The organism is Vibrio sp. 2033 (assembly GCF_033339735.1).
Genome location: NZ_JAWOVC010000012.1, coordinates 56,630 through 114,300, shown reverse-complemented (window position 1 = coordinate 114,300; position 57,671 = coordinate 56,630). Strand labels below are relative to the sequence as shown.

Here is a 57,671-nt window from a genome sequence, read left to right as displayed (position 1 = left end):
GTTGCCAGCAGCGAGCGTAAATTCTTGTTTCGCCAGTCCTGCGTAGTTGCGCGAATTGTCCAAGTCAGAGATCGGGCTGGACTCTGAGCGCCAAAGGTTGAACGCAATCCATAGTAGATACAGCGCCCCTACCAACTTTATTGCCAAAAATAGCATTTCTGACGTATACAAAATCACAGCCAGACCTGATGCAGACAACGCAATCATCGCTGAAAAAGCAGCAATTCTGCCTAAACTGGCCGTAAACGCGGCCCTAAAGCCGTAACAACGCGCATTATTCATTGCCAATAAATTGTTTGGGCCAGGAGCCATATTGAGAGCGAAGCAAGCAGGAATAAAAAGGAGAAGCTGCCAAATATCCATAACAAAATGGTCTTAGTGAGTGATTTTGATCGGTACCCTAACATCTGTTAATAAAGTGAGTAAACCACAAACCGATCTTAAAGCAACTCAGCATCAAATCGTGCCGTGCGAGCTTGAACTAACGTGCAGTTCGTTTCAGCCATCAGCTCCGCTAGGGTGATGTTTGGGTTTTGTCTCACCAAACGTATCAACTTCACGTCCAAAGGTTCCAATTTGTCTTGGTGAGCAAGTAGAGCTTGTTCGATCTTGTTGATCGCAAATCGCATCGTCTCTGCTTCTTCGTTTTTGAGATGCTCTAAAAACGCTTTTACATCCAAAGCCTCGCCCGAGATTTGCCAGTGACGAGATCGTCTAATTCGCTTAAGATCGCACTGTTTTTCTGCTGCGAGTGTTTTCGCTCGCTTGGCATGGTCGCCCCCAATACGGTGAATCAAGGATGGGAGCGAAATCGTAATCTTCGTCTCTTTCATGGCCTTTTCTTTCATCGTCTTAGCCCTCAACCACCGACACATTCTCGCCAACCCATGCCAGCAACTGTTTTGCCGCTTTGGATAACACCTGATTTTGACGCACGATGTAACCGAAATCAGTGTTTGGAAAACTTGGCAAAGGCGTAACTTCACGAGAAAGCTTTAATCTCGGATCAAGCGAGAAATCCGGCACAATAGCAGTCCCAAACCCCGCTTCCGCCCAGTCGATTTGTGCTTCCACACTGCCCACTTCCATCACGCGATGCTTAGGCAGATTTAGTTCAGGTAAAGACGCATCAATCAGCTCTCGGGTTCGAGTATCGTGCCCTAGCAGGATCAGCGTCTGGCTCTCTTTTCGATTGTCTTGCCACTCAAAAATGTTATCGCCAAACGCACACCAGTGAATCTGCGTGAGAGGCGTAAAATGCAGCGGTTGACTCTCTTTTTGTGCGATAACAAAGCCGATATCGGCACGCGCACTTTTCACCAAATCCACCGCTTGAGAAGATGTGGTATTGAACAATGCCAAGTCGATCCCCGGATATTCACTTTTGAATTGCTGAAATGGTTTGATAAGCAGTAAACGTGAAACAATATCGCTCGCCGCAATAGAAAGCGTCCCCTGCGTAAGATCGTTGATGGCATTGAGATCCGACTGACAAATTTGCAGCTCATTAAGCATCCGCTGCGCCGTAGCTAACAAACGCTTCCCCGCTTGCGTCAACTGCACGGGATTTCGCTCAATCAATTTCGTGCGCGTGGCTTGCTCCAACTGCTTGATATGCAAACTTACGTTCGGCTGCGTCATGTGCAGTTCCGTCGCTGTTTTACCAAAGTGTTTTACCTCTGCAAGAGTTACGAAGGTTCGCAGCCAGTTCAAATCTAACATTGCCAATTCCGATATGAGATTCTTATCAAGTTAATGAGTATAATTAATTTCTCTTATTATGGCGAACACCTTAAGATTTTTGCATCTGTTTTTGGAGATTAAATTATGTCGTCTATCGTTGTTGTGGGTGCAAACTGGGGTGATGAAGGCAAAGGCCGCATCGTTGACTTTTTGGCAGAGCAAGCTTCTGCGAGCATTCGTTTCCAAGGTGGTAACAACGCGGGTCACACCGTGGTTAACGATCTAGGTACGTTCAAGCTGCACCAGCTTCCAAGTGGCGTATTCAACCCTGACTGTTTGGCAGTGTTAGGTCCGGGTATGGTTATCAGCCCTGCGTTGCTGTCTCAGGAGATTGCGGAAGTTGAAGAAGCAGGCGTAAAAGTGAATATGTGCATCTCTGATCGCGCAACACTGTGTCTACCTCTACATGCACTAGAAGATACGCTAGAAGAACAACGTTTAGGCGACAAAGCATACGGCTCAACTCGTCAAGGTATTGCACCTGCGTACGGTGACCGCGTAATGAAGAAAGGCATCCTAGTTGGTTGGTTGAAGCAACCAGAAGTATTGGTTGAACGCCTTCAATTCATGATGGATTGGAAACTGCCACAACTGCGTGCGCTTTACCCAACATTCGAGTTTGAACAAACCGCTGAAGAACTGGCGAACTGGCTGCTAGAAGTCTCTGCACCTTGGCGCGACTCAATTTGCAACGTAACGCTTCCTCTAAAAGAACTACAAGCGAAAGACAAAACTCTATTGTTCGAAGCGCAGCTTGGCGCGGGTCGTGACCTTGTTTACGGTGAGTACCCTTGGACAACATCTTCTAACGTTGTATCAATGTACGCGGGTATCGGTAGTGGCCTTCCGGCACTTCGTCCTGAACGCGTTATTGCGGTTGCAAAAGCCTTCAGCTCATCAGTGGGTACTGGTACGTTGATCACTGCAATGGAAGAGCAAGACGCTTTCCGCGAACTTGCTGGCGAGTTCGGTGCAACTACGGGTCGTCCACGCGACATGGGCTACTTCGACGCAGTCGCTACGAAAAATGGCGTTGAACTGCAAGCCGCAACTGAAATTGCACTAACGAAAGTAGACTGTTTGACTGGCCTTAACGATCTGAAAATCTGTGTTGGCTACGAAGGCGACCACAGCGAAAACCCAATCTGGCCTCAAACTGCCTCTCTTGCGCCAATCTACGAGAAGATGGAAAGCTGGATCGAGGACATCACAGGTTGTCGTAAGTTTGAAGAGCTTCCAGTAGCAGCACAGAAATACGTTCTACGCATTGAGGAACTCATGGGCGTACCAGTAAAAATGGTGTCTGTGGGTCCTGGTCGTGAACAAATGATTATGCGATAAGATGTGAATTAACACATCATTGGCAAGCGGCTTTTATCTGTTCCGGGGTAAAGCCGCTTTTTTTTACACTGTAAACTTTGGAAAATTACACGGCTAAATTCATATTTAGTAACCTCATCACGAGACTCCTACCGCCTTTATTTATAAATCAATAAATTATAGGGCTTAACACGTTGTGCACGTTACTAGCACATCTCACTTGTTAAAGAAGCACGTCAATTAGGTTAACTGGTTGATTTGATATTCTTTAAGTGATTAGTTGATCACGATCTTCATCTGCAATTTGTTGAACTAGTACTCAAAAAATCTAACCCGCTGTTTTTAGGATAGATGAGTTCCCCAACATCCAACCTAACAGCAGGTGATTCCCATGACGAAAAATCTTTTCCGCCTCAGTACGATAACCCTTGGTTTGTGCCTTAGTTCTTTGTCTTTCGCGCAATCCGATCTTCCGAACATTAAAATTCTTGCCACTGGCGGCACCATAGCAGGCGCAGGTCAATCTGCAACCGAGTCAAACTACACAGCAGGTAAAGTCGGCGTTGAATCATTGATTTCTGCGGTGCCGAGTATGACCAACATTGCCGATATTTCTGGAGAGCAAGTGGTCAGTATCGGTTCACAAGATATGAATGATGAAGTGTGGCTAAAATTATCGAAAAGAGTTAATGAGCTACTCGCTCAAGATGATGTTGACGGCATCGTCATTACTCATGGTACGGATACGTTAGAGGAAACCGCTTACTTCCTTGATCTGACCGTCAAGAGCAAAAAGCCTGTCGTGATCGTTGGTGCAATGCGTCCTTCCACCGCAATGAGTGCTGATGGACCAGTCAACTTATACAATGCAGTCGTAACAGCCACCGATGAAGATTCAGAAGGACGTGGCGTGCTAGTCGCAATGAATGACACGATTTTCGATGCGCGAGATGTGACAAAAACCAATACAACCTCCGTCAGCACTTTCCAGTCAGCCAACTTTGGTGCTATCGGCTACATTCATAATAGCGATGCCAAATATCAACGAAGCCCAGAGCGTAAACATACGACAGAAACCCCATTCGATGTATCAAAGCTTACTAAGTTGCCTAAGGTCGGTATTGTTTATAACTATGCAAATGCCTCCAATTTGCCAGTGAAAGCCTTTGTGGATGCGAAGTTTGACGGCATCGTAAGTGCTGGTGTCGGTAATGGTAACTTGTACCACACTGTGTTTGATGAGCTAGAGAAAGCGAGTAAAGATGGCGTTGTTGTTGTAAGAAGCTCCCGAACGCCTAGCGGCTCAACCACTTTGGATGCTGAAATTGATGACGAAAAATACGGCTTTGTTGCCGCTGGTACATTGAACCCACAAAAAGCACGTATCTTACTGATGCTGTCACTGACTCAGACCAAAAACTATCAAGACATCCAAAAGATGTTCCAATACTATTAATTCTGTCTAAGGTTCATTCGATAGAGGAGGTACACACCTTACCTCCTCTTACACATAGCGACATGAGCGTCTCTTGTTAGCCAAACAAGCGACGCTTCATTCCTGCTTTTTCCAGAATACGCGTAGTAATTTCCTCAACAGACAGAGAGGACGTATTGATATATGGGATCGCCTCTCTTCTAAACAACGCCTCAACAGTGTCTAGCTCCAGCTTGCACTGCTCTGTGCTAGCGTAATCACTTCCAGACAAACGATTTTCACGGATTTCAGTCAAGCGCTCGGGATCGATAGTCAGCCCAAACAACTTATGACGATGGATCTCAAACTCAGGCAACAAACGCATCATCTTCACATCTTCCGCAATGAACGGATAGTTCACAACACGTAAACCAAATTGCATCGCCATGTACAAGCTAGTCGGCGTTTTTCCGCTGCGCGATACTCCCAGCAGGATAATATCGGCTTGTTCCAACCCTTTTAGCGTGATGCCATCATCATGCGCCAATGTGTATTCAATAGCCGCAATACGGTCAAAATAGGTGTCGGAATCTTTCCCCACACTGCGAGAACGCTGCAACTTAGGCTTTGGTGCCATCTGAATGTCGTCTTGCACTTTCTGCACAATACTCTCCAACACATCGTAACTGTATGCCGGCGCTTCAAGCAGCATTTCACGTACTTCTGGAACGACAATTGAGAAAAAGACCAGAGGTTTGACGCCATTGCGCTGGTAGGAAGTTTCAATTTCTTTGACTACGTCAGTAGCTTTGTCCTGGCTTTCTACAAACGGAAAGGTTTTTTCGTTAGGAATGAACGGAAATTGACCGAGAACAACATGCCCTAATGTCTCACATGTTATCGCCGTACCGTCAGAAACATAGAATACATCACGACTTTGGTTATTTATTTGCATTTCTGTTTAATTTTTCAAAATCTTTTGAGTAGGATGGTACACATAATATTAATAAATCAGTTTGGCTTTCAGTTAGGTTCACCACAGCTTTAAAAATTCTTTTGAATTTTTTTCAGCCAGAACGTAATCGTTTGCCTTTGATATCAATCTAAATGAAGCAATGTATGGTCAACGTGTAATAACAGCCAACATGCGATTGTTTAGATCGATTTAAGTCCCCCTACTAAGCTGCAATGTTTCTGGAGAAAGACATGCAAAAGAACACCCTCTGGTTCAATGGCCTATCCATGGATGATGTCGACAAAGTCGGCGGTAAGAATGCTTCACTTGGCGAAATGGTTTCTAACCTAGCAAACGCAGGCGTTTCTGTACCAAATGGTTTTGCGACAACCTCATACGCGTTTAACCAATTCCTTGACCACGAAGGTTTGGATGAGCGTATTCACCAATTACTCGATGAACTAGACGTTGAAGATGTAGAAGCTCTGCGTAAGACAGGTGCAAACATTCGTCAATGGGTATTAGAGGCCCCTTTTCCTGCGGACCTTGAACAAGAAATTCGTGAAAATTACCAAGAACTGATCGAAGGCAATCCTGAGCTTTCAGTCGCAGTTCGTTCATCTGCTACGGCAGAAGACCTACCTGATGCTTCTTTTGCTGGTCAGCAAGAAACGTTTTTGAACGTGAAAGGCATCGACGCAGTACTAGAAGCAACTAAGCACGTTTACGCTTCTCTATTTAACGACCGTGCGATTTCTTACCGCGTTCACCAAGGGTTCGACCACCGTGGCATCTCGCTATCTGCGGGTATCCAACGTATGGTGCGTTCAGATAAAGCCTCGTCGGGTGTTATGTTTACACTAGACACTGAATCGGGTTTCGACCAAGTTGTCTTCATCACCTCTTCATGGGGTCTAGGCGAGATGGTCGTTCAAGGTGCAGTAAACCCTGACGAGTTCTACGTTCACAAGCCAATGCTTGAAGCAGGCGAACACCCAATCGTTAAGAAAACATTTGGTTCTAAGTTGATCAAAATGATCTACTCAGATAACCAAGAAATCGGCAAACAAGTTGATATCGTTGATACTTCTGATGAAGAGCGCAACACGTTCTCATTGAACGACGACGAGATCAAAGAGCTCGCAAAACAAGCAATGATCATCGAAAAGCACTATCAGCGTCCAATGGACATTGAATGGGCAAAAGATGGTATTGATGGCAAGCTGTACGTTGTTCAAGCGCGTCCTGAAACCGTATGTTCACAAACGGAACAAAACGTGATTGAGCGCTACGAGCTACAAAACAAAGCGGATGTTTTGGTTGAAGGTCGTGCAATCGGTCAGCGCATCGGTAAAGGCGTGGTTCGCTTGGTTGACTCTCTGGACCAAATGTCTTTAGTCCAAGAAGGTGACGTGCTAGTTACAGACATGACTGACCCAGATTGGGAACCAGTGATGAAAAAAGCATCTGCAATCGTAACCAACCGTGGTGGCCGTACTTGCCACGCTGCCATCATCGCTCGTGAGCTTGGTATTCCTGCAATCGTTGGCTGTGGCGATGCGACAAGCAAGTTAACCGATGGTGCAACCGTGACCGTATCTTGTTCAGAAGGTGAAACGGGCTATGTTTACCAAGGTGAACTTGAGTTTGATGTAAAACGCTCTTCTGTTGATGAACTGCCACTGCTACCAACAAAAGTGATGATGAACGTGGGTAACCCTGATCGTGCGTTTGACTTCGCACAAATTCCAAATGAAGGTGTTGGTCTTGCTCGTCTTGAATTCATCATCAATAAGATGATTGGTATCCACCCGAAAGCATTACTTAACTTTGATGCACAAAGCGATGAGCTAAAAGCAGAAATCACTCAGCGTATTCGTGGTTACAAAGATCCTATCGATTTCTACGTAAGCAAACTGACAGAAGGTATCGCAACCATTGCTGCGGCATTTTGGCCGAAACGCGTTATTGTTCGTATGTCTGACTTTAAGTCTAACGAATACAGCAACTTGGTTGGCGGTAAAGCATACGAACCGCATGAAGAAAACCCAATGCTTGGCTTCCGTGGCGCGTCTCGTTACATTTCTCCAGTGTTTGAAGACTGCTTCGAGCTAGAAACTCAAGCAATCAAACGCGTTCGTAACGAAATGGGTCTGAAAAACGTTGAAATCATGATCCCATTTGTGCGTACACCAAGCGAAGCAGCATCAGTGATTGATTTGCTAGCGAAGTTTGATCTGCGCCGTGGCGATCAGGGTCTTAAAGTCATCATGATGTGCGAACTGCCATCCAACGCGGTCCTTGCCGATGAGTTCTTGAAGTACTTTGATGGCTTCTCGATTGGCTCAAACGACATGACTCAGCTAACGCTTGGTCTTGACCGTGACTCTGGCGATGTCGCACATCTATTTGATGAGCGCAACCCAGCGGTTAAGGTGATGCTTCAGATGGCGATTGATGCGGCAACAAAAGCAGGCAAATACGTTGGTATTTGTGGTCAAGGCCCATCAGACCACGACGACTTAGCGGAATGGCTAATGGATCAAGGTATTAGCTCTGTATCACTAAACCCAGATACGGTTATCGATACTTGGTTAAAACTCGGTAAAGTTAGCAGCAAGTAACACACGATAAACTCTAGCCCTCACACTCCCCTTGTGAGGGCTTTGTTATTCACACGTCATTTCACAATCAGTTCGTGATTCCTCTCTCAAGTTCGTCATTTAGTCAATTTCATTATCAAAGTCTGATGACCTAAAATGAATGGTATATCGATAACTCCAGAGAGAATTTGATGAAAAAGCCTATCGCACTCCTTACTACATTGATGCTCCTGGCATCCCCTGCTTATGCCGATTGGGATGAAATTTCCAATAAAATGTCTGAGCTTGGCGACGCAGTTTCTGATACTGCACAAGATGCTTGGGACGACACCAAAGCGTTTTCAAAACAAGCGTGGCAAGATTTCACGAACTGGTCCGAGGAAGCGATCAATACCGCAGGCGAATGGACAGAAGCCAGCATCGAGAAAAGCAAAGAATGGATAGATGCTGCCGACAAAAAAATTGATGAGCTGATGGAAGGCGATACGCCAGAAGAAGCTCGCCAAGCCGTGGACTTAATGGCAGATAGCGCTTTGCTCAAGTTATTTAATGAAAAGCCGGAGGCAAAAGCTATTTACGACAACGCGTACGGCTACGCGGTCTTTGATTCTCGTAAATTATCTTTGCTGTTTCACACCAACTCAGGGTCAGGAGTCGCAGTGAATAAGGAAACAGAAGAACGCACTTATATGAATATGTTTGGTTTGGGCGTTGCACTTGGGGCTGGCGGCAAATTTTACCAACAAGTGGTTCTGTTTGAGAGCAAAGAAGACTTTGATACGTTCGTCAACGAAGGATGGGAGGCCACAAGTGAAGCCTCTGCTGTTGCGGGCGAAGATTCAGAGCAACTTTCAAAACAATTTAACAGCGGCGTCGCCGTCTATCAGTTGAACGCTAAAGGTTTGCTCATCGATGCTAACGTGTCTGGTTCTAAATATTGGGTTAACGAAGAGCTCACTAACTCGCAGTAATGCATAGCAACTAATCGCTTAAATAAAACCGTTGTTATGCACCCTTATCAATAAGTTAACGGGGATATGATTCCTCAAAACTGAGCACTTACGCAACTTTCTCTATGGAAGTCACCAGAAGATGGCGACTTCCCTTTCTCGTTGGATTGCTTTTGGTTATGCTTGCGCAAAACCACCTGCAATTCGGTATCCCATGCCTGACAATAACTTTAATAATCTGCTAGCAGAAGCAATTTCTGCTCTTAACACGCCTAACTTTACTCCTAAACTTATGCGTGTCATTCGCACTCTTTTTCATTTTGATTGCGCAGTTATTTTAGGTTACCGAGAAGGTAAACATCCTATTTATCTCTACGACTCAATTGAGAACGAGCGAGAGTTACTTTTTCAACGCTACCTTACTGACTCATTTCAAAATGACCCTTTTTTTCTCAAACTAAACGAGACAAAGCAACAAGGCGTATTTACGCTCAAAGACGTGGCGCGTAGAGGCGTTGACTTCACCTCATACTGCGAGCAGTTCTATCATCAAACAGGGTGGAAAGACGAGCTTAGCATGCTAGTCGAAGTTGAATCTGGCCGTTGGGTCATGCTGTACTTCGGATATATGACTGATGGAAAATACTTTTCTCAGCAACAAATCAATAAGCTAAAGCCCTATTTCCCGATAATTCAGTCGCTTTGTCAGCAGCATTGGAAACAAACGGAATTTACCTTTTCTGAGCCTGTTTTTGCACAGAGTGCTTATTCTGGCAGTATGCGATTAGCCATTGAGCAAGCTTTAGCAACGTTTGGCGTAGAATCACTCACCCGTCGCGAACAAGAGGTGGCTTCGCTTCTCGCTCAAGGGTTTGACACCAAAGAAATTGCCGCGCGGTTACACTTAGTTCAAGGCACGGTCAAAAATCATCGAAAGCGAATTTACTCGCAATTAAATGTGTCTTCATTGAGTGAGTTATTCCAGCTTTTCCTCAATCACCTCATTCTCCATTCAAGATAAAAACTGTCCCTTAAGGGATATATCGAGAAAAGGTGTCGCGTTTTAGTCTAAATGTAACAACCACTATGACAGACAAAAAGAATGACGACACCATTACTGCAAGATTTACAAGATCGTGGCTTGATTGCACAAGCCAGCGATTTGGAAGAAATTCAGACACTTCTCTCACAGCCACAAACCGTTTACTGCGGCTTCGATCCTACAGCTGGCAGCTTGCATATCGGCCACCTCGTGCCTTTGATTATGCTTAAGCGCTTTCAAGATGCCGGACACCAAACTGTTGCCTTGATTGGCGGTGCAACGGGCATGATTGGCGACCCAAGCTTTAAAGCGACTGAGCGCAGTCTGAACTCAGAGGAAATCGTCTCAGGCTGGGTTAACGATCTTTCTAATCAAATTCAGCAGTTGATGAACCACCAACTGACCAAGCCGATGATCATGGTGAACAACGCTGACTGGATGAAAGCGATCAATGTGATCGACTTCTTCCGCGATGTGGGTAAACACTTCTCGATCAATACTATGGTCAACCGAGAATCGGTAAAACAACGCCTGCAACGACCTGACCAAGGTATCTCCTTCACCGAATTTAGCTACGCCCTACTGCAATCGTACGATTTTGCCGAGCTAAACCGTCGATACGGTTGCCGTTTGCAAATCGGTGGCAATGACCAATGGGGAAACATCGTCAGCGGGATCGATTTAACTCGCCGTCAAAATGGTGAGCAAGTATTTGGCTTAACTCTGCCGCTGATCACCAAATCCGATGGTACCAAATTTGGCAAAACCGAAGGCGGCGCAGTGTGGCTAGATCCTAGCAAGACCTCTCCTTACGCGTTCTACCAGTTCTGGCTTGGCGCAGAAGACGCCGACGTTTACCACTTCTTGCGTTACTACACATTCTTGAGCTGCGAAGAAATTGCCAGCATTGAAGCGCAAGACCAAGCAAGCCAAGGTAAGCCACAAGCACAACGTATTCTCGCTGAAGAAATGACGCGATTTGTTCATGGCGAAGAAGGCCTAGCCAGTGCCGAGCGTATCACTCAAGCTTTATTCAGCGGTAATGTGCAACAACTGAGTTTGGGTGAATTAAAACAGTTGGAGTTGGATGGTTTACCAAGCATTGAGAGCACACAACAAGATTTGGTTGAGCTGTTGATTGAGTCGGGCTTAGCAAGTTCGAAGCGTGTTGCACGCGAACACATCAGCAACAACGCCATCAGTGTAAACGGTGAAAAAGTGGCGGCTGATAACCCGAGTTTAAGCTTCCCACTGTTTGATCAATATTGGTTACTGCAACGCGGTAAAAAGCACTTCTGCCTCGTAAAGCGTGCCGCGTAGCAACACTCGCAGTACAAAGCCTATAAAAAATTCCCCTCACCACTTTCGTGATGAGGGGAATCCAAATTTGAACGATTTTAAGCCTAACAATAGGCAAAGACGTTGCTTATTGCGTTCTTAAACGTTGCCAGTACTTTTCGTAAATCGCTAACGTTTCTGCGCCAACATCATTAATAAACTCGCCTTTTTTCATGTCTTCTGATGAAGGGAAAATAGTACGGTTATTTTTCAACTCTTCTGGCAATTTGTCACGCCCAGCGTTCGTTGCCGAGGCATAACCCAAACTGGTCACGATTTCCGCTTGGTTCTCTGATTGGTACATGAAGTTAATAAATTTATGCGCCAATGCTTTGTTTTTACTGCCAGACGGAATAGTGAAGTTGTCCATCCACAATACCGCGCCCTCTTCCGGCATCACGAACTTCAGCTCAGGCATTTCAACCTGTCCTTGGAATGCGTTGCCGTTCCATTGCATGCCGACCGATGTTTCACCGGACACGTAAGGGACTTGCGGCGCATCTGAGTTGTACAGTAATACGTTGTTTTTCAGCGCTACTAGAGAATCAAAAGCCTGCTCGATTTCAGCTTCGTCTTTTGTATTCACGCTATGGCCATTTTTCTTCAGCGCCATACCGAACACGTCGCGGACGTCATCAATCAACATGACTTGTTGTTCGTATTGAGACTCCCATAAGTCTGCCCATTTCGTCACTGGTTGCTCAACTATGGATTCGTTGTAGCTGATCCCTGTAATGCCCCAAATATAAGGCAGAGAGTAATCATTTTTCGGATCGTGCGCTTGGCCAAGTAAGCCGTCCATTGTGTCTTGCATGTTTGGCACTTGAGCGTGATCTATTTTCGAAAGCAGTCCTTCTCGACCCATTTTTTCAATGAAGTACGCAGAAGCAAAAACCACATCGTAACCAGAACCTTTTAGCAATTTTAGCTTGGTATACATTGATTCATTATTCTCAAAGGTCGAATAATTAATCGTAACGCCTTCTTGTTTTTCAAACGCTTTTAACGATGCTTCCGGCAAATAGCCACCCCATGCATAAACGTTCAACGTTTTGCTATCTGCATGAGCAAACATGCTGAGCACAAGAGCACTCAGCCCCAATCCTTTGATGATTAATTTCATGGTATGCGATCCAACCAGTCCAGCGACGCGCTGGGATTCGGGTGCATAATTAGGTAATTATTACCCAATTGAAAGAAAATTTAATTAATCTTTAACAGCAAAAATATTTATCGAATTTATAAAATTAACGCATGTTTTTAATATCGACTGTGCATACCAAAATGATGAGACATTCCATCTTCCATTCGGCCACCTTTCCAGCCACCAGAGCCGAGTAAATTAAGCACATCTTGAGCGGTATAATCGGCACCAGAAAAGAAATCATGCGCCACGTCTGAGCGTATTGCTTGCAACTCTGGTTGGTTTTCCAAATCAAGATGTTGCGGATCCGCATATAATGCCAACGCAATTTTTTGTTGGCACGCGCTTAACTCGCTGGTGCTCGTCTTTACCTGACCAACCGAAAAGTACTCACGACTGCCGTATCCCACCACCAATCTGGTACTCATTAGTTTAATCACTTTCTTAATGCGACGACGTTGTATAAATCTCAACATGTTTTGTTATTCCTGTATTAAGTTGGCTATGGTCGTATTCTTTTGTTCGAATTAAAACACTCTGTTTTATCCGCGAAATTTCTCTAGCGCTTTTCGCGATGATCGGTTGTATAATACGATCCTGAAATATTTTGTTACGTTACCTCGGTAACCCCTGAGACTGCAACATGAACAACAGCAGATGGGTCGGCTTTATAGGCGGCACGATTGTCTTACTTAGTACCTTTATCCTCTTCGGATCTTCCGTCCACGCTGCTTGGTACCGAATCCCTGCGGAAGCCATTCATGGTATCGCCTTCACTTTGGCTTTTGGTTTAGGGTTAAACAGCCTGCTGGCGTACGCGACGGCAGTGATTACTCTTGCTGCACTATTCTACATTGGCTTTGTCGTTAGCTATCGGGTCCATCAGAAACTTAAATAAACTTCTGTCTCAACCTGAGCTTAATAACGGATACTTGGTAACTAAAAAGGGAGCAAACGCTCCCTTTTTAGTTATCAGCATGTAGATGTTCTATGCCCGCTTTAATCATTAAGGTGGCATACCCTCAACGACTGCTGCATACCTGAAACATCATCACCTAAATACTCAACCGTCATTGGAACCTTGGCCAACAGAGTAAAACTAGAGTCACTGAACCTTCCATCAGCATCACTCTCCAAATGAACAAAAAACGCAGGCTTATCCGCAATCAATGTAATTTTCCTCCCTTCAATAGAGACACCTATATTGGCTTTCGCTATCGGCAAGGTTTTTAGCTCGTGAGTACTAAACCATGTGTTGCTTATTCTGTCTTCACCGATTTGCGCTTCAACATAGAAGAAGCCTGACGTAAGTTCATCCTTCTCGATCGATTCATCCAATTGCCACAAAATCGTATTGCTGTCTGCTATGACTGTTTGTTCTAAGCTCCAACATTGCTTTTCTTCCCCTTGCCAATCTACCCACTTAAGCAGTGCGTTGACGCTTGCGGATTCTTTGGCATCATTGAGCAAATGTAGGCTCAACTTGCCTGTATGCTCGGAAAATACCAAATACTGTGGCGCAAAAAATCGCTTCGCATGGTAGTGCAACTGCTTCCATCGACCACTGTATTCCAAACTAGACCAAGAACTGACAGGCCAATTGTCGTTGAGTTGCCAGTACAGCATGCCGCGACAAACTGGAGAAATGGCACGCCAATGATCGCATGCAGTTTTGATCGCGATTGCCTGCTGAACTTGACTTAAATACAGCATGCTCTCGAATCCAGAGGGAAAACGAAAATAGCGCGTGAACATCTCTGTGATAATACTATTACCTCGAGGGTTCTTCTGATGTTGTTCGAAAGTTGGGGATGTAATATTCCAGTCTTGCTCAGGGACAAACCGCTTAACTTCAGCAAAAGATGGCCAAGATTGAAAACCAAACTCAGAGCAAAAACGAGGATTCACGTCAAGGTAGGCACTGAATGATTTTCCTGAATGCCAAACGTCCCAAAAGTGCATATCGCCTTTACTATCATCATGCCACGCATCACCGAAATCCAGTTCACCATTACATGGGGAACTTGGCCAGAAACGGCGAGTGCTATCTTGCTCGGTAATCTCCTTCTCAATCATGCGGTTGAGGCGATCGTAGTTAACCGTGTATTTGACTTTACTGCGCTTAGATTCGTCATACCAACCAATAGCTCCAATCACTTCATTGTCACCACACCAAAGTGCGATTGATGGGTGCTCCTTGAGCCTCGGGATTTGGAATCTAAGTTCTTCTTCTACCTCTTTTAAAAACTCGTCGTTTGATGGGTACAACGAGCAGGCGAATATCATGTCTTGCCACACCAACAAGCCAAGTTCATCACAAAGGTTATAAAAGATTTCACTCTCGTACTGACCACCGCCCCATACGCGAATCATGTTCATGTTGGCGTCAACTGCACTTTGCAAAAGGTTGCGATAACGTGTTTCGCACTCTCGCCCCGGCATTGCGTCAATAGGGATCCAGTTGGCACCTTTAGCATTAATCGGTACGCCATTGACGATAAATTCCATTGCAGAGCCGTGCTCATCAGCTTGGTTATTTAGGGTTAACTGACGCAAACCAATGTTGTGCGTTAACTTTTGCTCTCTGCAAGAAATGGTAATGGGATAGAGATACGCTTCGCCATAACCCGATGGCCACCAGCGTTGAGGCTCCAAAATGTGGAACTGGCAATGATAGTGACCACTTCCTTTTGTTTGAATACATTGACGCTCACCATTAAATTCAACAATCATTTCATGGCGTTGACTGTCCGTTTCCACTTCAACTACTACATCAAGAAACACACTCCCATCGGCTTGCCATTGCTGCTCTGTCGAGAAGCCTTTGAGCCAAAGCTCATTCACAATGTCGATTTGAATGGGGTCGTAAATACCCGATACCATCAAGCAAATGCCCCAGTCCCATCCGGAATGGCATTGTGTTTTGCGGATCAAGTTCATGTGTGGAATTTGGTTGTTGCCCATTGCCGATGGAATAGGAAATGGCAGTTTTTTTGCTCTTGCGATACCTTCTAAATCCGCCCGAGCAAACTCAATCCGAATCGTGTTAGTACCTTGCTTTAAATGCGGTTTAATATCCACACGTTGCTGGGTAAACATGTTGCTGCACGTTAGTGCTAGCTCACCATTAACATAGAAGGTTGCCAATGTATCGACACGAGTTAGCGTCATCCAAATTTGCTTGGCAGACAACGTAAACGCGTCGACTTCAAACTCACGTGAGATATGCCACTCACACTCTTCAATCCATCGAACTTTGTTTTCATTATCGGCAAAATAAGGATCTGGAATCTGCTCTGCTTGTAAAAGCGCCGACACATTATCGCCCGGAATAAACATTGGAATTTCAAGATTGGGACGCTGTGGCGAGGTAAGCATCCACTGCCCGTTAAGTTCGAAGTGAGCCATCGAGTGAAACCTTAGCTTGGGAAAAACATGTTTTCTCAATGTAATCCTGATAATCCCATGCAAAAATAAGGGAAATGTTAATTACATACGAAATGCGGTGCATTTCACGTAAAAACTCTTTCTTTTGATCTCTACCCAAAAATCAGCAACTTGGCTAACCTGTTAAAAATTAATCGAAATCTAAGGTTATATTTGCAACTTCGACATGTTAACATCATCGGCTTTTTGAACATCCTCACACTTTTCGTTGAAACGATGTGAGGGGAAATGCACGGCTTCATAGCCCTAAAAAGCGAAGTAATTATGTCAAATATGACGAATGCCGCCTCCCACACAGCGCCTATTCAGGATGCTGACTATTCTGCTATTCATCCCCCATCTTTACTCAAGCGCCTCGAACTCACCAATCCTGTCTTTTGGTTAAGTGGTAGCTTCCTCACTCTATTCGTTTTACTTGCTCTAACGAATACCGACTCTCTAACCGCAATGGTTAACACCGGCTTCGGCTTTGCTACTAAATATTTCGGAGCTTACTGGCAAGTACTGCTTCTTCTGAATTTCCTAATTGGTTTGGCTCTTGCGTTTGGTCGCACTGGTTATGTGCGCCTAGGTGGTCTAGCGAAACCTGATATTGATAACTTTAAGTGGTTGTCAATCGTACTCTGTACTCTACTTGCAGGTGGTGGTGTATTCTGGGCTGCTGCTGAGCCTATCGCCCACTTTGTGACTGCTCCGCCTCTATACGGGGAAGCCTCACCGAAAACTGCCGCAATCAATGCCCTATCTCAGTCTTTTATGCACTGGGGCTTCTTAGCTTGGGCGATCCTTGGTGGTCTATCTTCCATTGTCTTAATGCACTTGCATTACGATAAAGGCCTGCCTCTTAAGCCGCGTACTCTGCTTTACCCTGTGTTTGGTGATAAAGCCATTAAAGGCTGGATTGGTGATGTTGCTGACGCATGTAGCATCATTGCCGTAGCGGCAGGAACCATCGGTCCTATCGGCTTCTTAGGTTTACAAATTAGCTACGCGCTAAATTCATTGTTTGGCCTGCCAGATACGTTCGTAACGCAAAGTATGGTTATTATGGCGGCGATCCTGATGTATACCCTTTCTGCACTAAGCGGTTTGAGCAAGGGTATTCAAATCGTCAGTCGTTACAACATCATTTTGTCTGTACTGTTAATTGGTTACATCCTGTTCTTCGGGCCGACAAGCTTTATCGTTGATGGCTACGTGCAAGGCGTTGGTCGTATGGTGGATAACTTCTTCCCTATGGCACTTTACCGTGGTGATACAGGCTGGCTAAGCTGGTGGACAGTATTCTTCTGGGGTTGGTTTATCGGTTATGGCCCAATGATGGCGATCTTTATTGCTCGTATCTCTCGTGGTCGTACAATTCGCCAATTAATCATGTCTATTAGCATCGCGGCACCGCTGATTACTTGCTTCTGGTTTAGTATCGTTGGTGGCAGTGGCCTTGCGTTTGAACTTGATAACCCTGGTTTGATTTCATCTGCGTTTGAAGGCTTTAACTTGCCCGCAGCACTGCTAGCGATTACTGGTGAATTACCTTACCCAATGATCATTTCGGTTCTGTTCCTGATCTTAACGACAACATTTATCGTGACGACAGGTGACTCGATGACTTACACAATCAGTGTAGTGATGACGGGCTCAACAGAACCAAACGCAGTGATTCGCTCGTTCTGGGGGCTGATTATGGGTATTGTCGCTATTGCGCTTATCTCAATGGGCTCTGGTGGTATTTCTGCATTGCAGTCTTTCATTGTGATTACCGCCGTGCCTGTGTCTTTCATTTTGCTGCCAAGCATTTGGAAAGCACCCGGCATTGCAAGCAGAATGGCGAAAGAGCAAGGCCTCGTTTAAACCGCCTCTCTAACCAATATGCGAAAAAGAGCCCTTCATTGGGCTCTTTTTAATTCTGCGCTTTATCCTACGCTATCAATGCGAATCATCACTGCGTCTGGACGCCAATACTCGAATTCGCAGTCCATTAAATGCCCATCTTGTTTGTAGTTTACCCGCCGAATTTTCAGAACGGGTTGTCCTTCAGCCAAGTTCAACGCTTTAGCGACATGAGCAGGTGCTGACGTTGGAATCACATCAAAACGAGAGCGCTTTGTCTCGTAACCATACTTCTCACGATAAATGCCCGTCAGGGACATGGTGAGGTTCTCAGACAATATACCTTCAAACAGTGCCGCTTTGAGCACGTTCTCAACAAACAATACCGCTCGCCCATCAATAAAACGTAACCGTTCAATCACATAAATTGGGGTAATTCGCTCAACCTCTAACGATTTTGCGTATTCACCTGCAGCCATTTCACTTCGTACGTTGAGTAACTTGGTTTCTGCAATACGATGCTGCTCTCGAATCATCTGATGGAAGTGAGAACGAGACAACGGGTTGTAACAGATACGCTCAGGAGATACATACCAACCCCGGCGCTCTTCTCGATAAATAAGACCTTCCGTTTCCAAAGACACCAACGCATCTTTGATTGTGATTCGAGTCGTAGAAAACAGCTCACTGAGCTCTCTCTCTGACGGCAGTTTTTGTCCTTCCGACATGATGCCGGAAAGAATCTGCTGTTTTAAGCTGCTTCTAATTTTTCCTAATTGGGTACCAAATTGTCCGGTGCCTGTCGCTCTCATTCTGATCTAGTCCAAGGATAATTTGACGAATAACATAAGGCGTTTACGTAACAAAAATATGACATTAATCAACAGAACACATACTGAACGTATGAAATATAAGTGCCATATAAAATCAGCAAAACTGTCAAATTACTTGCGCTAAATCGTCACATTCCATCCATAGCATACAAAGCGAACTTACTGACCTAGTCCAGAAGGATGGAGACAATGAAAACTTTGCTAAGTCGTTCAATTACCGCACCAGCGGCAATCATTGCGGTAACGCTCGCTACGCCAACAGTAGCGAAAGAAGCCGATATTGAATCTTTGGTAGCAGCAGCACAAAAAGAAGGGGCGGTTTACAGTGTGGGTATGCCTGACAGTTGGGCAAACTGGAAAGACACTTGGGCTGATTTAAAGTCAAATTACAACCTTAAGCACCAAGACACGGATATGAGCTCGGCTCAAGAAATCGCAAAATTCGAAGCTGAGAAGAAAAACGCGACCGCAGACATTGGTGACGTAGGCTTTGCCTTCGCACGTGTAGCGGTTAAAAAAGGCGTCACTCAGCCATATAAACCAACAACTTGGAATGACATCCCAGATTGGGCAAAAGACGAAGATGGTCATTGGGCACTTGCTTACACTGGCACTATTTCTTTTATCTCCAACAATAACCTCGTAAAAGACGCGCCAAAAACGTGGGATGACCTATTAAAAGGCGACTACAAAGTGACCGTAGGTGACGTAGGCGTAGCAGCACAGGCAAACAACGCGGTTCTCGCCGCAGCGTTCGCCAACGGTGGGGACGAATCCAACCTCAAGCCTGCGCTCAAATTCTTTTCTGAACTCGCGAAGCAAGGTCGTCTTTCATTTACCGATCCGAACATCGCCAACCTAGAAAAAGGCGAAGTTGAAGTGGCGATCATGTGGGACTTCAATGCATTGAACTACCGCGACAAAATTGACCGCGACCGCTTTACAGTGAGCATTCCTCAAGATGGCTCTGTGATTTCTGGTTATACAACCATAATCAATAAATACGCGAAGAACCCTAATGCAGCAAAGCTTGCTCGTGAATACATCTTCAGCGATCAAGGGCAAATCAACTTAGCAGGAGGTTATGCGCGTCCAATCCGCACCAACATCACACTGCCTCAAGCAGTGCAAGACAAGCTAATTGCTAATGACCAATACAGCAATGTTCACCCAGTGACTGACTTCTCAGCTTGGGAAAAGTCCGCACGTAAGCTGCCACGTCAATGGCAAGAAAGTGTCTTAATCCACCAGCAATAAGAGTAAGTCATTATGAGCAATAAGGTCATCCTTGTTGTTCTAGATGGACTGAACTATCAGGTAGCCCGTGATTGCATGGGCTACCTCAATGGTCTTCTAGAACAAAGTCGTTCCCAACAAGAAACTCGCGCAACGCTTTATCCTGTGCAGTGTGAGCTACCCTCTATGTCTCGCCCACTTTATGAGTGCATTTTAACGGGCGTTCGCCCTGTAGAAAGCGGCATCGTAAACAACAATATCGTTCGTCTATCCAAACACGATTCCATTTTCAGTTTGGCAAAAGCCCAAGGAAAAGTGACCGCTGCGGCTGCCTACCACTGGGTAAGTGAGCTTTATAATCGCACACCATTTGAACCTGTTCGCGATCGTTTCACGCATGATAAAACCCTGAATATCCAGCACGGCTGCTTTTACCATTGGGATCATTATCCTGATGAAGCCTTGTTCCTGGACGCAGAGTATTTACGTCGCAACTATCAACCTGATTTCTTATTAATCCATCCGATGAATATCGACGATACAGGACATAAGTTTGGCCTAGACTCTCGCCAATACCGCAATTGTGCGCGAGGTACAGACATTATTCTTTCCAACTACATCGATCAATGGCTTGCTGATGGGTATCAAATCATTGTGACCAGCGATCATGGCATGAACAACGATCTTTCTCACGGTGGGATTTTACCTGAAGAGCGAGAAGTTCCCCTGTTTGTCATTGGTGATAAGTTTACCCATCAAGATTGCCATATTAAGCAAACTGATATTTGTGGCACCGTTTGTCAATTGCTAAACCTTGACCACACGAAGCCATACACTCAGGAATTGTTAGCACTATGAGCAGTTCAGTCCTCTCTCCAAGCTCTAGCGAATCACGTTCAAATTTGGCAAGTACTTGGTTAAAGCGCTTTAAGCCAGCCATTTGGTTGGCGCCTTTCGCACTGTTTTTCTATCTATTTCAACTCGCACCGATGATTTGGGTACTGTTAAACAGCTTTATCTACGATGGCGAGTTTGCCTTCGATAACTACATTGAAGTGCTCGACTCCGCCTTTATGATGCAGGCGTTTGGCAACAGTTTGTGGTTAGCTGTATGGTCGAGCATTTTTGGCTTAGCCATTGCGACTCTGTTGGTCTCTTCTCTGCGCAGAGTCGATTCTAAAGTCCGCGACGGTGTGATTGCGTTTACGAACATGAGCAGCAACTTTGCAGGCGTACCTCTGTCATTCGCTTTTATTATTATTTTGGGCACCAATGGGGCGATTACCCTTTTGCTCAAGCAGTATGGCTTACTCGGTGATTTCGACCTTTATGGTAAATGGGGCCTGCTGGCCATTTACATCTACTTCCAAATCCCGCTGGCGGTGTTGTTGCTCTACCCTGCGTTCGACGCGTTGAGCGATGATTGGCAAGCAGCTGCTGCGCTACTGGGAGCCAAAACATCACAGTATTGGGCGAAAATCGCGCTGCCAGTGCTCTCACCAGCCTTATTCGGTACCTTTATTATCTTAATAGCCAACGCAATTGGCGCATATGCGAGTGTTTATGCGTTGACCTCCGGTAACTATAACGTCATCACAATTCGAATTGCGAGTCTGGTATCGGGAGACCTGTTCCTTGAACCTAATCTCGCCGCTGCAATTTCGGTGATTCTAATGGCGTTACTTGCCTTTATCACAGTGATTAACCAATGGCTCATTTCGAAAAGCTATGCAGGTAGGAAGTAGTTATGAACAACGTTAATAATCGATTCCATAAAACGGTGGTTTATTCCGTTGTTGGGATCATGCTCATCCCAATTTTAGCGACCTTTGTCTATTCGCTTTCATCACGCTGGGGCGCCACGGTGCTTCCAGATGGTTTCACTTTTGATTGGTACGTTAAATTGCTGACCGACCCACGCTTTTTGCAAGCGTTTGGGCGTTCGCTGTTTATTTGTATTGCTTCGCTAACCCTCAGTGTGATTCTGGTTCTGCCAGCGATATTCGTGGTGTTTTACTACTTTCCGAAGCTCGATAAGCTCATGAACGTATTGATTTTGCTACCATTCGCTGTACCACCAGTGGTGTCCTCCGTCGGCTTGCTTCAACTTTATGCTGACAGTGAAATCTCCCTTATCGGTACTCCTTGGATTCTAGTAGGTACTTACTTCACCATAGCGTTACCGTTCATGTATCGTGCGATTTCTAATAGCTTCGAAGCAATTAACCTTAACGATTTAATGGACGCTGCACACTTGCTAGGGGCAAGCACAACCAAAGCGTTTTTGATGGTCATTTTACCTAACCTCAAAAAAGGACTGATGGCATCGCTTTTCCTTTCATTTTCATTTCTATTGGGAGAGTTTGTGTTCGCCAATATTTTAGTCGGCACACGTTATGAAACTCTGCAAATCTACTTGTATAACATGCGTCAGACGAGCGGCCACTTTACGTCTGCCTTAGTGATGACCTACTTCCTATTTATTTTTTTACTGACTTGGTTGGCAAGTCGTTTCAGCCGAGGAGTCAAACAATGAGCTACGTAACAGCGAAAAATCTGACTAAACGTTTTGGTGATAACACCGTATTTGAGGACATTCACTTTAACATCGAGCAAGGTGAATTCATTACGCTTTTGGGCCCTAGCGGTTGTGGTAAATCGACACTACTTCGCAGCCTTGCTGGGCTTAACCCTGTCGATGGAGGCGAGATTTGGGTAAACGGAGAAGATATCACGCATCAAGTCCCGCAAGAGCGTGGTATTGGGATGGTCTTTCAATCGTATGCGCTGTTTCCCAATATGACCGTCGAAGGCAACATTGCATTTGGCTTAAAAATGAAAAAGCTTGCGAATGATGATATTCGACGTGAAGTGGCTAAAGTCATCAAACTGGTGGATCTGGCAGGTAAAGAAAAACACTATCCGCATCAACTTTCTGGTGGTCAGCGCCAGCGTGTCGCACTCGCTCGAGCGTTGGTGGTGAAACCTCGCATATTATTGCTTGATGAACCACTTTCTGCGCTTGATGCCAAAATCCGCAAACACCTTCGTCAGCAAATCCGAGATATTCAGAAAGAGATGAATCTCACCACTATCTTCGTAACTCATGACCAAGAAGAGGCGATGATTATGTCTGATCGTATCTTCCTAATGAGTAAAGGGGAAATTGTTCAAGCAGGAACACCTGAAGAAATTTATACTCATCCTGCTAACGAGTTTGTGGCCGGTTTCATGGGGCACTACAACCTTGTAGAGGCCAATAAAGCCAAGCAACTCTTCAACATTGATACCGAATGGAAAGTAGCGGTTCGCCCAGAGTCTATATATGTAAAAGAGCAAGGTCGTCAATATGATAGCCACATCTCAGCACCACAAGTAGGTACGATCACCAACCACCAGCTTCTAGGTAATGTTATTCGCTATCAAGTGAACGTTGAAGAGTGTGAGCTCACTGTTGACTTGCTTAACCGCTCTTCAGAACGCTTACTAGCGAATGGCAGCCAACTAGAGCTACTCTTTAACCTAAACGAAATTCAACCAGTGAGAGCCTAAACATGTCCAAACCTTTGTATGTTTTTGATATGGATGAAACCCTAATAAACGCTGACTGCGCAATGATTTGGAACGAGTTTATGGTTGATAGAGGCATCGCGACTGATCCTTTATTTATTCAGGAAGATCAGCGTCTAATGGCCTTGTACTCTGAAGGCAAAATGGACATGGAAGACTATCTAGCGTTCTCCATGAAGCCACTAGAAAACATGCCGATTGAAGAAGTAAATGCCTTGGTTGAAGAATGTGTTGAAAGCCATATTTTGCCTAAACAGTTCCCTCAAGCCAAAACCCTGATTGAGCAACTGTCTCGTGATGGTATAGATATGGTTATCATCTCTGCCAGCGTCACTTTTTTGGTGGAAGCCGTTGGTCGCCGTCTTAATATTCCAACCGCACTCGGAATTGATTTAATCGAGAAAGACAACTGTTATACCGCTGAAATCGAGGGTATCCCGAGTTATCGTGAAGGCAAAGTCACGCGATTAAAACAGTGGCTAGAAAATCAGCCTGAGCCTTATTCAGAAATCCATTTCTATACTGATTCAATCAACGATTTACCGCTTTGTGAATACGCGAACTACGCTTATCTGGTAAATCCATGCCCACAACTAAAAGAACACGCCAACAGACCGAATTGGAGTGTGTTAAGTTGGGGGTGATCTAGCCTCAAAAGACCGTTCTTCCTAAGTAAATACTTTTCTATTTGTTCAAAGAGCAGTTCTTTCTGCTCTTTTTTACTTCTCTTCATCACAAATTAATCACTTGATTAAATACTGATTAATTTTTCACATGTCGCATGAGAAATCAGCGTCTTATAATTAATCAAATGTTTAATATTTTGAGAGAAGATTGTGACGGAAGCACATCGAAGGGCGGGAAGACCCACAGATAATATCGACGCACGGGAAAAACTGATTTTCCACGCGCGCGAACTCTTCACCATTATGGCTTACGACAAGGTCTCTACTCGCCTAGTCGCGCAGAAAGCAGGTGTGAACGTTGCGATGATTCGCTACTACTTTGGCAACAAAGAAGGCTTGTTCGAGACCATGTTGCGCGAAACACTGTCACCGATGCAAAAGCAGATGCAGACGTTGGTATCCAACAGTAACGAGCAAAACTTTCTCGATCTAATGCGTACCTACTACCGCGAAATGATCAAGGTACCACAGTTCCCACGCTTAGTTGCCCAAGTTATGAATATGCCCCCATCGGAAACCCAACGCAAACTGCTCGAAAAAGTCTTCGCAGATATCAGCAAGCCAATGCAAGGCGTGATCTTTGATAAGTTGATCGACAGTGGCGTTTTACGAAAAGACGCCGACCCTCAACTTTGTCGCGTCTCTTACATCAGCTTGATGGTGTTTCCTTTTATGGCACCACCAGCACTGCTCGCCATTCATGGCATTGAACTTTCTGAAGCCTTCTTGAACCGATTATTCGAACACAACATACAACTGATGAAACATGGATTTTTAGACTCGGGCGACCAATATGAAAATAAATAAAAAGCTGCTGTTCTTTCCTGCTCTTGCGGTTGGGGTCGTCATTCTGTTTTTGGCGATTAGCCTCAAACCAGATTTGCCCGTAAAACCCGCAGGAGATCGTGCACGGTTGGTCGAGACAATTCCTCTTGAGCTCAAAGCCATTGCTCCAGTGGCCATAGGTTTCGGCAAGATCGCACCAAAAGTGGAATGGAAAGCGATAGCCGAAGTGACGGGTAAAGTGGTCTACCGCCATCCGCAACTGGAAAAAGGACAAGTGCTGCAAGCAGGAACGGAAATCTTGCGAATCGACCCACTCGATTACGAACTGAAACTGGTTCAAGCTCAAGCCGATCTCAAATCTGCCCAAACCTCTCTGGCTAAGCTGAACCAAGAAGAAGCGAATCTCAAAAGCACCCTCAAGATAGAAGCCAACCGTCTGGTCATCGCCAACAAAGAGTTAGACCGTAAACAAAACCTACGTAAGAAAGGCTTAACCTCGCAATCGGATGTAGATCAGCAAGAGCAAAGCGCGCTCTCTCAACGTAAGTTAGTACTGGATATTGAAAATCAAATTGGTTTGATGCCGGATGAGAAACGAGTCGCGGAAGCCCTAGTTAAAGTTAATGCATCAAAAGTGGATGAGGCCGAACGCTCGCTTGATAAAACCATCATCACGCTTCCTTACGATTTGCGTATTGCTGACGTAGAAATTGAGAAAAAGCAAGTGGTTAACCTCCAACAAACCATGGTGACAGGACATGGTATTGATGTCATGGAAGTGGAAGCTCAACTATCCATTCATGACATGCAAACTTTGGCGGCGAGCATCGGTGAGTTTGTCCGCGATGAATCTGGTATTCCACAACCTGATATGAATGCGATTCATGCCAACATTGAACTCAGCAGCGGTAACCTCTCTGCAAGCTGGCCTGCGAAAGTTGCACGCATCAGCGAAACGGTTGATCCAAGCCAAGCGACGGCCGGTGTGATTCTGGAAATTGAACAAGACTACCGTGCATTAAACCCAACGTCTTCGCCTCCATTGGTGAACGGCATGTTTGTGCGAGCCCTAATTGAGGGGCAAGAGAACCCGAGTTGGGTCATCCCAGAGCGTGCGCTTCATGGCGATAAGATTTACCTGATGGGCAATGACAATCGTCTGCAAGTCGTGACGGTTGAAGTGTTATATCGTCGCAATAACCAAGTGGTGATCGATGGCGAATTGGAGCAAGGCCAAAAGCTAATCATCAACGATTTGCTCCCTGCGATTAACGGCATGCTTCTAAAAGAGTCACCTGACCAGTCAGAAGCGACTATTGAGGAGTCTGATTCATGATTCGATTCTTCGCCAAGCACCCAACAGCAGCCAATTTGCTGATGCTAACGCTGCTGATATTGGGGATTTCTTCACTTTCCACGATTAAGCGTGAAACTTTTCCTGAGTTTGATCCGCCCTACATCCTAGCTGGTGTGGTTTACCCCGGCGCTTCCCCTCAAGAGGTAGAAGAGAGCATCTGTATCCGAATGGAAGATGCTGTCGATGGTCTTGCCAACATTAAAGAAACTCAGTGTGAAGCGATTGAGGGTTCTGCGCGTCTTATCTTGAAACTGAATGAAGAAGCCGACATTGGTCGCATGTTGGTTGATGTTCAAACCCAGATCAACTCGATAAACGACTTCCCACAAGAGATTGAATCTCCTGTGGTCCAAGAGCTCGATTGGAACGAGCCAGTTGTGGATGTCGCCATCACCGCAAATACCACATGGCCAGAGCTAAAAGCGTATGCCGAACAGCTTAAACGCACGTTAAAAATCGATTACGATGTGTCTTTGGTTGAAGTTGCAGGCTTCTCTGACCACCAATACCGAGTAGAATTAGATACTCAAGCTATTCGACAACTTGGCTTGAGTGTTGGTGATATTGCTGAGCAGATTGGTCGTCAGAACGTCAAGTTGCCAAGTGGTAATGTCGAAACGCCAGATAAGAACTTTCTGATCCGCTTTGACGAACGACGCGTGACGCCAGAAGAGCTAGAGACTATCGTCGTGGGCTCTGGTACAAATGGTTCAATCATCCGTCTAAGAGATATTGCGACGATTACCGACCGGTTTGAATTGGACGAACAGAAAGTCCTCTTCGATGGTCACCCTTCTGCCCTACTAAAAGTCAGCAAAAACAAAGAAGATGACGCACTGCGTATCAAGGAACGGGTTGCTCAATTTGTCGAAGAACAACAAGCCATCGCGCCAGACGGTGTGATGCTACAAATGACCAATGACCTTTCATCTGTGCTTTGGGATCGCCTGACCATGATGGTCAAAAACGGTTGGCAAGGTATCATTCTGGTTTTCGCCACCATGTGGTTGTTCTTTAGTTTTCGCTACTCTTTTTGGGTCGCAGCTGGTTTGCCCGTAGCCTTCTTAGGTGGCTTATTTTTGATGGCGCAACTTGACCTGTCCATCAACATCATGTCTTTGGTCGGGTTACTCATGGCCATCGGTATCATGATGGATGATGCCATCGTTATTGCCGAATCGATTGCCGCTCACCTCGACCGAGGAGAAGAGATCGATGATGCCGTTATCAAAGGAGTGAAAAAGGTACTGCCAGGGGTAATTTCTTCCTTCCTAACTACGGTGTGTATCTTTGGTAGCTTGTTATTCCTGCAAGGTGAAATGGGTGCGGTACTTAAAGCAGTTCCTCAAGTTCTAATCCTCGTTTTGAGTTTGAGTTTGGTGGAAGCCTTCTTGATCCTACCTAACCACCTTTCTCATTCGCTACATAAACAAAAGCAAGAGCGAAAAACACCGAAGTTCAAACAAAAGCTGCTCACTTCTTTTGAAAACTTCCGCAACACCACCTTGGTCAACGCAGTGGATAAAGTGGTCGAGTATCGCTATGCCTTTATGGGTGGCGTAGTTGCCTTGCTTCTTATCTCCGCTGCCACGTTAGTAGGTGGTTTACTCAAGTTCCAACCCTTCCCTGAATTGGATGGCGACATTGCAGAAGCGCGCATTATTCTTCCTCCGGGTTCTTCTCTGTCTCAAACTGAAGCCGTCGTCGATAAGATCGTCGCTTCCGCTCAAAAGCTAGATAAAGAATGGACAGAGAACGTGGAAGGCGGCAATCCATTGGTTCTACACATCACCAGTCAATTCAACGCTAACGCCGACGCGAATGAATCTGGCCCTCACATTGCCACGGTACGTCTGGATTTGCTGGGTGCAGAGAGTCGTAACACACTCATCGATGAATTTATCGATGCATGGCGTGAAGACATTGGTGAACTTGCCGATCCTATCTCGTTGGTATTTAAACAACCGACCATGGGGCCAGGTGGACGAGCGATTGAAATTCGAGCGAAACATGATGATCTGGATGCGCTCAAAGCGGCCTCTATCGACATTCAGCAATACTTGAATGAATTTGACGGTGTCCATGGCGTATTAGATGACATGCGCATGGGTAAAGAAGAAGTCTTGGTTAAACTTCGTCCTGGGGCGGAAGCTTATGGTATTAACGGTCAGCTCATTGCCAATCAATTGCGTGCGGCTTTCTTTGGCCAAACCGCAGACGAGATCCAAGTTGGGGTAGAAAACATTTCCATCGAAGTTCGCCTCGATAAAGCGCAAGCTGGTGACTTACAGCAATTGGCAAACTTCCCAATAATCTTGTCCGATGGTAGTCAAATCCCACTCGCGACCATTGCAACTTTGGATTTCCAGCGTAATTACGTAAGAATCCAGCGCATTGATGGCTTGCGCACTGTGAGCGTATTCGGCGATATCGATAATACGAAGGCCAACTCAACCGCCATTATTCGTCAGTTCCAACAGGATGAAGCGCCAAAGCTTATGCAAAAGTATCCTGGTCTTCGCTTCGATTTTGAAGGTGAAGCCAAAGATACCGCTGAAACTGGCGCATCAATGGGTAAAGGCTTCTTGCTTGGTTTGTTTGGCGTGTTTGCGATTCTGAGTTACCAATTCCGCAGTTATTTGGAACCATTCGTCGTCATGCTTGCGATTCCCCTCGCCTTTATTGGCGTGGTATGGGGACACATCCTACTCGGTCACTCATTGAGTATGCCAAGTATGATGGGCTTCGTCTCATTAGCAGGGATTGTGGTGAATGACTCGATTCTGTTAGTTCAGTACATACGCCATCATGTGGATGAAGGGGATAATGTGCATGACTCAGTAGTCAAAGCCAGTCGGGAACGCTTTAGAGCAGTATTCCTAACATCAATGACCACTGCAGCAGGTTTGCTTCCGTTACTGACTGAAACCAGTTTGCAAGCACAGGTTATCCAACCACTGGTTATCTCCATCGTGTTTGGTATTTTCGCATCCACTCTGCTGGTGTTGTTTATGATCCCTGCTGCGTATGCCATTTTAGCTGACTTCGGCCTAGTCCATAAGCACGAAGAAATCTAAAACGACTGATAAGTAAACTTATCAAAATGAACAAGAGCGGCTTAGGTCGCTTTTTGTTCAATACCAACACGTTAAAAAACACACAATCACTTAACAAACAGAGGGTTATTGTGTCTCATTAAGTGTGAATATGAACAGTTAAGGATTAAGTATGTTGAGTTTTATATAACCAAATCAAATAACCAACACAAGATTTATAATATGTCTTATTGTCAAAAACGGAATTTCACAGAGTAAAAATACACGTAGGCAACACATTCACAATTTAAACTCACGATAATGAAAACATTGATTGAAGAATTAACATTTTAACAATCATTACAACAATGTTAACTTTAGCCTCGTTGGTCGCGCTGGTGGTAAGCCTCTCACCAAGCCTATTGTCAGTTTTATATGGACGTTCGACCACCTCCAAAATGAATAGACACCCAATTTGGTGCCCTTTTTTCGCCCGTGAAAGCATTCTTCGCGGGCTTTTTTCTTCCCACTGAAATGGGCTTAATCTGCGTTAGTTTCTTTGCTCAATCTCTCTGTTTTTCCAGTCGTATACGATTCGATTACCGGAGACAAGTCCAGTAATTCCAATACTTTTTTTTCAAAAGTTTCATCAGCACTTCTCACCCAATCTAAAAACTTCTGCTTAGCAAACATCGATTCGTACTTATACCAAAACTCGATGCTCAGGTAGAATTCATTTTTTATGGGTAAATTGTATACTCTTCGTAATTCACTCTTATACTTAATATTACCTTCTGAGTATTTTGAGTATTTGTTTTTTCCAACTTCAACTAGCTCACACTTTATTGGTGGATAACCACTTAAGAAACCTCTAATTAAATATTCTTCTTTTTCTCTTTTTCGGTCTTCACTTTCTGGAATTTCTCCCCATTGTTTATTCGCACGCTTAGTCAATTCTTTCATCAAGTCTGTATGATATCCCCTCATAGAGCCTTCACTTTGCTCCGGGGCATGATAAAAATCATAATATTCTCTCTCTAAAAATGAGGACAATTGACTAATATTATCAATATCTTCTCCAATAGATTTAACCCGTAGCCTAATATATAATCCACCTAGTTTGTTAATAGGAAGCAAAGGGTTTAATATTTTCTTCTGAAACAAAAAATATACCGTAGCTAATTTTATAAACCTTTCATGCCTCTCTATTTTTGATTCAACATCGAACTGTTCTAAATTAACAAGATCCTGGTATACATGTCCTTCATATATGTTGTTCGGACACTCAAATGACAGCACTAAGTCATCTATCTGGAACGCATTATGTAATAAGTCAGAGAAATCCGGCTTTCCTCTAAAACCATCTTTACACATTTTAATAAAACTCATATGTCTATCTCTTACTCTTCAAATATGCATCAATACCTTTAAACGAGAGCCTGCAATATGAGTTCTAATTCAAGTAAAGGTAAGCCACATACTAAGGTATTATGAAGGTCAAAAAGGAGATCGGATCTTTTCTAAATTTTAAATATCTAACATCACCTCCACTTTACTGAAATCTACACTTTTAAAAGTTACATCCGCTCCATCCAGCAATAGCTCATCAAACACGCCAACTATTGATAATGAGCTTGAGGATCTGATCCCTACCCATGAAATGAGAAACAAAAAAGCCAGCCTTAAAAGGCTGGCAAGTAGAGCAACAAGGTCAGTGCTTACTGCTAACTAACACCGAACTCGTATTGGATTCATTTTCGTCTGTTAGTCTCTTTTAGCGGCGTTTATGACTTGCTTGCTTTCTCTTTGTGGCACGTTACCTTTACTAACTGTTCTTGCTCATCTTTAATGTTTTTCACGATACGCTCATCACGTGCGTGAATGGCATCCATGTTCATTTGCTGAATATCTGCTATAGCTTCATGTTTCATTTCAGAAAAGTCCTGACGTAAATCTGAGCTCCACTCCTCTTTGTCTAAAGTGTTAGCAGCAGCGATTGGTGATGACATTACAGCAATAAGACTTAGAGTAGATAGAAATACGCTTTTCATAATAAGCTCCTTGAGGATTAGCAGTTAATTTTAATTACAATTTATATATTGCACATACGATGCCAACTTTTATTTTGTTATTTTTCAACAACTTAAACAAACCCTCATATTCAACGTTATCTTCGTCTGGTAAATTTCGCTAACCAAGTGTCAAATTAACCATACGAATTTAAAACATTAGAAACATACACATTAGAAATGCTTTGTCAGGCAGTTTTCTCATCAGATAATTACGTAACTGCCCACTAAAAAATCGCTTTGAATCAAAATGCGGAAACAAAAAAGCAGCCCGAAGGCTGCTCCTAATCGTTAATACCAAGCTTGTTAACTCGATACGCTTGCTTCAACGCTCGACGTCACTGGCGACTTTCTGAAACGATTAATCAAACGATGGATAAACCTCTTAATCGATCTGAAAATATTTTTAATATCTTCAAGCATTAAATACAAACAAGGCACCAACACTAAAGTCAGAACCGTTGCGTACAACACCGCAAAGCCCAAAGCGACAGCCATCGGTATGACAAAACGCGCCTGCAAACTCGTTTCAAACATTATCGGCAATACACCCGCAAACGTCGTTATTGAGGTGAGCGTGATAGCTCGAAAACGAGCACAACCCGCCTCAACAACCGCTTGTTTGATGTTCATACCCCTTTCTCTCACTTGGTTTACGTAATCTGTCATAACCAGAGAGTCGTTGATAACCACGCCAGCAGCGGCGATCAAACCAAATGTCGACATCATACTGATGTCTAAACCTAGCCAGAAATGGCCCCAAATCGCCCCCGTCAGACTAAACGGAATGACGGACATTACAATCAAAGGTTGGGTATAACTTTTTAACGGTACAGCTAACAAGATGTAGACGATGATCATACCTGCAATAAAGAACAAAATCTGTTCATTACGCTGCGCAGCCTGCTCTTCAATATCACCACCCAATTCTGTTTTCACACTCGAGAACGCTTGCTTCATATCCGGTAAGATATTGTCGTCAATGACCTTCACGATTTCTTGAGGTTCAACCAATTCTTCGTCTATCGAACCATAGACATAAACGGTTTGATACCCGCCTTCACGTCGAATGCTACTCACGCCCGGCTGCTCGTTGATCTTCACCACATCACCTAGCATGACCTTCTTACCTGCTGGTGTTGTAATCACAGCGTAACGCAATGATGAGAATGCTTCACGCGTCAATTGCGGGTAACGCACCATAACTTTAATTTCTTCACCATCACGAATAATGCGCTGTGCTTCGCCACCATAAAAGCTGCCACCAACTTGCTCTGCGATCATGGTGAGATCCAGACCGAGATCGTACGCTACAGGCGCAAGAGACAGGAGTACTTCTTTGCTTCCAGAATCAATAGAAGATGAAATATCATATAACCCTTCTTCCTGCTGTAAACGCTCTATCAAGTAACGCCCAGCCTCGTTGAGCTCATTGATGTTAGAACCAAACAACAAGTAACCAAACTCATCTCTGTCACCACCACCCGCACTCTGCTCGCGGATTTTGATGCTCTTCATACCTGGAATAACAGGCATAGCTTCACGCCAACGTCGAGCCAGTTCAAATGTATTGAACGGGCGTAACTCTTCATCAACCAGAGGTACTAATACACGACCTTCGGTGCGGCTTCTGTTGTACGACAGCACATCACGAATCATTCCTTGACCATGTTCTGCAATGGTCTCAGATTCGATCTTTTGCATGACACGTTCAATAGTCTTGAGTGCACTGATTGTCTGCTCACTTGAAACGGTATCATTCATTTCAATAGTGATCGCAGGATAGTCAGTCGGCACTTTAGGGTTAGGGATCACCCGAACATAATTCGCGTTGATCAAAGCCGCGCTGATCAGCAGTAAACCACAGAACACCGCAAACACTGTCCAGCGCCAATGGGTGCATGTTGTTACAAAGTTACGATATGGACCATTTACAAAACCAAAAAAACGTTGGTTAAATCGGTCACGCCAACCACCTGGTTTAACTGGCTTAAAATGAGTATGCGCAAGGTGTGCAGGAAGGATCAGCTTCGATTCAATCAAACTGAAGATCAAACACAGAATCACGACACCAGCAATGCCGTAAAAGAAAGCGCTATCAATACCACTCGAAAGCAAGAATGGTGCGAATACTGCAATCGTTGTCAGAACACCAAATGTCGCTGGCGTAGCAACACGTTTGACACCGCGTACCACGTTCTCGACACCGCCGCCCTTTTCTTCGATTTCACTGTACGCACTTTCTCCCATGACGATGGCGTCATCCACCACAATTCCGAGCACCATGATGAAAGCAAACAGCGAGACGATGTTCACTGTAATACCCAAAGCTGGCATCATCATTACAGCACCGAGGAAACAGACAGGTAGCCCAATCATTACCCACATAGCCAAGCGGAAACGTAGGAAAATGGTCAGCATAATCGCGACTAATGCAGCGCCTTGCAGCAAGTTTTTCAACATCATGTCGAGACGCCCATTTAAATAATAAGTCGTATCAACTAAGACTTTGAGCTTAACATCCTGCGGCAATGTCTTGTTTTTTGCTTCAATATAATTACGAACGGACTGTGCAACAGGGATAATGTTCTGATCACGAGTGGCTTCAACAGACATGTAGATCGCATTTTGCCCTGAGTATTCAAAATAGCGCTCTTCTTCCGTAAAGCCATCTTTGATCGTGGCGATATCTTGCAGTAAAACCTTCGCACCATTTGCGCCAAGCTTTACAGGAATATTTCTAAACTCATCACCACGGTAGTATTGGTTTTCAATCCTTACTGCAATCATCCCTGAGTTTGTTTTTACTTCGCCCGCAGAAAAGTTGGCTGAGTAACGGCTGATCGCGCTGCTGATATCGCTCAACGTCAGGTCGTATTTACGAAGAACAAGTGGGTCAACTTCAATCGCTATTTCTTCTTCTGGCGCACTCAGATACACCAGCATGACGTTTTCTAACTGAAGTAATTCATCTTCGATTTGCTTAGCAATCGGTTTAAGCTCCTCGAGCGGTCGGTCCCCAACTAACCCCATTTCGATTACATCTTGGCGCCATTCAACTTGGTAGACATTGATTGGTTCCATACCCGCTGGTAAGTTAGACAAGGTATCAATACGTTGGTTTACATCATCTAAGACACGCTTGATATCGGCATTAACGTCTACCTCGATGGAAACATACGCGCTACCTCTAGAGGCCGTTGAGACTGCTTTTTTAATCCCGGTGACGTCTTTAATCGATTCCTCGACCTTAACGAGAATACTCTCTTCTATCTCTTGAGGAGAAGCGCCAGGATAAGTCGCACGAACATCAATGTAGTTCACCTCAATATTCGGAAACATCTGCCTTTGAATAAAGAGAAAACTCACCACACCCATGATAATGATGAACACCATCAAAAGGTTGGCAGCGACGGGGTTATTCGCAAAATAGGCAATCAGGCCCTTTTGTTTAGTATCTTCCATGACAAACTCCTACTTACTGTACGACGGTTTCGGAGTCGTCACTCTTTTTTGCGATTTGTACCGCCATGCCTTTTTGAGGGTACTCGGGCAAGGTCAGTACCAACTTATCACTTTGCTCTAAACCTTCGCCCACCAGCAAAAACTCACCTTCTGCTCTCAAAACCGTGACAGTTCTGGGTTGAAGTTGATTATCGCCATTCACCACCCACACGGTACGGTTTTTAACTAATTCCTGTGGTAAGCGATAGATATGCTTAAGTTCCTTACCAGTGAAGCTCACTTCAACGTAGGAGCCGAATTTAATTGGAGGCTGCTGGTTATCGACACCGTATGGGTCCGCGATTTGAATGACCATGTTAATCATTCGGGTAGCACTATCAATCATGCCTAAATCACGAACTACTCGACCTTCTCTAGTGGTAGAAAACACACCTTGCTGCGTCACTGTCGCAGTGAGTTCACCAATGGATTCGGGTAAAAATGCACTATCAAAACCGGCAATGGGTACGTGCACCTCTGCCACTTCGATGTTGTTTAACGTGGCAACTCGAGAACCAGATGTAACAAATTGACCAACACCAATATCACGCTCAACAACCAGCGCATCGTAAGGTGCAACGACTTTGCAATTTTCTAACTCTCTTTTTGCTCGTTTGAGTGCCGCTTGAGCCGACTTCACTAGGGCTTGTGCGCTCAAAACGTGAGGCTTGCGTAAATACAGATCCGTCACTTGCTTATCGCTCAGTCTCTTTGCCTGACGTTTTGCCACTTCGGCTTTCGCTTGTTCCTCAATCAAGTTTGCGCGTGCACTAGCTAAATCGGCTTCAGCTTGTAAAACCGACGCTTCATAGTTGTCGCTTTCAATTGTGAAAAGAACCTCTCCTCGTTTCACGATGCCACCCGTTACAAAATTCGGGTGCCAACTTATCACTTCACCACTGACTTGCGCGGAAAGGTGTGTTTTTTCAAAAGGGACTAATTCACCGTGACTGGTAATCACCACTTTGTGATCAGTAGGAAAAAGAGAAGAAGCCTGAACAGTAGGTTCTGTAATTGCATCTTTGGTTGACTCTTTTTCCGGCGCAGTTGCGGCAATTGCAGCATATCCTGCATAAGAGCCTCCAACGACGACGAAGGGTAAAAGCCAACGTAATATGGGTTTTGCTAACATCGAAAATCCTTTTTTATTGTTGTTTTCAACACCACACTTTTATTCAGTCCATTGCTCCCGGTAAGCATGGTGATGAGAGAATTGAATTTGAATAAACATCAAAGCGGCGCTTGCCTAGTCTTTTAAGCAGCGAACTAGATAGTTATTGCCAATTCAAAGTTAATAAAATTAACAAAAAATTAACCAACTGCGCAAGTTGCTCTGACTTAACTTTTGTTCTAAACAGCAAATGACATGCCAAGCATTTATTTATTAAAAATCATATGGTTATATAAAAAGCATTATTTTATCCAGTGTGCTATTGGTCATAATCACCAGATATTAGTGATTATGACCAATACGGCCATAATGATAATTAAAATAAATGATTATCTGCGCTCTAAAAGTTGAACTTAGTGCAGGCTCTATGGCAATTCATTGATTAATCGCTCGTTATCAAACGGTTCTGGGTGCATGTGGCGTCAGCTTAAGTCTATAATTTGGAGTAGGTAACACTCTGTAAGACAAGGAAATGTGCTTTGTTACAAACACTCGCCAAGTTGCTCTTCCCCTCGCTGCTCACTATTTTATCGGCATGCTCATCCGTATCGTTGAATGACGCCAGTGAAAAGTCCACCAGCTTTCAGCTCGGTTATCAAAAGGATTCTGTTCTTGCGCAGTACTTTGAAGCTTACGGGAGAGACCCTAAGTCCATAACTGGCTTTGCACCGTTAAATCAGGGACACGATGCCCTTCTTGCTCGAACCTCTTTGATCGAGTCCGCCCAGAAAAGCCTTGATCTTCAATACTATATTTACCGTGGTGACGAAACGAGTCAGCTAATAACGTGGCGCTTGTATGAAGCGGCAAAGCGTGGTGTTCGAGTAAGGCTGTTGCTTGACGATATGCAAAAGCGAAACGACGATGTGATGGCTGCCCTCAATGCACATCCTAATATAGAAATCCGCTTATTTAACCCGCATCAGTATCGCGACTCCCGTTGGTTCGCTCTTGCTAGCGATTTTGAACGTCTTAATCGTCGTATGCACAATAAGTCTCTGATTGCAGACAGTGTTTCCGCCATTGTCGGAGGTAGAAATATCGGCAATGAATACTTCTCTTTTGAATCGCAAGTTGAGTTTGGTGATTTTGATCTTCTGCTCTATGGTGAGGCGGTACAACAAACTGCCGATCAGTTCGACCTCTACTGGAATAGCGCCTATGCGATACCAATGGAATGGATTACACCGAATTCACAGCAAATTACCGACCAAGCGATTCAAAAGCAGGTCAATAAACTCCGGTTAGAGGAAAAGTTTTCAACCGGCCGCTATGACTTCACACAACTGGATATGTACCAAGATCTAAAACAAGGCAAACTCAAGCTCTACTGGGGAGAAGCGAAAGTATGGTTTGATCTGCCCGATAAAGTCGCAACCCGAGAGAGCCAACTTATTGATAATTTGTCGGAACTGGTTAAAAGTGTTGAGGATTCATTTGTGCTCATTTCTCCTTATTTCGTTCCAACTAAAGTAGGTACTCAAGCATTAAGTAACGCGGCCAAGCGAGGCGTTGATATCACGATTGTGACCAATAGCCTCGCGTCTAACGATGTGTTTGCCGTGCATGGTTGGTACGCAAAATATCGAAAAGATCTACTCGAAGCTGGAATCAAGCTTTGGGAAGTAAAAGCGAGCGCAAAACTCAAAAGTAAGTGGAGCCTCACGGGGAGTAGCAGAGCAAGTTTACACGCTAAAGCAATGACGATTGATAACAAAACACTTTTCGTTGGTTCAATGAACTGGGACCCACGTTCGGCAGCTTTGAATACCGAAATGGCCGTTGTTATCGAACAGCCAGAATATGTGCAAATGTTTCTAGAACAACTGCCGAATCAACTGTCGAGTAACGCCTACGCCTTAACTCTGCGCGACGGGGACATTGTCTGGATCGACGTAAAAACAGGCGAAGAATACGACTCCGAACCAGAAGCAGGAGTATGGCGAAAAATGGGCGCTTGGTTCTCCGGAATATTACCGATTGAAGATCAGCTATAACAGCTGCCAATACTGCAAACCTCCCCAGTCAAGCAAAACAAAATGGACGCTAGTTTTGGGCAGGGGACACAACCAACATAAGGAAGTTCAATGCCAGCGCAATGGAATGAATACTATCAGAAGATTTTAAGCCAACCTCACCGCCCAAACGTGGAAAATGCCCTGAACCTACTTAAGATAGAAGGCAAAGTCGCTCTCGATATTGGCTGCGGAATAGGTCGAGACAGCCACTTTCTCCTCGAACAGGGATTTAAGGTTCACGCATGTGATAGCAATGAAGATGCAGTAAAAACTTGTTTAACACGCTTTGAAGGTAATAAACGATTTTCGGTTTCGCAGTGCTGTTTTACTGAATTTAATTACCCTAAGTGCAGCTTGGTTATCGCAAATGCCAGTTTGTTCTTTTGCCCTGACACAGGCTTCAAACAAGTCTGGACAAAATTAGACAGCGCATTACAACCGGGCGGTATCTTCTGCGGCGATTTCTTGGGAGTGAAAGACTCCTGGGTTACCTCCGAAATGCACCCAAACATTACCGCATTAACAAAAAAGGAAGTGGAAAGCTTATTCGAAGGTTACGACCTTATTTCATTGCATGAAAGAGATGAAGACGGGACCACTGTAGTCGGAAGCCAAAAACATTGGCACATGTTTAGTGTGACCGCTCGAAAGCGCTAAAAATGGTCTCTCAGTAAAGAAAGCAGCACTTCAAATCAGTGCTGCTATCAGAGATTAATTGACGGGATACACCACTTCAAAACGCTCTAAAACCAGCGTACGTTTCTCATGCCAATCGATGTTCAACTCATCGCATTCAGCTTTAAAAAATGCAGTATGTGCATCACGCCACCAGTTTAAGGTTCTATCACCTTCGCCTTCTGCGAAGGCAAACTCTGCGGTTACATCCTCATATTTGCATGTACTTACGTCAGTAATTCGTATCACGCAAACCGGGTCCCCATCCCAATTCGTCACTACTTGTAAATGACCGACTTGGGGCATGATTTCACCATGCTCTCGATACCAAAGCTCCAAACTGCACGATGCAGTTTTCTGTCCAATACGAACCAAATCTGCGCATACATTCGCGTTGTATTCATCGGCACAATAATAGTCAGCACTGACTGATGGTACAGCTTCCCTTTGTTCTGGTGATAATAATTCTAGGAATTGTTCTAAGTAATCCTTAGCTCGCGCGTCCATGCTCACTCCATTAATCATAAATTCGCAAGGAGGATAAAAGATATCACAACAAATAACCACCAGGAACAAACTGAAAAACAACAAGAATATGACTTCTACGTAGACGACTGTTATTTCTTTTGTAATAACTTTGCTAAACGTTTGTGCTATTTGCTATTGTTGCATGGTCTATCTGTACTCTTCTCGTGAAAGGACGTTATATGCGCTTATTTATTGGTATTTTTTTCTCGCTGATACTTGCCTTGCCAACAATGGCATCGGAGGAAAAGTATTCAGAATCGGATCTGTTAGATAGACCATTAATGGAACGCTATATTTTAGATGAACTAAAAGCGCTGCGTCAGGACTATCAAAGCCTAGAAAAGCGAATGATCACAGAGATCACCGATCGCGAGCTAACGGTCGCAGATAAATCGTTGAACTATGCCAACGTGACCGTTACATACTTCTTCTACATCATTGCTGGTGTCGCATCGCTGATTGCCTTTGTCGGATGGCAATCTCTGCGTGAGTTTAAACACAACACCAAAGAGATGGCTGATAAACGATTGGAGAAGATCGCCCAAGAATACGAGAAAAAGTTTGTCGCCCTTGAGCGAGATTTAAAACGCAAAACTCGCATTATCAGTGAAAACAACAAAGAAATTGAGAAAATCAACGAGATCCATAACTTATGGCTACGTGCACAAAGCTCTCAAACTCCAGAGCAACGTATCGAAATCTATGATGAAATCTTGTTAATTCGTCCAGGTGATTTAGAAGCGTTGACGTACAAAGCCGACGCAGCGATGGAAATCAACGAATACCATTGGGCACTTAGCATTTGTAACCGCGTACTTGAAGTCGATTACACCAACGGCCCTGCACTGTATCAACGCGCGTGTGCATACTCTCGCCTTGGTATCGAAGAGCAAGCTATTGAAGACTTGGAACGCGCAATTGAATACAGCCCATCCATTCGTGATTTACTTGCCGAAGAACGAGACCTCGAATTGCTGCACGGTAATGAGCGTTTTGAAAAGCTCTTACATCTAGCAAGCGAATAATGGAATAAACAGCATGAGCAGCCACTTTAATCTAGAAGACGCTAGCCAAGTATTGGTTGGCGCTTTTGCCCTAGCAGTCCCGATCTCATTTTCGGAGGAAGCGTGGCGATTGGGTGAGAGCCTACCAATGGCAAACTTGCTCATGCTGTTAAGTCTTTCTGTCATTTTCCTCAGTTTTTTCGCGTATCAAAGCGTGTTTCAAAGCCACATCAAGAATCGCGTATCCATCTTTATTTTTCGTGTGGTTATCGCGTACCTCATTGCGGCCGTTGTGGTAGCGTTAGTTCTTTTCTGTCTTGATAAGCTGCCACTCATGAATGAGCCTTTGGTTGCGATAAAGCGCGTTATCGTCATCACAATGCCTGCTTCGATGGGCGCGATCGTAGTCGACAGTTTCGACAAAGAATAGAGATAATCGCTACTCTTCTTCTAACGTTAAGTTCGACCCCGAGTGGTCTTTCCCTAATACATCTTCTGGGTTTCGCAGTGCGCAGGTTTCTAACGACAAGCACCCGCAGCCAATGCATCCTCCTAAATCGTTTTGCAACGCTTTAAGTTTTTGAATCTTTTGTTCTAACTGTTCATGCCAATGGCTTGCCATTTCTTCCCATTGCGCTTTGTTAGGGGCTTGGTGTTTCGGCAGTTCATCTAACGCATGTTTAATTTCTTCTAACGACAACCCAACTTGCTGCGCTGCTTTGATCACCGCAACACGGCGCAACACACTGCGATGGTAGCGACGCTGATTACCTTGATTTCTCCAGCTCGAAATCAGTCCTTTTTGCTCGTAAAAATGTAGGGCAGATACTTTCACTCCAGAACGTTTTGCCACTTCTCCTACGCTGATTTCCATCCTTGACTCCCTGTATATCAATTTTGTTAAAAAAACGCTTTACCTCAAGTTTACTTGAGGTTTTAAAGTTGCACCATCTTAATTAACGCTAAACCCCGGCGATCTCAAGATAATGTGTTCAGCGCGAACGACTTGGTTGTTAACCACAAGACAGTTGGACATCAACCTTTTGAAATCCATCGGGAGTTAGAGGCAAACATAATGAAAAATAAAACTCAGCCGTACTTAGCTGGCCGCTTCTTCGACAGTATCTCCTCTGGCTTATTCATGATGGCGCTGCCATGGGTCATGCTTTCCGAACCTAACATGGGCACTTTCGTAGCTTTAGTTTCTCTGATCTGCACCGCGATTTCTTTTCTAGCAACGCCTTTCTTTTCCACTTTAATTGACCGACATTCACGCAAAGTACTACTCGTGCTCAATCAATGGTTTCAATCGGGTATGGCTTTGGTGGTGTTCATTGCTTATTGGTTAGGGTTTGAGTCACACTGGTTGCTGGCTTTTGCGCAATTGGTGTATTGGGTTTCGAGTAATTTTGCATGGACGACCAACAATGCCTTCACCCAAGAAAATTATCAGCACCATGAGTATGCGAAAATTTCGGGTCAGCAAGAAATTGTAATGCAATCCACGACCCTCGGAGCTGGCGCGTTGGGTATTGTTTTGCTTGAAGTGTGGGGCATGAAAGAGTTTGCTTTGTTTGCGGCCAGCGCCTCTGCGTTAGCAGCGATGTTCTATATTCTGACGCCTTATACTCAACAATTAAGGGCATCAAAATCCGTTGCTTTCATCGCGCAACTCAAAGAGAGCAAACAAATATTCCGTCTCGAACCCCGATTTTATGGCTTTATTCTGCTCTCTTGCCTCTCTTATCCTGCATTGACGTATTTGAGCAAACTGGTGCCGATTTGGTTTTCTGAACAAGGCATCTCTGGCGATTGGTTTGCAGGGTTCAACATCAGTTTTGGCCTCGGCTCGTTGCTAACCGGCTTTATTGTCACCAAAGTGCTAAACCGTGCCTCCCATAGCCACATTATGTTCGCTTCGATGGTTATGGTCTCTTTTGCGCTTATCGGGATGAGTTTTACGATGAGCCCGCAGATCATCTTGTTGTTTACGGCGCTGTTTGGCGTATTTAACGCGCTAAATCGCATTGCGAGAGTCAACTGGATGCATCACACCGTAGCGGTTCATCAACGAGGTCGCGTCGATGGCGGCATCAGCATGTTTGCCACCACCATTCAATCTCTCAGTTACGTCCTGATTGCAATATTGAGTCATTACGAACTAACACAATACGGTTTTGCAATCGCAGCTGCTGTCATGGTGTTAGCAGTGATTTTGATGGGATTACTCAGTCGAGACGTCGAGCCGTTTAACGACCTGCCCCTTCATGCAGCAGCAAAGTGAAGCATAGAAATTGAGAAGTTGAGAAATTGAAAAAGCGAGATAGGAAGGCAACCAACATCGTCTTCCTATTTTTACGCCAGCACTTTTGCCTCTATCGCTTATCAGCAAGGTTGGGTATTCTGAGGTGACCAACATGAGCAGAGGGAAATCGCAGTGAACTTAAGGCAATTAGAAGTCTTTTACGCCATTATGCAAGCAGGAACGGTGTCAGGCGCGGCTCGCTTACTGCACGTTTCCCAACCTAATGTCACTCGAGTTCTCGCCCATACAGAACAACAACTGAGCTTCGCTTTATTTGAGCGTGTAAAGGGCCGTCTCGTTCCAACTCAAGAAGCCAAAGCCTTATTGCCAGAGGCTGAAAAAGTCTATCAACAACTCGGACAATTTCGCTCTCTGACCAACAAAGTCAAACAGGGAACTCAACATTTACGAGTCGGTGCTCCGCCTGTTTTGGCCGCACACTTGTTAGCGCCGACTGTCGCGTTGCTGTCGAAAGAGCACGGCATCTCCTTTGAGCTCTCAACGGCTAATCGCGATGAGCTGTGCTCAGGTTTACTGAAACATGAACTGGATGTCGCCATTGCGTTCGGTGAAGAAACGCCACCAGCGATCATGGGACACATGTTATTAAAAGAAAACTTGGCGCTAATTGCCCCTAAAAGCGCAGCGATACCCACAGAAAAAACCGTCACTTTAGAAGAACTCATCAGTCACGATTTACCCATTATCGGTTTAGATAGCCGAGACCCTCTGGGCTTGCTGTTACATCAAACCTTGTCAGCGCGTGACGAGCATTATCAACATGCCATTACCGTCCGCAGCTACTCCGCGGCGGCTGAACTGGTGAAAAACGAAGCAGGATTCGCGATTGTAGACCCTTGGACTGCAAAACAATATCGCCAAGATAATGCCGTTTCCGTGCATGCTTTGGAGCCAAATATGTCCTTCTCCGTCTCTATTTTATTCGCAGAGCACACACCTCAATCCATTGCGACAAAGCAATTTATCACCGCCCTAAAACAACAGATGGGTTAAAGGTATAACCTGAAGTTATACCTGCCTAACAAATAAGCATTCGGTTTCCTAAATCAGTCTGGCTACATTAATGAGCAATAACGATGACGAAGGGAACCATCATGCAAATTGCTCAACCTTACCTACTCTTTCTTGGCGATGTAACCGATCCACTCGCAGCAAAAACCGCGCGTGGCATATACCAATGGCGACCTGAGATTTGTCTTGGCCAAATCCGCCTGACGCCAGAAACCGTATCGCTTGGTTTAACCGACATGACACTACAACAAGCGCAGCAGCAAGGAGCAAAAACGCTGGTGCTCGGCACGGCAAATCCAGGAGGCGTCATTCCCGAAGCTTGGCAAGCAACCTTACTTGAAGCGGCAGAGATGGGATTTGAAATTGCATCGGGCATGCACCAACGTTTGGCGGAACTTTCTCCTCTTGCCGATCTAGAACAACGCGGATTAACCAAACTGTATGATGTTCGCCATTATGATGCCCCGCTCAAGGTCGGCAATGGCAAAGCTCGCGCAGGCAAGCGAGTACTTACTGTAGGAACAGATTGCTCCGTTGGCAAAATGTACTCTGCCCTCGCCATTGAGCACACATTAAAGCGTAAAAACTGTCGCGCAGAGTTCAAAGCAACGGGTCAAACTGGAATTCTCATCGCAGGCAGTGGCATTTCAATTGATGCCGTAGTTGCCGATTTTATCTCCGGCGCAGTAGAAACGATCAGCCCTGAGTTCACCGATCACGATTGGGACATCATCGAAGGGCAAGGTTCGTTATTTAACCCTTCGTTTGCTGGCGTAAGTTTGGGCTTACTTCACGGCGCACAAGCTGACGCTCTGATACTGTGCCATGAGATTGGTCGCCCGCACATCCGCAACTTACCACATGCGAGCTTGCCAACCATTGAACAAACGATAGAAGCGAATCTGGCCGCTGCTCGCCTAACAAATCCAAACGCTCAATTAGTGGGTATTTGCTTAAACACTTCGGCGCTCAGCGAAGAAGATGCTGCCCAGTTATGCCAGGATTGGAGCGACAAATACCAAGTGCCCGTCACCGACCCTGTACGTTTTGGCGTTGATGCGGTTGCAGATAGGCTCCTTACGATTTAAGAAACATTTACGGTTTAGAAAATAACTGCGGTTTAGGGAAAACTAGTGAGATGAAAATTCATGTAGAACCTGTCACGATTGCCATGGCGACACCATTTCGCATCTCTCGCGGCAGTCGGACAGAGTGCCACGTAGTCCGAGTGACAATTGAACATCGAGGCATGACCGCCCAAGGTGAATGCACGCCATACCCTCGTTATGGTGAATCGGTTGAATCGGTGATTAAGGCGATTTCTCACGCCGCACATGAACTGCAAAGTTTGTATGCCAAAGGCGAAGCTGATGTCATGGTTCTCAAAAGCCAGCTTCAATCGTTATTGCCCGCGGGGGCGGCAAGAAATGCATTGGATTGCGCCCTTTGGCATCTTCACGCGCTTTTGAGCCACAAGCAGCAGGTTAACGACCTCTTTGCGTTACCAGAGGCGATTGTGACGGCGATGACGGTTTCTATCGACACGCCGCAAGCGATGGCCAAACAGGCGCAAGCTTACGTTAGTCAAGGCGCAAAACTGCTAAAGGTAAAACTGGATGGTGAACACGTACTTGATCGCGTTGCAGCAGTACGCGATGCTGCGCCGCACGCGCAAATTGTTTTAGATGCGAATGAAGCATGGCAAGGCCTCGACCTCGCGACGGTATTTGCTCAACTCGAACCGCTAGACATCACCATGATCGAACAACCGTTGCCACAAGACTGCGATGACGTACTCGCCAGCATTCCGCACCCCATTCCACTTTGCGCCGATGAAAGTTGTCACACCAGAGAGCAATTGCATCAGTTGGTTGGCAAATATGAAATGGTGAATATTAAGCTAGATAAAACTGGCGGGCTCACTGAAGCACTATTATTAGCCGACGACGCCCAAAAACTCGGTTTTAGCCTCATGTCCGGTTGTATGTTGGGGACGTCGCTGGCGATGCGAGCCGCGTTACCTATTGCAGCTCAGGCAAGCGTTGTCGATCTTGATGGCCCGGTGCTGCTCGGACAAGATGTAACGCCAAGCTTGGTTTATTGCGACGGCGAAATCGTTCTTTCCAAATAGCCTAAACAATCCAGAGGTTTTGCTCCAAAAGTCAGAACCTCTGAGTTTATGATCTCGATTAAAAGACAATCAGCCCCATCATGAAATAAGTCACATAAATTATATGGTTATTGAGGCATGCTAAGATTCCAGTAGTCCAAGAAGGTGGTCTTATGCATCGAGTCATCCGGAAAATGACGTGGAAAACGAATAGGCGGTAATCCCGCCCTACTCCAATGCAGTGCGTGGGTTTCTATAACAACCCACTTCCTAGCAATTCGTAGGTTTTTCACGCCATCTTGCAAGGAGGCTCTATGCCTATCAACAAAATACGCAATATCGCTTTTGTCGGCCAAACCGGGACCGGTAAAACCACGCTGATAGAAAAACTGCTCTTCACCTGCGATGCCACGCACCATTTAGGCAGCGTAGAAAAAGGCGATACCGTTACCGACTTCGACCCTCAATCCATCCAATATCAACACAGTATTGAAGCAACGCCAGTCGCACTGCGCTGGAATAAACACCGGCTCAATATCATCGACACTCCGGGACAAAACGAGTTACTTGGCCGTACTATCAGCGTTTTTCCTGCCGTTGAAACATCTGCCCTTGTCATCGACCCTCAAACCCCACTAAACCAAACTTCCGATCGCTTATTCACCTTTGCTAAAGAGCAGCAAAAATGTCAGATGATCATCATCAATAAGCTCGATAACCACGGTAATCAGTTAGAAAGATTGATGGAGAACATCGTTGAGCATTTTGGTGACCACTGCTTGCCGATCAACTTACCTTCGGCTGACGGGGAATCTGTAGTTGACTGCTATTTCGAACCAGAATTGGGACGAGAAACCTTACTTGCAACGGTAGATGAAGCTCATGAGACCTTAATTGACCAAGTCATCGAAGTCGATGAAGAACTGATGGAACTGTATCTGGAACAAGGCTCCGAACTCACCGCAGAGCAACTGCATGATCCGTTTGAAGAAGCACTGAGAACTGGACATGTGATTCCGGTCTGTTTTGTCTCAGCACAAACCGGCGCGGGCGTCGAGTTGCTGCTGCGCACCTTGGCGGAGATCATGCCCATGCCAAACGAGGGTAACCCTCCTCTACTGGAAAAGAACGGCAAAAAAATCAAAGTAAATTGCGAAACCTTAGAGCACACCGTCGCACACGTGTACAAAGTCAGCGTCGACCCATATATGGGAAAACTTGCCTACTTACGTGTGTATCAGGGTGAAATCAATGCGGGCAGCCTGCTTTATATTGGCGAAAGCAACAAGGCATTTAAAGTTGGGCACTTATATCAACTGCAGGGCAAAGATAGAACCGAGATCCCTCGCGCGCTTGCAGGCGACTTCTGCGTTTTAGCCAAAGTGGATGATCTCGAATTCGATTCAATCGTTCATGACTCTCACGAAGAAGATGGAGTTCAACTCAAAACGTTGGACCTTCCTGACTCCATGTATTCTTTGTGCTTGAAGCCTCTTAAGCGTGGAGATGAGCAAAAATTAGGAGATGTGCTGAATAAAATTGCCAGTGAAGACCCTTCTCTGCGCATCGAACATCGCGCTCGCACCAACGAAACCATCATCAGCGGCCAAGGGGAGTTTCACCTCAAAGTCGCATTAGAAAAGATGGCGAACGTGTACAAACTGGACGTCGAAACCTGCCAACCAAGCGTCGAATACTTTGAAACCATCACCAAACCTGCCGAAGGGCATTATCGACACAAAAAACAAAGTGGCGGTGCAGGCCAGTTTGGTGAAGTGCAATTGAAGGTTCGTCCACTCGAACGTGGTGCCGGATTTAAGTTCATCAACAAAGTAGTGGGTGGCGCCATTCCAACCGCGCTCATTCCTGCTGTTGAAAAAGGTATTTTGCAAGCGTTAGAGGAAGGCGCGATTTCTGGCAACCCAATTAAGGATGTGGAAGTCACCGTTTATGACGGTAAATATCACTCCGTCGATTCGAAAGAAATTGCGTTTGTCATCGCAGGTAAGAAAGCCTTTTTAGATGCGATTAACAACGCAGATCCTATTGTGCTAGAACCCATTGTCCAGATGGAACTGCACATCCCAACCGCGAACGTTGGCGATGTTTCTGGAGATTTATCTGGAAACCGAGGCTTAATCGAAGGCACCGAGCCAATCGACAGCAGCTTCACCTTACTCAGAGCCAAGTCACCTGTAAACGAGCTGCAAGATTACGCTCGTCGATTACGCTCTATCACTGGTGGTGAAGGCAGCTTTAGTATGACCTTAAGCCATTACGAGCCTGCGCCACCAGCAGTGCAAAAACAGGTCTGCCAAGGCAGTACACAACAAGGTTAATTCCCTAAGATTCAAATCAATCACATAAACAAAAAAGCGCCCTCATTTTGAGGGCGCTTTTAGGTAAAAGAAAAATTATTTATCGAGAGACAAACCTATCTGACTGATTTTGCTTTCAAACTCTTCGATGCTGTTCGCTTTGTAAGTCGGAGCACCGTTAAAGTAGCGCGGTTTCTCTGGCAGCATCGCATTTTTCAGCTCTTGTTCTTGATCGATATTGTCATGGTAAACCGTTACACGATTTGGAATATCCTGCTTCATTACAGCCATTTTGGTTCTCCTTTATTAAGACGAATAGTAAGCGTAGAACGAATTTATCGGAGTACAGGCGTAACTGTGTAAAATTTAGACACCAACGACAAAATCATATTTAAACAGTTGCATTTAATATTTTTGAGGCACTTTGTCGTGGCTATTGGCAAACGTGAGTGCAGCGATTAAGGTGAGCTCTCTCTACATGAAGACAGGAAATCCGGTGTCGCAGCAAGAACTCAACCAAATGGGCAGTGCCAAAGTTTTTCTCATCGAAAAAGATGGCGTCCAAGTAATAGAAAAACGTAACCCTACTCAAATAGAAGTCGCGTTTTATCAACGCTATGCCGAACAGTTTAACGCGCTTGGAATACACGTACCGCGCTTGATTCAATTCGACGACCAGAAAAACGTTCTGCACATTGAATACGTTCCCCACGCAGTCGAGCAAGCATTCTTACTTGAAGATGATCGAGTCATTGAACAACTCGTCAAACTGCACCAACTTCCACCAACATCAGATGGTGTTTATCACCGCCACCAGTGGACACCACAAGCGACTCAACAAGCACTCGCTACACTTGAACTGGGCTCAGAGACAGAGCAGTTCTTCCACAACCTCCAACAACGATCGGCGCATCTTTTCGATGGACAGAACTTGATCTCCGGAGACTCGAATGCTGGAAACTGGGGACAGCGCGAAAATGGCGAGCTGGTGCTGTTCGACTGGGAACGCTTTTCTACAGGGCATGTCGCGATAGATTTAGCGCCGCTCATCGAGGGCATGGGCACATTTGATGATTACTTGAACGTAGCAGGCAAGTATATAGAGTGCGCAGAGAAAGGTGAAACAACAGAATTGGCGCGCGATATCGGACTAGCAAAAGCGTGGATCGTTGTCGAGGTAGTCAACATACTGGTCTCCAGAGAGAATCCGCAGACCAGCAAATATTTGGACTGGTTTCGGCAAACCTTGCCGCAATGGGCCAAAAGCCTTAGCGCTCAGGTGATGAGTTAGGCTCTGAGATTTGATATAAACGCCTTTCAGGTTCTGCGCATGAGGTTTCACAATTGCACACCTTGTCAACGCCGACATTATTCAAACCACCACAACTCCCTTGAATGCGCTTGTTGTGAAAAATGACGCCAAGTGACATCAACAAAATGATTGCGAGAAAACCAAGAAAGGTAAATAACCAAACCATATTAACCTGCCTTATTAGCCATCGACTCTAGCTTAAGTATAGCAGGGCTAGATGTTGCTTTGAGTAGCGCTTTAGGTCTTGCCAACAAGGAGGGTTTTGATTTTGGGCCACCACAGGAGCCGCAGCCACCTTTTTGTTTGTGAACACTTTTCTTATGATTGTTTGATGGGCGTCCTTGAGAGGGCTCAATCAAAGGCTCTCTTGGAACCGCAAGCACATCTTCCAAGGAACTACGAGTAGACAGCCTAAATACTGGCGTACCACTGCTAAGTAGCTTTGCCAATACACGTTCACCGATATTTCGCACAAGAACAGCATCCACATTGTACCCTTGTAGAGACTGAATCAACTGAGACTTCGCATTACAACCAGCTTGTGGCATAGAAGCAATGTTCGCTAGGTTTTTAAGCATTCCGTCAGTATCAGAATAAATAGCGATGTATGGTGCTTTTACAAAGTGGTTTGCCACCCGCTCACCATCATTAGGAATAGCATAAATCATAAGTTTGACTCCTCATTCGGAAAAACTAATGCATGACCTTCAACTAAACTTTTTGCGACTTTCAATCTTGCACTTTTTACTGTGTTACCAAAAGTTTGTCTGGAAACGCCCATCTGCTCCGCAGCTTGCTGCTGGCTAAGCCCCTCTAAGTCGGCTAAACGTAGCGCTTCTAACTCTTCTGGTAATATGGCGACTTGCTCCAACTGATTAAATGGAATGCCATTGGGCTTAAAGCAATGGTGAGCCGCACGTCCGCATATTCGTCTTTCTATCTTTGGTCTTGCCATCATTGTCCCTCAAAAACACAGAGTCAAATTACGCCTTAAACTGGCATATGCCAATAACATTTTTAGCATATGCCAATAAACTAAGTTTGCAAAAATCAACACGACAAATACGTAATACATCAACATTAATTAGACATCTAATAATTTAGGAATTTTGATGACAAACGAACAAAAAGATCAATTCTAATTAACCGGATAATAAAAACGTTAGTTTGCGCAGATTTTTCATACAAATACACGCTAATGTGTTCATTTTATTGAAGAAGAAAAACTATAATCCAAGCAAATCATTAGTTTGAACACTAATGATTGTTTTATTTAAAAGGATGTATACCTAAGGAACGAAAAAGAGAAGTTTGACAACATTGGTCTGAGCTTAAAGGGTAATACGTTCGATACAGAACCTGTCGAACGACCATTACTTGGCCTAGGTGCCCTACTCTTCTTGCCAAATTAAGTTTCTTGAAAGCGCTTAGGTATATCAGAAAAAGGAAGTACATATGTCTGACTCAAATTGGCTCAGCGAATTCCCGGAAATGGATGCCTCTGATCTCAGGGCGATTCGCAAAACACTCGACGGCGCCTACAGAGATTTCTCTCGCGAGTATGGTGAACTCATTGAGTCTCTGTTTGATCCGCTCCTTTCGTTTCTTGTCTGGTTTGAAAAACTTCTGATTTCTACACCTTGGTTCATTATTTTAGGTGTCTGCACCACTCTCGTTTATGCCGCCAGCCGCTCTTGGAAACTGGCCGCTGCATGTTTTGGTTCGCTGATTCTGATTGGCTATTTTGGAATGTGGGAAGACACTATGCGTACGCTCAGTATCATCACTGTATGTACTATGCTTGCCATCGCACTTGGTATCCCTATCGGCATCGCTATGGCGCGCTCTAATCGCATTCAGTCGGTGGTAACACCATTACTCGACGTCATGCAAACCATGCCGGCATTTGTGTATCTCATTCCAGTTGTGATGTTATTGGGCATCGGGAAAATTCCTGGCCTTATCGCAGTAGTGATCTACGCGATTCCACCGGTTATTCGTTTAACCAATTTGGGCATTCGTCTAGTTGACAAAGAAGTATTGGAAGCCGCAACCGCATTTGGTGCCAGCACTCGGCAACGGCTTTTTGGGGTTCAGCTTCCGCTTGCAATGCCAACCATCATGGCGGGAATTAACCAAACGATCATGATGGCACTGTCAATGGTGGTCATCGCATCAATGATTGGGGTAAAAGGTTTAGGTCAGCCTGTTCTAAAGTCTATTACCAATCAATATTTCACTCTTGGTCTTCTCAATGGTTTAGCAATTGTCGCCCTAGCAATCCTTTTTGATCGTGCTTCACAAGCGTATGCGAAACGCACTCAAGCTCATTTAGGAGACTCAAAACATGACTAGTCCACTTATCGAAATCAGCGGTCTGTATAAAATCTTCGGCCCCAAGCCCAATAGCGTGATTGAGCGCGTTAAGTTGGGACATAGTAAAGAGCAGGTTTTAGCGGAAACGGGCCACACGGTCGGACTAAAAGACATCAACCTGCAAATTCAAAAGGGTGAAATTTTTGTCATTATGGGATTATCCGGTTCTGGAAAATCCACCATGATTCGCCACTTCAACCGATTAATCGATCCAACCATGGGGCAGATTTTGGTAGAAGGGGTGGATGTCATGCAACTTTCTAACAAAGAGCTTGAACAGTTTCGCCGTCACAAGATGTCTATGGTGTTCCAACGCTTTGGCTTGCTGCCTCATCGCACTGTTATCGACAACATCGCATATGGTTTAGAAGTTCAGGGAATAAATAAAGAGGCGCGCTTAGAAAAAGCAAATGAATGGTTAGAAACCGTTGGACTGACGGGTTATGAGCATCAGTATCCTGCTCAACTATCGGGTGGACAGCAACAGCGTGTGGGCCTTGCACGGGCACTGGCTACCGACGCCGAAATACTGTTGATGGACGAGGCTTTCTCAGCATTGGACCCTCTGATTCGGAGCGAAATGCAAGATCAGTTGGTAGAGCTGCAACAGAAGCTGCACAAAACCATTATTTTCATTACTCATGATTTAGATGAAGCGCTTCGACTTGGCGATCGCATCGCGATACTTAAAGACGGTGAACTTGTCCAACAAGGTTCACCGGACGAAATCTTACTGCATCCTGCCGATGAGTACGTTGAAGCCTTTGTAAAAGACGTCAATAGAGCGCGAGCACTGACGATCGAAACGCTGATGCAGCCACCTTCGTACTGTGTTCGCGCTGAAACCATTGAAGATGCGCTGAGTGAAATGAAACGTGTTAAACGTGATTATGCCTACCATGAGACCAATGCAGGCTATCAAGGCGTGATAACACAGCAAGGATTGCTAAACGCAGCGAAGTTAACTCACCTATCAGATTGGCGTGATGATATCTATGAAGAGGTGCCTATCATCTCTCCACATTTAGCCATTGAGCAAGTGCTGACTGAAGTCATGTCGTGTGAATATTCACTGCCCGTCATCGATAAGCACGGCAATTTGAAAGGCGAATTAAATCGTCAGGTTATTGCGGAGCTGTTTTCTGATCAACGAAGCACAAAACGAGGCACTTCACGCTCAAGCTTCAATAACGTTTCTTAGATGATGTTGATAATACAACTCACAATAATGTGGGCTGTTATCAATTAACTCGCTCCCACTCCCCTTTTTAGATATTTGTCTGTGGGCTCAAGCTTGATACCCAAAGCAACATTTACATTGTTCTGATTTTCCTGACAATTTCATGCTCATATCCGGTTTTATTGACATAGTTAGATCATTCTATTGCTTTTTGATGACGCAAATCCTCGATAAATGTCTACTATTACTCTCATACAAAATCTTGATTTAAAGAGGGATAAAATGAAAAAGACAATGTTGGCACTAACAGGCGCGGTAATCATTCTTGCAGGCTGTCAAGATGAGAAACCTGCCGAAACAAGCGCAGTTGAAGTACCTCAGGCAACGGAAACTGAAGTCACCACCAGTGCAGACGTTACGACTGAGACAATTGACACGTTACCAGTAGAAGAAGAACAGGTAATTACTGAAGAGACATTTGTAGACTCTGAACACAACGCACAAAGTGCTCTGGACTGGAACGGCACCTACAAAGGAACACTACCTTGCGCGGATTGTGCTGGTATCGATATGACAATCACACTAAATCAAGATGGCACTTACGTACTTGAAGAAAGCTACCAAGACAAAGAAGACGGTCAATCAAAATCTGAAGGTCAATTCACTTGGGACGCAAATGGCAGCATCGTAACGTTGACAAATGAAGATGCACCAAACCAATACTTTGTTGGTGAAAACGTACTTATGAAGCTAGACATGAATGGCGAAAAAGTAACGGGTGACCTAGCACCACTATACAACTTAACGAAACAGTAAGAAGTTAGTATCAATACCTGATAAATACCTCAAATCCGAGCCACCCCAGCTCGGATTTTTCGTTATTTTAACGAAAGCTATTCCAGCAACCTTTCTATTCTGAAGCAACATTCTGCTTCTTACCCTGATTGTTCATTACATTTCCATACGCTTTGCCGATAGATGCTTACAACATCATTTTGTACAGTGTTCAAAACAAAACAGAACAACTCGGAAAAATGATGAAAAAAACATTAATTGCACTACTTACTTTGACAGCTGCTGGCTCAGCTTTCGCTGGCGATACTTACATTCGTAACGGTAACATCTACAACAACGAAGGCGGTTGGAACGTAGAAGCTGGTGTGGCTCAAGGCAGCGATCTTTTCAAAGATCAAAAGCATAATACAGCACCAATTCTCAACGGTGGTTACCATGGTGACGACTTTAATGCCGACCTAAGTGGCATTAACTACCGCTTCTTCGGTAACACCAATGAGTTAATCAACATGAGTGCCTACCTTGTAGGTAGCGGTGTAATGCGCGACGGTGATACAGCGAAAAGCCTAAAAGGCACAGATAAACGCCGTTTCGCCGTCGATCTAGGTTTAAACGCAGACTTTACACTGGATCAAAACAACGTCATTTCTACGTACCTTCAGCACGATATCAGTGGTGCTTACAAAGGTTACTTAGCGGGCGCGACTTACTTCCACATCATGAAATTCGGTAGTGTTGATTTTGTTCCTTTTGCTAACCTAACTTATCAAAGTGAAGACTACGTAGATTATTACTTTGGTGTAAAACAACGCGAAGCAAACGCAAACCGCAAAGCATACAAAGGTGATTCAACGGTAAGCTATGGTGTGGGCTACAAACTTGTTATGCCAATCAACGACAACTGGCAAGTAAGCCAAATGACACAATACACGCGCCTAGGCAGCGGTATCAGCGACTCTTCTATCGTTGATAGCGCAAACCAATGGGTTGTTGGCGCAAGTGTGTCGTACAACTTCTAATCCGATACGCCCTTATAAAGCCATCATTTCGATGGCTTTATGCGTTGGACATTTGCATCATCTTGCACACAGACGTTAGTGTGAATGAGCAATCCATAACCTATGTAAATCGCTATAGCCTGTATTCTTCACCTGCACACCTCGCACTTGCTGTGTTTTTGTCACTTCTTCGTAGCCAACAAACAAAGGCAAATATAGGTACTGATCGCGCAGCGCTTTCTCTAGGTTTAATAAAGACTGTAGCGAGTGATCATCAGCCATCGCCCTGCGAACCTTTTCTCTGTGGCTTAACATCTGGCTTTGATCAAAACTAAAACGCAGTCCAGTTGCTATCGACAGCCATTCGAAGATGCCATATTCAAATGGTGCTTCCATGACTTCCTCAATGAAGAGCAAGTCTGCTTGGTGAGACACTACCTCAGGAAAACTAATGTCATCAATAACGACGATCTCCAACTCTAATCCCGTTGCACGAATCACACTGTGCAACCATTCGGAATGGCGAATTAGACTCGGTATCGTCCAGACAGGTTCAGCTAATACCACTTTACCTTTCAGTTTAGGTATCACAACACCATCTGTTATTGATAAATCTTGCTCATGAGTCTCTAACTGAATGCTGTCAACGGCACTTGGCGCATCATAAATTCGCTTTTGCACATGGATGTAATCAGCGAGTTGATACCAAGTCTCTTTTGTGAGTTGGGATTCCGCGCGTTCGCGGTAGGTCAAATATGAAAATGCGCTAATTTTTTCCACTTCAACGTGATCGGAGCTTTGGTTAAAGCTCAACATATTTAAGGTTTTAACATCACCATGAGACAGCGTTATTTGATCTAACAATGCGCGTGCTGAAAAATACTCTTTGTGCGCTTCAAGAGTCATACTCTCCTGGTTCCAGCCGCTGATTTTAAATGGCCCAGTCCCTATGTGGTAGGAATAACTAGAACCGAAAGAGACGACATCTCGACACAGAATAGACGCATGAGGAGTTGCTAGCATGTATGGAAACAACTTGTTCGGATACTTCAATATGATTTTTAAGCAGTTAGATGTTTCTGCAACCACGCTATCAATGCATTGCCAGAGCTCGTGAACTGGTCCTTTTATCTCCCTAAGTCTTTCTATACTCCAAACCACATCCTGTATGTTAAGGGGCTCGCCATCATGGCGATATATGCCTGGCCGCAACCATAACGTCATTACCTTGCCTTCCATTTTCCATTCGTGTGCTAACGATGGCTCGATACCACCATTGGAATTTTGGGTCAGCAATACATCATAAACGCTTTTCGCGACGTGTAATTCAGTGTGACGGTAAGTATTCGCAGGGTCGATTTTGGATACCCAAGGGTAAGAAGAAATCAAAATAGCGTTATTTGATTCATTCAATCGATTCACTTTTTCAGAAGCGATAGTTAGTGCTCTAACCGCGGTTTGACCGAACCAATCAATAAGTTTCGTTATTGAGTTCATTCTTCCTCTGCCAAGCTCCTCAACCAAAAACTCGGTCATCGCTTGTTGGAGGGAAATATTAATACTGAGACGGCTAGCGTTACTTCGGCCAATCGCAGGTTGCCAATCGACCCAATCGTAAGTGGCAAGCTTTTTCATCACAATAGAAACATTGCGCCTCGACGTGCAAATCACCGCTTCTAGCTCAGAAAGCGTAACAAGGTGATACTGGTGAGGTTCAAAGTGCTTTAACAGTAGATCCAGATACCTAAGATTGACATCGTTCACAAAGATTCCTAAGAGTTATTCCAAAGCAAAAAAATAGCACAGGACGCTTAGCAACTAAACTTCCTGTGCTATATCTAAACAAATTCAAAGCTTGGACTCAGCTCGACCAACAGAAGTCAAAAACGTTTACTAAGCCAAGAGGTAACTTGAATAAGTATTCTTAGAAACGGTAGCTCATACCTACAGAGAATACATTGATGTCTGCATCAACCGTTACTTTTTCATTGCCAAATTTCGCAATGTCTAGCTCAGGCATCATGTATTCCCATTCAACTTGTAGAGCAAAGTTTTCAGTAATAGCGAACTCTGCGCCTAAACCGTACATGCCTGTTACAGTGCTGTCAGAAATGGTGGTATGGCCTGCGCTACCGTCAATCACAGAGTTGCTAATTTTGAATTCAGCATTGAAGTAAGAAAGACCAGCTTTAGCAAAAAGGTTGAAACGATCGCCAATCGGTAGAGTCGCTTTTGGCTGAATCGATAGATACTTCATGTCACCAACAGTAACAACTTTGCCGTCTAAAGCATCGTAGCCACCAATGGCTGCTTCTAGAGAAATGTATTCGTTGAATTTGTAACCACCGAATACTTTGCCTGAAAGGCTTGAGTCATCTTCAAGTTTAAGTTTAGTGCTAGCGTTAGTACCACCACCATTGATAGAGCCATTAACATCACCAAACGATGCTTGACCTACAGATGCACCAACGTAAGGAGCTGCGTTTGCAACAGAACATGTTGCTAGAAGGGCTGTCATTAGCCATGTTTTTTTAAACATTGTATTTCACTGCCTGTTAATTATTGAGGTTGTGTTTTGCCCATCCTTAAGCATGCCATGCTATCCATTTCACTTGGTTTCAAAACCAAGTGGATGTTAATGAATAAAAACTCAATAAAACATGAAATATTTAGACACAACTTTGCCACTTTCTTTCTTAATTTTGACAATTTAGTCATTTCACAAGCATTGCTGCTTCAACCAGTTAGTGAGCTTGATGATTTCCGCTTGCTTGGCTCGACTCTTTTTATGAATAAAATAGAAGCTGTCGCCGGTTTCCAATCCATGAGAAGGGATATACACCAAATCGTGCGCTTTATCTCTTTCATTAAGCATAAAATCATTCGCAAATGCGATGCCTTGGTCATAACGCGCCGCCTCAATTGCCAACAACATATGACTAAAATGTTGAACATCGACATCTTTCGGCAAGGTGTAACCGCCCGCT

At 44.7% G+C, this 57,671-nt stretch carries 52 protein-coding genes (2 of these 52 running past the window's edge); 31 read left to right on the top strand and 21 right to left on the bottom strand.

Annotated features, from left to right (window positions below; genetic code table 11):
- The 3 genes from R7P74_RS15985 to R7P74_RS15975 form a co-directional block, all read right to left on the bottom strand.
- Positions 1-363 carry the 5' portion of a LysE family translocator gene (locus tag R7P74_RS15985; RefSeq protein ID WP_017633575.1) on the bottom strand. 252 nt of this gene lie to the left of the window's left edge, so the window shows 363 of its 615 coding nt (coding positions 1-363); it begins with the start codon at positions 361-363; its stop codon lies off the left edge, out of view.
- A 77-nt stretch (positions 364-440) separates the two neighbouring features.
- The gene (locus R7P74_RS15980; RefSeq protein WP_017819813.1) at positions 441-833 is read right to left on the bottom strand and encodes a ribosome recycling factor family protein; all 393 of its coding nucleotides are present in this window, start codon (positions 831-833) and stop codon (positions 441-443) included.
- A gap of 19 nt (positions 834-852) precedes the next feature.
- On the bottom strand, positions 853-1,722 hold the full coding sequence (locus R7P74_RS15975; RefSeq protein ID WP_005373812.1) for a LysR family transcriptional regulator: 870 nt from the start codon (positions 1,720-1,722) through the stop codon (positions 853-855).
- Positions 1,723-1,827: 105 nt separating this feature from the next.
- Between R7P74_RS15975 and R7P74_RS15970 the strand changes: the two genes are divergently transcribed.
- Both R7P74_RS15970 and ansB read left to right on the top strand, forming a co-directional pair.
- Positions 1,828-3,084, top strand: coding sequence for an adenylosuccinate synthase (locus tag R7P74_RS15970; RefSeq protein ID WP_238967291.1), 1,257 nt, complete (start codon positions 1,828-1,830; stop codon positions 3,082-3,084).
- Between the two features lie 370 nt (positions 3,085-3,454).
- Positions 3,455-4,519 (top strand): L-asparaginase 2, encoded by a 1,065-nt coding sequence (gene ansB / locus R7P74_RS15965; protein WP_262635728.1) that lies wholly within the window; start codon positions 3,455-3,457, stop codon positions 4,517-4,519.
- A gap of 76 nt (positions 4,520-4,595) precedes the next feature.
- Here ansB and ppsR read toward each other — a convergent pair whose 3' ends face one another.
- Positions 4,596-5,432, bottom strand: coding sequence for a posphoenolpyruvate synthetase regulatory kinase/phosphorylase PpsR (ppsR, locus tag R7P74_RS15960; RefSeq protein WP_005373820.1), 837 nt, complete (start codon positions 5,430-5,432; stop codon positions 4,596-4,598).
- Between the two features lie 251 nt (positions 5,433-5,683).
- Between ppsR and ppsA the strand changes: the two genes are divergently transcribed.
- The 4 genes from ppsA (at position 5,684) to tyrS (ending at position 11,347) form a co-directional block, all read left to right on the top strand.
- A complete protein-coding gene (ppsA, locus tag R7P74_RS15955; RefSeq protein WP_318122969.1) occupies positions 5,684-8,056 on the top strand; it encodes a phosphoenolpyruvate synthase in 2,373 nt (790 codons plus the stop codon).
- 170 nt (positions 8,057-8,226) lie between these two features.
- Complete coding sequence (locus R7P74_RS15950; protein WP_005373824.1) at positions 8,227-9,006, top strand: hypothetical protein; 780 nt, start codon at positions 8,227-8,229, stop codon at positions 9,004-9,006.
- 193 nt (positions 9,007-9,199) lie between these two features.
- A complete protein-coding gene (locus R7P74_RS15945) occupies positions 9,200-10,006 on the top strand; it encodes a response regulator transcription factor (protein WP_225473914.1) in 807 nt (268 codons plus the stop codon).
- Between the two features lie 81 nt (positions 10,007-10,087).
- The gene (tyrS, locus tag R7P74_RS15940) at positions 10,088-11,347 is read left to right on the top strand and encodes a tyrosine--tRNA ligase (protein ID WP_222712040.1); all 1,260 of its coding nucleotides are present in this window, start codon (positions 10,088-10,090) and stop codon (positions 11,345-11,347) included.
- A gap of 106 nt (positions 11,348-11,453) precedes the next feature.
- Here the strand turns inward: tyrS and R7P74_RS15935 are convergent, their stop codons facing one another.
- Positions 11,454-12,488, bottom strand: a complete 1,035-nt coding sequence (locus R7P74_RS15935; RefSeq protein WP_054577719.1) for an ABC transporter substrate-binding protein — start codon at positions 12,486-12,488, stop codon at positions 11,454-11,456.
- Between the two features lie 137 nt (positions 12,489-12,625).
- Positions 12,626-12,985 carry a DUF6559 family protein gene (locus tag R7P74_RS15930; protein WP_054577718.1) on the bottom strand — a complete coding sequence of 120 codons (360 nt, stop codon included), beginning with the start codon at positions 12,983-12,985 and terminating at the stop codon, positions 12,626-12,628.
- 167 nt (positions 12,986-13,152) lie between these two features.
- On the opposite strand from R7P74_RS15930, the gene R7P74_RS15925 reads away from it, so the two are divergent.
- The gene (locus R7P74_RS15925) at positions 13,153-13,407 is read left to right on the top strand and encodes a hypothetical protein (protein WP_005387084.1); all 255 of its coding nucleotides are present in this window, start codon (positions 13,153-13,155) and stop codon (positions 13,405-13,407) included.
- A gap of 101 nt (positions 13,408-13,508) precedes the next feature.
- Here R7P74_RS15925 and R7P74_RS15920 read toward each other — a convergent pair whose 3' ends face one another.
- A complete protein-coding gene (locus R7P74_RS15920) occupies positions 13,509-15,917 on the bottom strand; it encodes a beta-mannosidase (protein WP_318122968.1) in 2,409 nt (802 codons plus the stop codon).
- Between the two features lie 303 nt (positions 15,918-16,220).
- Between R7P74_RS15920 and R7P74_RS15915 the strand changes: the two genes are divergently transcribed.
- Positions 16,221-17,807 carry a BCCT family transporter gene (locus tag R7P74_RS15915; protein WP_005373846.1) on the top strand — a complete coding sequence of 529 codons (1,587 nt, stop codon included), beginning with the start codon at positions 16,221-16,223 and terminating at the stop codon, positions 17,805-17,807.
- Positions 17,808-17,869: 62 nt separating this feature from the next.
- Here the strand turns inward: R7P74_RS15915 and R7P74_RS15910 are convergent, their stop codons facing one another.
- On the bottom strand, positions 17,870-18,598 hold the full coding sequence (locus R7P74_RS15910; RefSeq protein WP_005387087.1) for a UTRA domain-containing protein: 729 nt from the start codon (positions 18,596-18,598) through the stop codon (positions 17,870-17,872).
- Between the two features lie 210 nt (positions 18,599-18,808).
- On the opposite strand from R7P74_RS15910, the gene R7P74_RS15905 reads away from it, so the two are divergent.
- From R7P74_RS15905 to R7P74_RS15865, 9 genes are all read left to right on the top strand, one after another.
- On the top strand, positions 18,809-19,876 hold the full coding sequence (locus R7P74_RS15905; protein ID WP_318122967.1) for an ABC transporter substrate-binding protein: 1,068 nt from the start codon (positions 18,809-18,811) through the stop codon (positions 19,874-19,876).
- A gap of 12 nt (positions 19,877-19,888) precedes the next feature.
- Positions 19,889-20,713 carry an alkaline phosphatase family protein gene (locus R7P74_RS15900; protein ID WP_318122966.1) on the top strand — a complete coding sequence of 275 codons (825 nt, stop codon included), beginning with the start codon at positions 19,889-19,891 and terminating at the stop codon, positions 20,711-20,713.
- Complete coding sequence (locus R7P74_RS15895; protein ID WP_017633568.1) at positions 20,710-21,600, top strand: ABC transporter permease; 891 nt, start codon at positions 20,710-20,712, stop codon at positions 21,598-21,600. The genes R7P74_RS15900 and R7P74_RS15895 overlap by 4 nt, the downstream gene beginning before the upstream one ends.
- Before the next feature lie 2 nt (positions 21,601-21,602).
- On the top strand, positions 21,603-22,391 hold the full coding sequence (locus R7P74_RS15890) for an ABC transporter permease (protein WP_318122965.1): 789 nt from the start codon (positions 21,603-21,605) through the stop codon (positions 22,389-22,391).
- Complete coding sequence (locus R7P74_RS15885) at positions 22,388-23,407, top strand: ABC transporter ATP-binding protein (RefSeq protein WP_213915984.1); 1,020 nt, start codon at positions 22,388-22,390, stop codon at positions 23,405-23,407. The genes R7P74_RS15890 and R7P74_RS15885 overlap by 4 nt, the downstream gene beginning before the upstream one ends.
- A gap of 2 nt (positions 23,408-23,409) precedes the next feature.
- Positions 23,410-24,069, top strand: coding sequence for an HAD family hydrolase (locus tag R7P74_RS15880; protein ID WP_318122964.1), 660 nt, complete (start codon positions 23,410-23,412; stop codon positions 24,067-24,069).
- Between the two features lie 192 nt (positions 24,070-24,261).
- Positions 24,262-24,918 (top strand): TetR/AcrR family transcriptional regulator, encoded by a 657-nt coding sequence (locus tag R7P74_RS15875; protein WP_005387092.1) that lies wholly within the window; start codon positions 24,262-24,264, stop codon positions 24,916-24,918.
- Positions 24,905-26,233: an efflux RND transporter periplasmic adaptor subunit gene (locus tag R7P74_RS15870; protein WP_262634879.1), complete on the top strand. Its 1,329-nt coding sequence runs from the start codon at positions 24,905-24,907 to the stop codon at positions 26,231-26,233. The genes R7P74_RS15875 and R7P74_RS15870 overlap by 14 nt, the downstream gene beginning before the upstream one ends.
- Complete coding sequence (locus R7P74_RS15865) at positions 26,230-29,331, top strand: efflux RND transporter permease subunit (RefSeq protein ID WP_318122963.1); 3,102 nt, start codon at positions 26,230-26,232, stop codon at positions 29,329-29,331. Before R7P74_RS15870 ends, R7P74_RS15865 begins: the two co-directional genes overlap by 4 nt.
- Before the next feature lie 498 nt (positions 29,332-29,829).
- On the opposite strand, the gene R7P74_RS15860 is transcribed toward R7P74_RS15865, so the two are convergent.
- The 4 genes from R7P74_RS15860 to R7P74_RS15845 all read right to left on the bottom strand — a co-directional run bounded on the left by R7P74_RS15860 (position 29,830) and on the right by R7P74_RS15845 (position 35,994).
- Positions 29,830-30,678 carry a DNAase gene (locus R7P74_RS15860; RefSeq protein WP_213972649.1) on the bottom strand — a complete coding sequence of 283 codons (849 nt, stop codon included), beginning with the start codon at positions 30,676-30,678 and terminating at the stop codon, positions 29,830-29,832.
- Between the two features lie 395 nt (positions 30,679-31,073).
- Entirely contained in the window at positions 31,074-31,340 is a 267-nt protein-coding gene (locus tag R7P74_RS15855) for a hypothetical protein (RefSeq protein WP_005373876.1), read from the bottom strand.
- A 324-nt stretch (positions 31,341-31,664) separates the two neighbouring features.
- Positions 31,665-34,823: an efflux RND transporter permease subunit gene (locus R7P74_RS15850; RefSeq protein WP_225473851.1), complete on the bottom strand. Its 3,159-nt coding sequence runs from the start codon at positions 34,821-34,823 to the stop codon at positions 31,665-31,667.
- A gap of 13 nt (positions 34,824-34,836) precedes the next feature.
- Positions 34,837-35,994, bottom strand: a complete 1,158-nt coding sequence (locus tag R7P74_RS15845; RefSeq protein WP_318122962.1) for an efflux RND transporter periplasmic adaptor subunit — start codon at positions 35,992-35,994, stop codon at positions 34,837-34,839.
- Between the two features lie 518 nt (positions 35,995-36,512).
- Here R7P74_RS15845 and R7P74_RS15840 point away from each other — a divergent pair.
- Complete coding sequence (locus R7P74_RS15840) at positions 36,513-38,030, top strand: phospholipase D family protein (protein ID WP_171344242.1); 1,518 nt, start codon at positions 36,513-36,515, stop codon at positions 38,028-38,030.
- Positions 38,031-38,120: 90 nt separating this feature from the next.
- Positions 38,121-38,708, top strand: coding sequence for a class I SAM-dependent methyltransferase (locus tag R7P74_RS15835; RefSeq protein WP_318122961.1), 588 nt, complete (start codon positions 38,121-38,123; stop codon positions 38,706-38,708).
- 54 nt (positions 38,709-38,762) lie between these two features.
- On the opposite strand, the gene R7P74_RS15830 is transcribed toward R7P74_RS15835, so the two are convergent.
- Positions 38,763-39,233, bottom strand: a complete 471-nt coding sequence (locus R7P74_RS15830; RefSeq protein WP_017635141.1) for an ASCH domain-containing protein — start codon at positions 39,231-39,233, stop codon at positions 38,763-38,765.
- Between the two features lie 200 nt (positions 39,234-39,433).
- On the opposite strand from R7P74_RS15830, the gene R7P74_RS15825 reads away from it, so the two are divergent.
- Both R7P74_RS15825 and R7P74_RS15820 read left to right on the top strand, forming a co-directional pair.
- The gene (locus R7P74_RS15825) at positions 39,434-40,279 is read left to right on the top strand and encodes a tetratricopeptide repeat protein (RefSeq protein ID WP_005373890.1); all 846 of its coding nucleotides are present in this window, start codon (positions 39,434-39,436) and stop codon (positions 40,277-40,279) included.
- Between the two features lie 13 nt (positions 40,280-40,292).
- Positions 40,293-40,688, top strand: coding sequence for a DUF2391 family protein (locus tag R7P74_RS15820; RefSeq protein WP_005373896.1), 396 nt, complete (start codon positions 40,293-40,295; stop codon positions 40,686-40,688).
- 9 nt (positions 40,689-40,697) lie between these two features.
- Here the strand turns inward: R7P74_RS15820 and soxR are convergent, their stop codons facing one another.
- On the bottom strand, positions 40,698-41,132 hold the full coding sequence (soxR, locus tag R7P74_RS15815) for a redox-sensitive transcriptional activator SoxR (RefSeq protein ID WP_005373898.1): 435 nt from the start codon (positions 41,130-41,132) through the stop codon (positions 40,698-40,700).
- 201 nt (positions 41,133-41,333) lie between these two features.
- Here soxR and R7P74_RS15810 point away from each other — a divergent pair, with 201 nt between their 5' ends.
- The 5 genes from R7P74_RS15810 (at position 41,334) to fusA (ending at position 48,044) form a co-directional block, all read left to right on the top strand.
- Complete coding sequence (locus R7P74_RS15810) at positions 41,334-42,542, top strand: MFS transporter (protein ID WP_225473846.1); 1,209 nt, start codon at positions 41,334-41,336, stop codon at positions 42,540-42,542.
- 153 nt (positions 42,543-42,695) lie between these two features.
- Positions 42,696-43,577, top strand: coding sequence for a LysR family transcriptional regulator (locus R7P74_RS15805; protein WP_005373905.1), 882 nt, complete (start codon positions 42,696-42,698; stop codon positions 43,575-43,577).
- 101 nt (positions 43,578-43,678) lie between these two features.
- Positions 43,679-44,683, top strand: a complete 1,005-nt coding sequence (gene dgcN / locus R7P74_RS15800) for an N-acetyltransferase DgcN (RefSeq protein WP_005373907.1) — start codon at positions 43,679-43,681, stop codon at positions 44,681-44,683.
- A 50-nt stretch (positions 44,684-44,733) separates the two neighbouring features.
- Positions 44,734-45,726, top strand: a complete 993-nt coding sequence (dgcA, locus tag R7P74_RS15795) for an N-acetyl-D-Glu racemase DgcA (protein WP_225473844.1) — start codon at positions 44,734-44,736, stop codon at positions 45,724-45,726.
- 293 nt (positions 45,727-46,019) lie between these two features.
- The gene (gene fusA, locus R7P74_RS15790) at positions 46,020-48,044 is read left to right on the top strand and encodes an elongation factor G (protein ID WP_047102779.1); all 2,025 of its coding nucleotides are present in this window, start codon (positions 46,020-46,022) and stop codon (positions 48,042-48,044) included.
- A 75-nt stretch (positions 48,045-48,119) separates the two neighbouring features.
- On the opposite strand, the gene R7P74_RS15785 is transcribed toward fusA, so the two are convergent.
- The gene (locus R7P74_RS15785) at positions 48,120-48,314 is read right to left on the bottom strand and encodes a hypothetical protein (RefSeq protein WP_005373920.1); all 195 of its coding nucleotides are present in this window, start codon (positions 48,312-48,314) and stop codon (positions 48,120-48,122) included.
- A gap of 187 nt (positions 48,315-48,501) precedes the next feature.
- Between R7P74_RS15785 and R7P74_RS15780 the strand changes: the two genes are divergently transcribed.
- A complete protein-coding gene (locus R7P74_RS15780; protein WP_318122960.1) occupies positions 48,502-49,314 on the top strand; it encodes an aminoglycoside phosphotransferase family protein in 813 nt (270 codons plus the stop codon).
- Here the strand turns inward: R7P74_RS15780 and nqrM are convergent.
- From nqrM to R7P74_RS15765, 3 genes are read right to left on the bottom strand one after another with little or no spacing between them, the layout of a single operon-like run.
- Entirely contained in the window at positions 49,292-49,501 is a 210-nt protein-coding gene (gene nqrM, locus R7P74_RS15775) for a (Na+)-NQR maturation NqrM (RefSeq protein ID WP_017635136.1), read from the bottom strand. The genes R7P74_RS15780 and nqrM overlap by 23 nt on opposite strands.
- 1 nt (position 49,502) lies before the next feature.
- Positions 49,503-50,003 (bottom strand): NifB/NifX family molybdenum-iron cluster-binding protein, encoded by a 501-nt coding sequence (locus R7P74_RS15770; protein WP_025577643.1) that lies wholly within the window; start codon positions 50,001-50,003, stop codon positions 49,503-49,505.
- A complete protein-coding gene (locus R7P74_RS15765; RefSeq protein ID WP_005373924.1) occupies positions 50,000-50,290 on the bottom strand; it encodes a DUF134 domain-containing protein in 291 nt (96 codons plus the stop codon). The genes R7P74_RS15770 and R7P74_RS15765 overlap by 4 nt, the downstream gene beginning before the upstream one ends.
- A 500-nt stretch (positions 50,291-50,790) precedes the next feature.
- Here R7P74_RS15765 and R7P74_RS15760 point away from each other — a divergent pair, with 500 nt between their 5' ends.
- From R7P74_RS15760 to ompV, 4 genes are all read left to right on the top strand, one after another.
- Entirely contained in the window at positions 50,791-51,690 is a 900-nt protein-coding gene (locus R7P74_RS15760) for an ABC transporter permease (protein ID WP_064354518.1), read from the top strand.
- The gene (locus R7P74_RS15755; protein ID WP_225473841.1) at positions 51,683-52,912 is read left to right on the top strand and encodes a quaternary amine ABC transporter ATP-binding protein; all 1,230 of its coding nucleotides are present in this window, start codon (positions 51,683-51,685) and stop codon (positions 52,910-52,912) included. The genes R7P74_RS15760 and R7P74_RS15755 overlap by 8 nt, the downstream gene beginning before the upstream one ends.
- A gap of 261 nt (positions 52,913-53,173) precedes the next feature.
- On the top strand, positions 53,174-53,707 hold the full coding sequence (locus tag R7P74_RS15750) for a copper resistance protein NlpE (protein ID WP_005373930.1): 534 nt from the start codon (positions 53,174-53,176) through the stop codon (positions 53,705-53,707).
- 221 nt (positions 53,708-53,928) lie between these two features.
- Positions 53,929-54,705: an outer membrane protein OmpV gene (ompV, locus tag R7P74_RS15745; protein ID WP_017635134.1), complete on the top strand. Its 777-nt coding sequence runs from the start codon at positions 53,929-53,931 to the stop codon at positions 54,703-54,705.
- 75 nt (positions 54,706-54,780) lie between these two features.
- Here ompV and R7P74_RS15740 read toward each other — a convergent pair whose 3' ends face one another.
- The 3 genes from R7P74_RS15740 to R7P74_RS15730 form a co-directional block, all read right to left on the bottom strand.
- Complete coding sequence (locus R7P74_RS15740) at positions 54,781-56,448, bottom strand: ABC transporter substrate-binding protein (RefSeq protein WP_318122959.1); 1,668 nt, start codon at positions 56,446-56,448, stop codon at positions 54,781-54,783.
- A 160-nt stretch (positions 56,449-56,608) separates the two neighbouring features.
- The gene (locus R7P74_RS15735) at positions 56,609-57,223 is read right to left on the bottom strand and encodes an outer membrane beta-barrel protein (protein WP_005373936.1); all 615 of its coding nucleotides are present in this window, start codon (positions 57,221-57,223) and stop codon (positions 56,609-56,611) included.
- Between the two features lie 180 nt (positions 57,224-57,403).
- Positions 57,404-57,671 carry the final stretch of a LysR family transcriptional regulator gene (locus R7P74_RS15730; RefSeq protein WP_005387224.1) on the bottom strand. Its footprint extends 617 nt past the window's final position, so only the last 268 of its 885 coding nucleotides appear in the window; its start codon lies beyond the right edge, outside the window; its stop codon occupies positions 57,404-57,406.

Bases quoted from the DNA above. Each gene is read 5' to 3' on its own strand.
- R7P74_RS15835 (WP_318122961.1), top strand. From the start codon at position 38,121: ATGCCAGCGCAATGGAATGAATACTATCAGAAGATTTTAAGCCAACCT.
- R7P74_RS15860 (WP_213972649.1), bottom strand. From the start codon at position 30,678: ATGAGTTTTATTAAAATGTGTAAAGATGGTTTTAGAGGAAAGCCGGAT.
- R7P74_RS15905 (WP_318122967.1), top strand. From the start codon at position 18,809: ATGAAAACTTTGCTAAGTCGTTCAATTACCGCACCAGCGGCAATCATT.
- R7P74_RS15910 (WP_005387087.1), bottom strand. From the start codon at position 18,598: ATGAGAGCGACAGGCACCGGACAATTTGGTACCCAATTAGGAAAAATT.
- R7P74_RS15780 (WP_318122960.1), top strand. From the start codon at position 48,502: ATGAAGACAGGAAATCCGGTGTCGCAGCAAGAACTCAACCAAATGGGC.
- R7P74_RS15970 (WP_238967291.1), top strand. From the start codon at position 1,828: ATGTCGTCTATCGTTGTTGTGGGTGCAAACTGGGGTGATGAAGGCAAA.
- R7P74_RS15825 (WP_005373890.1), top strand. From the start codon at position 39,434: ATGCGCTTATTTATTGGTATTTTTTTCTCGCTGATACTTGCCTTGCCA.
- R7P74_RS15870 (WP_262634879.1), top strand. From the start codon at position 24,905: ATGAAAATAAATAAAAAGCTGCTGTTCTTTCCTGCTCTTGCGGTTGGG.
- R7P74_RS15820 (WP_005373896.1), top strand. From the start codon at position 40,293: ATGAGCAGCCACTTTAATCTAGAAGACGCTAGCCAAGTATTGGTTGGC.
- R7P74_RS15735 (WP_005373936.1), bottom strand. From the start codon at position 57,223: ATGTTTAAAAAAACATGGCTAATGACAGCCCTTCTAGCAACATGTTCT.
- fusA (WP_047102779.1), top strand. From the start codon at position 46,020: ATGCCTATCAACAAAATACGCAATATCGCTTTTGTCGGCCAAACCGGG.
- R7P74_RS15920 (WP_318122968.1), bottom strand. From the start codon at position 15,917: ATGGCTCACTTCGAACTTAACGGGCAGTGGATGCTTACCTCGCCACAG.
- R7P74_RS15980 (WP_017819813.1), bottom strand. From the start codon at position 833: ATGAAAGAGACGAAGATTACGATTTCGCTCCCATCCTTGATTCACCGT.
- R7P74_RS15845 (WP_318122962.1), bottom strand. From the start codon at position 35,994: ATGTTAGCAAAACCCATATTACGTTGGCTTTTACCCTTCGTCGTCGTT.
- dgcN (WP_005373907.1), top strand. From the start codon at position 43,679: ATGCAAATTGCTCAACCTTACCTACTCTTTCTTGGCGATGTAACCGAT.
- R7P74_RS15765 (WP_005373924.1), bottom strand. From the start codon at position 50,290: ATGGCAAGACCAAAGATAGAAAGACGAATATGCGGACGTGCGGCTCAC.
- R7P74_RS15865 (WP_318122963.1), top strand. From the start codon at position 26,230: ATGATTCGATTCTTCGCCAAGCACCCAACAGCAGCCAATTTGCTGATG.
- R7P74_RS15925 (WP_005387084.1), top strand. From the start codon at position 13,153: ATGAACAACAGCAGATGGGTCGGCTTTATAGGCGGCACGATTGTCTTA.
- R7P74_RS15855 (WP_005373876.1), bottom strand. From the start codon at position 31,340: ATGAAAAGCGTATTTCTATCTACTCTAAGTCTTATTGCTGTAATGTCA.
- R7P74_RS15915 (WP_005373846.1), top strand. From the start codon at position 16,221: ATGTCAAATATGACGAATGCCGCCTCCCACACAGCGCCTATTCAGGAT.
- ppsA (WP_318122969.1), top strand. From the start codon at position 5,684: ATGCAAAAGAACACCCTCTGGTTCAATGGCCTATCCATGGATGATGTC.
- R7P74_RS15895 (WP_017633568.1), top strand. From the start codon at position 20,710: ATGAGCAGTTCAGTCCTCTCTCCAAGCTCTAGCGAATCACGTTCAAAT.
- nqrM (WP_017635136.1), bottom strand. From the start codon at position 49,501: ATGGTTTGGTTATTTACCTTTCTTGGTTTTCTCGCAATCATTTTGTTG.
- R7P74_RS15880 (WP_318122964.1), top strand. From the start codon at position 23,410: ATGTCCAAACCTTTGTATGTTTTTGATATGGATGAAACCCTAATAAAC.
- R7P74_RS15890 (WP_318122965.1), top strand. From the start codon at position 21,603: ATGAACAACGTTAATAATCGATTCCATAAAACGGTGGTTTATTCCGTT.
- R7P74_RS15935 (WP_054577719.1), bottom strand. From the start codon at position 12,488: ATGAAATTAATCATCAAAGGATTGGGGCTGAGTGCTCTTGTGCTCAGC.
- R7P74_RS15760 (WP_064354518.1), top strand. From the start codon at position 50,791: ATGTCTGACTCAAATTGGCTCAGCGAATTCCCGGAAATGGATGCCTCT.
- ansB (WP_262635728.1), top strand. From the start codon at position 3,455: ATGACGAAAAATCTTTTCCGCCTCAGTACGATAACCCTTGGTTTGTGC.
- R7P74_RS15770 (WP_025577643.1), bottom strand. From the start codon at position 50,003: ATGATTTATGCTATTCCTAATGATGGTGAGCGGGTGGCAAACCACTTT.
- dgcA (WP_225473844.1), top strand. From the start codon at position 44,734: ATGAAAATTCATGTAGAACCTGTCACGATTGCCATGGCGACACCATTT.
- R7P74_RS15850 (WP_225473851.1), bottom strand. From the start codon at position 34,823: ATGGAAGATACTAAACAAAAGGGCCTGATTGCCTATTTTGCGAATAAC.
- ompV (WP_017635134.1), top strand. From the start codon at position 53,929: ATGAAAAAAACATTAATTGCACTACTTACTTTGACAGCTGCTGGCTCA.
- R7P74_RS15950 (WP_005373824.1), top strand. From the start codon at position 8,227: ATGAAAAAGCCTATCGCACTCCTTACTACATTGATGCTCCTGGCATCC.
- R7P74_RS15810 (WP_225473846.1), top strand. From the start codon at position 41,334: ATGAAAAATAAAACTCAGCCGTACTTAGCTGGCCGCTTCTTCGACAGT.
- R7P74_RS15750 (WP_005373930.1), top strand. From the start codon at position 53,174: ATGAAAAAGACAATGTTGGCACTAACAGGCGCGGTAATCATTCTTGCA.
- R7P74_RS15930 (WP_054577718.1), bottom strand. From the start codon at position 12,985: ATGTTGAGATTTATACAACGTCGTCGCATTAAGAAAGTGATTAAACTA.
- R7P74_RS15975 (WP_005373812.1), bottom strand. From the start codon at position 1,722: ATGTTAGATTTGAACTGGCTGCGAACCTTCGTAACTCTTGCAGAGGTA.
- R7P74_RS15785 (WP_005373920.1), bottom strand. From the start codon at position 48,314: ATGGCTGTAATGAAGCAGGATATTCCAAATCGTGTAACGGTTTACCAT.
- R7P74_RS15945 (WP_225473914.1), top strand. From the start codon at position 9,200: ATGCCTGACAATAACTTTAATAATCTGCTAGCAGAAGCAATTTCTGCT.
- soxR (WP_005373898.1), bottom strand. From the start codon at position 41,132: ATGGAAATCAGCGTAGGAGAAGTGGCAAAACGTTCTGGAGTGAAAGTA.
- R7P74_RS15900 (WP_318122966.1), top strand. From the start codon at position 19,889: ATGAGCAATAAGGTCATCCTTGTTGTTCTAGATGGACTGAACTATCAG.
- ppsR (WP_005373820.1), bottom strand. From the start codon at position 5,432: ATGCAAATAAATAACCAAAGTCGTGATGTATTCTATGTTTCTGACGGT.
- R7P74_RS15830 (WP_017635141.1), bottom strand. From the start codon at position 39,233: ATGGACGCGCGAGCTAAGGATTACTTAGAACAATTCCTAGAATTATTA.
- R7P74_RS15755 (WP_225473841.1), top strand. From the start codon at position 51,683: ATGACTAGTCCACTTATCGAAATCAGCGGTCTGTATAAAATCTTCGGC.
- R7P74_RS15885 (WP_213915984.1), top strand. From the start codon at position 22,388: ATGAGCTACGTAACAGCGAAAAATCTGACTAAACGTTTTGGTGATAAC.
- tyrS (WP_222712040.1), top strand. From the start codon at position 10,088: ATGACGACACCATTACTGCAAGATTTACAAGATCGTGGCTTGATTGCA.